This is a genomic window from Vibrio sp. 99-8-1, from assembly GCF_013114595.1.
Classification (GTDB): Bacteria; Pseudomonadota; Gammaproteobacteria; order Enterobacterales; family Vibrionaceae; genus Vibrio.
On record NZ_VTXE01000005.1, the window covers coordinates 1 to 57,671 of the forward strand.

38 protein-coding genes (1 of these 38 running past the window's edge) are annotated in these 57,671 nt (G+C 43.1%); 6 read left to right on the top strand and 32 right to left on the bottom strand.

The window, feature by feature from the left end; genetic code table 11:
* Positions 1 to 245: 245 nt before the first annotated feature.
* The 3 genes from F0227_RS03505 to F0227_RS03515 form a co-directional block, all read right to left on the bottom strand.
* Positions 246 to 767 carry a GrpB family protein gene (locus F0227_RS03505; RefSeq protein ID WP_171751789.1) on the bottom strand — a complete coding sequence of 174 codons (522 nt, stop codon included), beginning with the start codon at positions 765 to 767 and terminating at the stop codon, positions 246 to 248.
* A 133-nt stretch (positions 768 to 900) separates the two neighbouring features.
* On the bottom strand, positions 901 to 1,359 hold the full coding sequence (locus F0227_RS03510; protein WP_171751790.1) for a GNAT family N-acetyltransferase: 459 nt from the start codon (positions 1,357 to 1,359) through the stop codon (positions 901 to 903).
* 415 nt (positions 1,360 to 1,774) lie between these two features.
* On the bottom strand, positions 1,775 to 2,410 hold the full coding sequence (locus tag F0227_RS03515; protein WP_171751791.1) for a cysteine peptidase family C39 domain-containing protein: 636 nt from the start codon (positions 2,408 to 2,410) through the stop codon (positions 1,775 to 1,777).
* 386 nt (positions 2,411 to 2,796) lie between these two features.
* On the opposite strand from F0227_RS03515, the gene F0227_RS03520 reads away from it, so the two are divergent.
* Positions 2,797 to 2,982 (top strand): hypothetical protein, encoded by a 186-nt coding sequence (locus tag F0227_RS03520; protein WP_171751792.1) that lies wholly within the window; start codon positions 2,797 to 2,799, stop codon positions 2,980 to 2,982.
* 245 nt (positions 2,983 to 3,227) lie between these two features.
* On the opposite strand, the gene F0227_RS03525 is transcribed toward F0227_RS03520, so the two are convergent.
* The 3 genes from F0227_RS03525 to F0227_RS03535 form a co-directional block, all read right to left on the bottom strand.
* A complete protein-coding gene (locus tag F0227_RS03525) occupies positions 3,228 to 4,181 on the bottom strand; it encodes a DUF6602 domain-containing protein (protein WP_216613321.1) in 954 nt (317 codons plus the stop codon).
* A 212-nt stretch (positions 4,182 to 4,393) separates the two neighbouring features.
* Complete coding sequence (locus F0227_RS21900) at positions 4,394 to 4,702, bottom strand: UTRA domain-containing protein (protein WP_345775794.1); 309 nt, start codon at positions 4,700 to 4,702, stop codon at positions 4,394 to 4,396.
* 166 nt (positions 4,703 to 4,868) lie between these two features.
* A complete protein-coding gene (locus F0227_RS03535) occupies positions 4,869 to 5,561 on the bottom strand; it encodes an amino acid racemase (RefSeq protein WP_171751793.1) in 693 nt (230 codons plus the stop codon).
* A 112-nt stretch (positions 5,562 to 5,673) separates the two neighbouring features.
* On the opposite strand from F0227_RS03535, the gene F0227_RS03540 reads away from it, so the two are divergent.
* On the top strand, positions 5,674 to 6,573 hold the full coding sequence (locus F0227_RS03540) for a LysR family transcriptional regulator (protein ID WP_171751794.1): 900 nt from the start codon (positions 5,674 to 5,676) through the stop codon (positions 6,571 to 6,573).
* Positions 6,574 to 6,590: 17 nt separating this feature from the next.
* On the opposite strand, the gene F0227_RS03545 is transcribed toward F0227_RS03540, so the two are convergent.
* The 14 genes from F0227_RS03545 to F0227_RS03610 all read right to left on the bottom strand — a co-directional run bounded on the left by F0227_RS03545 (position 6,591) and on the right by F0227_RS03610 (position 18,138).
* The gene (locus tag F0227_RS03545; RefSeq protein WP_171751909.1) at positions 6,591 to 7,154 is read right to left on the bottom strand and encodes a DUF3833 domain-containing protein; all 564 of its coding nucleotides are present in this window, start codon (positions 7,152 to 7,154) and stop codon (positions 6,591 to 6,593) included.
* Entirely contained in the window at positions 7,154 to 7,723 is a 570-nt protein-coding gene (locus F0227_RS03550) for a chalcone isomerase family protein (protein WP_253822022.1), read from the bottom strand. The genes F0227_RS03545 and F0227_RS03550 overlap by 1 nt, the downstream gene beginning before the upstream one ends.
* 49 nt (positions 7,724 to 7,772) lie before the next feature.
* Positions 7,773 to 8,327 (bottom strand): DUF2878 domain-containing protein, encoded by a 555-nt coding sequence (locus F0227_RS03555; RefSeq protein WP_171751795.1) that lies wholly within the window; start codon positions 8,325 to 8,327, stop codon positions 7,773 to 7,775.
* Positions 8,305 to 9,606, bottom strand: coding sequence for a cyclopropane-fatty-acyl-phospholipid synthase family protein (locus tag F0227_RS03560; RefSeq protein ID WP_171751911.1), 1,302 nt, complete (start codon positions 9,604 to 9,606; stop codon positions 8,305 to 8,307). The genes F0227_RS03555 and F0227_RS03560 overlap by 23 nt, the downstream gene beginning before the upstream one ends.
* 236 nt (positions 9,607 to 9,842) lie before the next feature.
* Positions 9,843 to 10,628 (bottom strand): DUF1365 domain-containing protein, encoded by a 786-nt coding sequence (locus tag F0227_RS03565; RefSeq protein WP_171751796.1) that lies wholly within the window; start codon positions 10,626 to 10,628, stop codon positions 9,843 to 9,845.
* A complete protein-coding gene (locus F0227_RS03570; protein ID WP_171751797.1) occupies positions 10,625 to 11,878 on the bottom strand; it encodes an FAD-dependent oxidoreductase in 1,254 nt (417 codons plus the stop codon). The genes F0227_RS03565 and F0227_RS03570 overlap by 4 nt, the downstream gene beginning before the upstream one ends.
* Before the next feature lie 2 nt (positions 11,879 to 11,880).
* Positions 11,881 to 12,588, bottom strand: coding sequence for an SDR family NAD(P)-dependent oxidoreductase (locus tag F0227_RS03575; RefSeq protein WP_171751912.1), 708 nt, complete (start codon positions 12,586 to 12,588; stop codon positions 11,881 to 11,883).
* A complete protein-coding gene (locus F0227_RS03580) occupies positions 12,588 to 13,019 on the bottom strand; it encodes a nuclear transport factor 2 family protein (RefSeq protein ID WP_171751798.1) in 432 nt (143 codons plus the stop codon). Before F0227_RS03580 ends, F0227_RS03575 begins: the two co-directional genes overlap by 1 nt.
* A 10-nt stretch (positions 13,020 to 13,029) precedes the next feature.
* On the bottom strand, positions 13,030 to 14,472 hold the full coding sequence (locus F0227_RS03585; protein ID WP_216613322.1) for an FAD-binding domain-containing protein: 1,443 nt from the start codon (positions 14,470 to 14,472) through the stop codon (positions 13,030 to 13,032).
* On the bottom strand, positions 14,469 to 15,413 hold the full coding sequence (locus tag F0227_RS03590; protein WP_171751799.1) for a DUF523 and DUF1722 domain-containing protein: 945 nt from the start codon (positions 15,411 to 15,413) through the stop codon (positions 14,469 to 14,471). The genes F0227_RS03585 and F0227_RS03590 overlap by 4 nt, the downstream gene beginning before the upstream one ends.
* A 26-nt stretch (positions 15,414 to 15,439) precedes the next feature.
* Positions 15,440 to 16,195 (bottom strand): ChrR family anti-sigma-E factor, encoded by a 756-nt coding sequence (locus F0227_RS03595; RefSeq protein WP_171751800.1) that lies wholly within the window; start codon positions 16,193 to 16,195, stop codon positions 15,440 to 15,442.
* Entirely contained in the window at positions 16,188 to 16,817 is a 630-nt protein-coding gene (locus F0227_RS03600) for a sigma-70 family RNA polymerase sigma factor (RefSeq protein WP_171751801.1), read from the bottom strand. Before F0227_RS03600 ends, F0227_RS03595 begins: the two co-directional genes overlap by 8 nt.
* Positions 16,818 to 16,883: 66 nt before the next feature.
* On the bottom strand, positions 16,884 to 17,513 hold the full coding sequence (locus F0227_RS03605; RefSeq protein ID WP_171751802.1) for an LON peptidase substrate-binding domain-containing protein: 630 nt from the start codon (positions 17,511 to 17,513) through the stop codon (positions 16,884 to 16,886).
* A 124-nt stretch (positions 17,514 to 17,637) separates the two neighbouring features.
* Positions 17,638 to 18,138: a fasciclin domain-containing protein gene (locus F0227_RS03610; RefSeq protein WP_171751803.1), complete on the bottom strand. Its 501-nt coding sequence runs from the start codon at positions 18,136 to 18,138 to the stop codon at positions 17,638 to 17,640.
* 236 nt (positions 18,139 to 18,374) lie between these two features.
* Here F0227_RS03610 and F0227_RS03615 point away from each other — a divergent pair, with 236 nt between their 5' ends.
* The gene (locus tag F0227_RS03615; RefSeq protein ID WP_171751804.1) at positions 18,375 to 18,971 is read left to right on the top strand and encodes an EF-hand domain-containing protein; all 597 of its coding nucleotides are present in this window, start codon (positions 18,375 to 18,377) and stop codon (positions 18,969 to 18,971) included.
* Between the two features lie 12 nt (positions 18,972 to 18,983).
* Here F0227_RS03615 and F0227_RS03620 read toward each other — a convergent pair whose 3' ends face one another.
* Positions 18,984 to 20,555 carry a methyl-accepting chemotaxis protein gene (locus tag F0227_RS03620; RefSeq protein ID WP_171751805.1) on the bottom strand — a complete coding sequence of 524 codons (1,572 nt, stop codon included), beginning with the start codon at positions 20,553 to 20,555 and terminating at the stop codon, positions 18,984 to 18,986.
* A 371-nt stretch (positions 20,556 to 20,926) separates the two neighbouring features.
* On the opposite strand from F0227_RS03620, the gene F0227_RS03625 reads away from it, so the two are divergent.
* Both F0227_RS03625 and F0227_RS03630 read left to right on the top strand, forming a co-directional pair.
* On the top strand, positions 20,927 to 22,345 hold the full coding sequence (locus F0227_RS03625) for a coniferyl aldehyde dehydrogenase (protein WP_345775795.1): 1,419 nt from the start codon (positions 20,927 to 20,929) through the stop codon (positions 22,343 to 22,345).
* A gap of 131 nt (positions 22,346 to 22,476) precedes the next feature.
* Complete coding sequence (locus F0227_RS03630; RefSeq protein ID WP_171751806.1) at positions 22,477 to 22,857, top strand: VOC family protein; 381 nt, start codon at positions 22,477 to 22,479, stop codon at positions 22,855 to 22,857.
* Between the two features lie 50 nt (positions 22,858 to 22,907).
* Here F0227_RS03630 and F0227_RS03635 read toward each other — a convergent pair whose 3' ends face one another.
* The 9 genes from F0227_RS03635 to F0227_RS03675 form a co-directional block, all read right to left on the bottom strand.
* The gene (locus F0227_RS03635; RefSeq protein ID WP_253822023.1) at positions 22,908 to 23,723 is read right to left on the bottom strand and encodes an efflux RND transporter periplasmic adaptor subunit; all 816 of its coding nucleotides are present in this window, start codon (positions 23,721 to 23,723) and stop codon (positions 22,908 to 22,910) included.
* A gap of 5 nt (positions 23,724 to 23,728) precedes the next feature.
* Positions 23,729 to 25,723, bottom strand: coding sequence for a preprotein translocase subunit SecA (locus F0227_RS03640; RefSeq protein WP_171751807.1), 1,995 nt, complete (start codon positions 25,721 to 25,723; stop codon positions 23,729 to 23,731).
* Positions 25,716 to 27,806: a peptidase M50 gene (locus F0227_RS03645; RefSeq protein WP_345775792.1), complete on the bottom strand. Its 2,091-nt coding sequence runs from the start codon at positions 27,804 to 27,806 to the stop codon at positions 25,716 to 25,718. The genes F0227_RS03640 and F0227_RS03645 overlap by 8 nt, the downstream gene beginning before the upstream one ends.
* Positions 27,807 to 27,865: 59 nt before the next feature.
* Positions 27,866 to 29,713, bottom strand: coding sequence for an HlyD family efflux transporter periplasmic adaptor subunit (locus F0227_RS03650; protein WP_171751809.1), 1,848 nt, complete (start codon positions 29,711 to 29,713; stop codon positions 27,866 to 27,868).
* 76 nt (positions 29,714 to 29,789) lie between these two features.
* A complete protein-coding gene (locus tag F0227_RS03655) occupies positions 29,790 to 49,316 on the bottom strand; it encodes an LEPR-XLL domain-containing protein (protein WP_171751810.1) in 19,527 nt (6,508 codons plus the stop codon).
* A 150-nt stretch (positions 49,317 to 49,466) separates the two neighbouring features.
* Positions 49,467 to 50,234, bottom strand: coding sequence for a SapC family protein (locus F0227_RS03660; RefSeq protein ID WP_171751811.1), 768 nt, complete (start codon positions 50,232 to 50,234; stop codon positions 49,467 to 49,469).
* Positions 50,235 to 50,307: 73 nt separating this feature from the next.
* A complete protein-coding gene (locus F0227_RS03665) occupies positions 50,308 to 51,711 on the bottom strand; it encodes a TolC family outer membrane protein (protein WP_171751812.1) in 1,404 nt (467 codons plus the stop codon).
* Between the two features lie 492 nt (positions 51,712 to 52,203).
* The gene (locus F0227_RS03670) at positions 52,204 to 54,090 is read right to left on the bottom strand and encodes a methyl-accepting chemotaxis protein (RefSeq protein WP_171751813.1); all 1,887 of its coding nucleotides are present in this window, start codon (positions 54,088 to 54,090) and stop codon (positions 52,204 to 52,206) included.
* 268 nt (positions 54,091 to 54,358) lie between these two features.
* On the bottom strand, positions 54,359 to 55,378 hold the full coding sequence (locus F0227_RS03675) for a zinc-binding alcohol dehydrogenase family protein (protein ID WP_301338346.1): 1,020 nt from the start codon (positions 55,376 to 55,378) through the stop codon (positions 54,359 to 54,361).
* A gap of 133 nt (positions 55,379 to 55,511) precedes the next feature.
* Between F0227_RS03675 and F0227_RS03680 the strand changes: the two genes are divergently transcribed.
* The gene (locus tag F0227_RS03680; protein WP_171751814.1) at positions 55,512 to 56,426 is read left to right on the top strand and encodes a GntR family transcriptional regulator; all 915 of its coding nucleotides are present in this window, start codon (positions 55,512 to 55,514) and stop codon (positions 56,424 to 56,426) included.
* Between the two features lie 28 nt (positions 56,427 to 56,454).
* Here F0227_RS03680 and F0227_RS03685 read toward each other — a convergent pair whose 3' ends face one another.
* Positions 56,455 to 57,084 carry a bifunctional 4-hydroxy-2-oxoglutarate aldolase/2-dehydro-3-deoxy-phosphogluconate aldolase gene (locus F0227_RS03685; protein ID WP_171751815.1) on the bottom strand — a complete coding sequence of 210 codons (630 nt, stop codon included), beginning with the start codon at positions 57,082 to 57,084 and terminating at the stop codon, positions 56,455 to 56,457.
* A gap of 47 nt (positions 57,085 to 57,131) precedes the next feature.
* Positions 57,132 to 57,671, bottom strand: partial view of a PfkB family carbohydrate kinase gene (locus tag F0227_RS03690; protein WP_171751816.1) — the 3' portion only. Its footprint extends 396 nt past the window's final position; 540 of the gene's 936 nt are visible here — the last part of the coding sequence; its start codon lies off the right edge, out of view; the stop codon is at positions 57,132 to 57,134.

The window sequence follows — 57,671 nt, forward strand, 5'->3', positions numbered from 1 at the left end:
GGCTTCACGAGCAAATGCTTCTAGAGCTTTCTTATCCATGTTGCTTATCCTTAGCCATGACTGGCTTAATTATAAGCAGATACACAAATTAAATTACAGTCTCCGTATATATCATTATTTGAAACGTCCAGACCGACTAAAAACTCATACATTGTATTGCCTCCGATGTTTTGATACTTATTGCCGCGTCACTAACAATAAGATGAAAAATGCCAAACATTGTGATTCTAACTGAAATATTTAGATTAGGTATATTTCCATCTTAGTGCGTTTTTCTCATGCTCTTTGATAAAGCTTTCTTTATGGGTGCTATATGCATCAATATCATTATCACAAATTTCAGCACCTTCTCGCTTTAAACTGTCGTACAGCGACGCAATTTCTGGAAAAGTAGTTAAATAATCCCGAAAAGCGATATGCCTTTTAACTTCCGAAGAACCAACTAGAAAAACATGAACTTGGTGGCTTCGTTGTATACCACCTTTTTGATAATAACGCCTACCAGCAATACCAAATTCTCCTTTCACTTTATATCCAAGTGATTCCATCAAATAATTTTCATTATCCATTTCTTCTAGTGAGTTTACTTCTATAAGTATATCGATAATTGGTTTGGCACAAAGACCTTTGACTGAAGTACTACCTATGTGGTGAATTGCTGCTACATTGTCTAGATTCAGAGCGGATTCAATCAACACTTTCTCTCGATTAAACTCATCAATCCATGAACATCGATAGTCTACGACTTCAATTACTCTCGGGTTCATCCTTCCTCCATTTTCCTGACACAGCAGTAGATGTGAGCAACGCTACAACCTTATTGAAACTGTTTTAGTTTAAACATCTAACCCGATAACCAAGCGTTGTCAAATCCCTCTTAAACCGTCTGCTATGTACGTGCTAATCAAGATACTTTTGCCAATGTTGCTGACCTTTCAAAACTGCTCTGTAGTCCTCATAATTACATGAACTGTATAGTTTTTTAGCCGCAACATTATCATCATCTACTTCTAATGTGATTTTGAGATAACTATTATCACGACAATACCGTTCAATACCATTAAGTTGTGCTATACCTACACCTTTACCTCGGAACTTTTCCGACACCATAAAATCATGAATATTCATCATTTTTTTTGCTCGATAAGTAGAGAATGATTCAAAGCAAACCGCAAAACCAGCGGGTGTTTTTTCCGCAAAACTGACAAATCCATAGAAGTAAGGTAATTCAAACAGTTGACTAATTACGGTATCATCTAACTCAATAGAAAACCCTGATAAATACTCTCTGAACAAAGACTCAAATATGTCTTTATCTTCAATACTGTCTGTATCAATACGTCTAGTTAAAATTTCCATACTTTTTTCCATCCAAGCGTATAATGGTGCATTAAATGCCTTATTAGAATAACCATTTTTCGTTAAAACGTTGATAAGTCAATTTCGCCATTATTTAACTTAAGTTGAATACCATATACATTACACAAAACGCATGTATTAAAGGTGACATTGGGAAGAACCAAAACAAGTAACCATGAAAAAAGATTCCGCTGCTTTTTTACCAACCTTACTCTACCTTTCGTTGTAGCTACAATCCTATAACCATCCTCAATTTGCTTATTAACATCTTCTTGTAATGACGATGGTACATCATGTATCGCATTGTCTTTTCCGTTAATTATCTTTTTCCTTTGATAAATTGAAGCAAGGATATTAAATATAATCAGCACCCAGAACATGTATATCAGACTTAACATTCAACCGTCCTTCATAGTTATTTCAGAGTATTGAATACATCGCAGCTTTGACATAACTCGGCCTCAACAACATTTTTTTTAAACGCAGAATTAATCGCATTAGTGAAAGATGTATTTATTTCATTTTCACATGATAAGCACTTTCTTGTTGTTAAAGTAAATTTATCAAATATCGGTATTATGGCTGTGTTTCCGCCGACCTCATCCAACTTACCACCCCTTATTGCCATTCGCTCTAAGTCTGATAAAGTCACAGAGATTCTCTTTTTGTTTTCTGGGTCGTTAATTAGGACATTCCCCGCACTAATGTTTTTTACAACTGAAAAATGCCCTCCAGTAGGATTATCAAAAGACTTGTGATTAATAATAGGGGCAACTCCATTTACATTACAAAACTCAAGTAAGTCTTTCAACGAAGAATATCTAACTGTCACACAGTCAAAATGTTGGGAGGTTAGGTAAGCCCCTATTTTATAGGTTCGACAGTACTTCCTCCCCTGCTCAGGACTTATGTCAGAAATTGCATTCCAAACATCATCCAAATCGACTCGAACGTTACTGTAATGTTTTACAATCATCGCAGCACAAGCAGCGCCGCATTTTGCTGTACCTTTTGGCTGCTTTATATAGGGTACATTAATCAACTTACTCATAATTCTCCTAATTAAATATCATGTAGCACACAGAGCTACTAATTCAAGACACAGTTATACCAAGAGCACTCATATATGCACTCACACTTTAAGACAATTTTATGATAAAAACGCCAACTGTCTCGGCTCAGTATTATACAAAAATAAGTCTGTAAGAAAATGCATCTAACAAGTACTGCTTTGCATTTCCTTCTCTTGCCGTTCAAGAAACAAACCAAACTGTTATTGCACGCTACTCTGCATTTTTATACCCTAACGAAGCACTGGCAAAATCCAGTGTCGGGATTAGGACACCGTTTGTAAAACATACAATGCATGGCAATTTTATATGTAACTTTGGCATATCTAAATTTGTGGTAATTAATGAATTACATATGGAGGTCTCTATGACCCATCAAACCCATCCAGAATTTTATCAACAAGTAGAAGACTTTATTCTTTGTGCCGTGGCAGATAACTCAACAGAGGATCACGCCACCAATACCGAGATCGCCCTATTTCTCTTAACGCTGCTTTCTAGCTACAAAAAAGAAGAGCTAGCGCAGCCGAAACGAGAGAATACGAAGGCTTAAGCTATCGATTTGTACAGCTCTTTTTGGATTAAAATAAGACGTTCTTGGTGCTAAATGAGCTGTACGGTTGAAGTAATACTAGATGCATTTCCCTTATAAAATTTTCTACTTATTTTAGTTTTAACTCGTTTTTGGACAATTGTGAGTTAGGCTTGCAGGAGGCCTAAGTATTTCGGGTAACATTAATTACTCTGAATTAACTGAATAGCTTATAAAGCCCTGTAAGGACTAAATTCATCAACTTGTTAACTAGTGAAAAACTGCGACGCCCATTCATCCCAAGATTTGAATTCGGAGTAATTACCTCTTTCAACCTTTTCTCGTACATAATTGGAATAAATAGCACTGCTCCAACTTCTCATAGAACCTTCACCAACACCTGAAAGGTTTGTGCAGCGGTAATAATCGGCTAACGACCGTATTTCAGGACTTTCCCACGCTAGCCTTTGAGAAAGATTAAATATCAACGAACCAATTGGCGTAAAGCCTTCTCCTTGGCCACTAGTTTTATTTGTAAACCCAACGTATCCAGACATAGGAGTACCTTTCAAACCGGAGTTATACTTGGGTTCTCCCATATCAACATATGTGTACTTAAACAATGACCACGTACCCAAATCGGCAACACATAACAGATCTATTGATTGGCTTGGATGTGTGACAAGTCGTTTATCTTCTTCTGTTACCTTGTTTTGGATATTCTTTATCGGAGTAGAGTTAGCCTCTTTCCATGAGTGCGAATGAGCAAGTACACCATAAATAATTGGAGAGTGAAGCTCTTTGAACGGCGTCCCAGACCTAACTTCCGCAAGTGACTTAACAATTTTACTAGTGCAAACCGCTTCTTTTATATGATTTGCCTTCAAGGTATTTTTACATTCAAATGCGGCAAGAACGCCAGCCGCTAAGTATAGTTTTTTCGATAATAATCTTCGTGGATATGAACTTTTCAATACCAACACATCAATCTGCGGGCTTGTTTTCCCGTCATGACCGATAATTCTTCCCTTGGTCACTATATGAAAATTTGACGGCAACCAATTCTCTAGCAACTCAGCCCAATTTTCTTCTCCTTGGTCACCCGCCGTACCAGAGTCCTCTTTGGTTCTTCTCTGAATACGCGTATATTCAGACGACATCTCAGCACTAGCTTGTTCCATGAAATCAAACAGATCATGAGATTTTTCATCGTTATTCAACTAAATCTATCTCCGTTTTCGTAAGAGAGCGAATGATTATGCATACTTATAGACACACTACAGGTACGAGGAAAAGTAAGTCAAATGTTGGGTTAGTGAACTGAGAAGCTAATCAGGCGTAACTTCGAATGGGGCAGAAGTCTGTTAGCAGCTCCATTGCTATAACAAACCTTTGGTCAAAAATGATCTAACGTAATGCAGATTAGAACTGGCTACTCTCGCCTGATAATCTGATGAATATTGAACAAATCACTATTGATAACGGCGATCGTGTATTCAAATGGCGAGCCATCATCAAAACAGACAATTTCGCGCAACTCAATCATCGCCTGATCGATATCCACTTTTAAAAGGCTAGCTGTTTCTTCATCTCTTAAATTGAATGCGGCAATATCCTGTTCACGAGTAAATATTTCCTTTCCTGTTAACTCTTCAATGTAACCATACTTAGATTTTTCAATATTATTAAACTGAAATCCATCCGCAACGGTAGAGGGAATATGAATACGCCAATTGATAATGGCCGCAGATTGTACTTGGCGCCCCCCTTTTCCACCGCTTTTTTAACCTGATAGTCAAAAGGAGACCGTAAATTGTAACTACTGACTATTTACGATCAGAATAAAAAAGGGCAAAAACCGCAGTTCTCACCCTTTATACAACTAAATGTTATCTAAGCAGTTCAAGCTACTTATCATGGTAATAATATTTAACACATTGATCAGCAAGTAGATCTAAAGAATCTAGCGAAATGGCTTTTTTGTACTCTTCCATATCATCAAATGCCAATGGAATTTCAGTACAACCCAAGATAACGCCTTGTGCTCCCCGTGCGATTAACCGATCAAATACGGGTTCCATCAGCATTTTGCCTTTCGCTATATTTCCCGCTTTAACCGCATATATTCCTTCCATCACTCGCTTTTGTTCGCTATCTGTTGGAATCATTGCTTCCATTGCGTTTGCCGCAATAGCATCGGCATATATGCCGGTTTTAATAGTAGCATCCGTTGCCATAACGCCAATTCGAGTCATCTCTCTTCTTCTGGCTTCGTTGAGTACCGTCTCAATAATGCTGATAAATGAGACATTGCTATTGTCCAGCTTATCTAACCAGTAGTGAGCAGTATTGCAGGGAATCACCACCTTTGTTGCGCCAGATTCTTTTAAACTCATCAGGTTATTGAGCATAGTATTCAGCGGATCTTCGCCATTATTCAGGATGCAGTCGGTCCGGTCAGGTGTAACTGGATTATTCGAAATTATCATAGCCATATGTTCTTGGTCAGAGCTTGCTGGGCTTTTCTCAACCACTCGTCTAACAAAATCCACTGTTGCCATCGGGCCCATGCCCCCTAATACACCTAACTTCTTATTCATACCGACTCCTTTGTTAGTCAAGAATCTAACAAAAAAATCGGTTGCCAAGAAATGAAATAACTGGCATAACGATGCATAAATTGCATAGCCTTATCTAACTAGAGCCGCCTATATGTTAAATATTGAGACCAAATGGTTGCAGGACTTCCTTACCCTTGCCGAGATCGGAAACTTCTCTAAAGCCGCACAAAAGAGAAACGTTACTCAGTCCACTTTTAGTCGTCGTATTCAAGCATTAGAAGGTGCGGTAGGCTGCCAACTGTTTGATAGAGATAAAACCCCAATAGCCCTAACACAAAGTGGCAGCGAATTTAGAAGTAGCGCCCGCAGTTTAATGATCCAGTTAGAATATGAGTTAGAGCGGCTAAATGATCTATCAGTATTAGGAAATCAAAAGGTTAGCCTCGTGGCCGGACACTCCATTGCAACGGATATTTTGCCGCAGTTTCGATTTAACCTATTTGCAGAAGAGAAAGAAGTCATCCTTGATGTACGTGCAATCGACATTGATGATGCGGTAAATACTTTGCAACAGAGTGCTTGTGATATCGTACTTAGCTATAAAATTGACCAGCTCCACTCTCAACCCTATCTCGCTCATAAAATTGGGGAATCTAAAATCTATTGTGTTTCCGCACTAAATGAAGAAGGAACCGCTAAATACCAGCTATCGAAAAATCAGCTATCTCCTTGGATTATGCACTCAACTAGCAGCTATATGGGGCGATTGACCCGAGAAATAAGCAATCAGTACGCTTTAAGACCAATTTTCTCTTCCGCAATGACGGACTTGGTTAAAGCGTTAGTTTTACGAGGAGAAGGTATTGGCTGGTTGCCTGATTACGCCATAACCGAAGAGTTACGAACCAAACAGCTTGTCATTTTGCAGCAACAACAAGCATCCACAATCACCGAGCTTTACGCTTATCGATCACGAGCAAAGTTACACCCTGCAGGGGAGCAGGTGTGGCAAACGTTGTGTGAGCATCACAGTATCTGTCAGTGTGAATAACTCACTGTTACCAAGGCTCATTGACTGGCAAACAGATGCTCATTGGAAGCGTGTCGTTTCTCGATGTACAAAATAAGCTCCCCCACTTTAAAGCCGAATTTGCTCATCTCGGTTTTATTGAACAATCGGTGTTCATCCATCAGGAACATCCAATCATCAAGGGTGACTTGATAAGTGGTCGAGTCTACCTCTATCTCCATCTGGTAACGCCAATAAAGTGCAGAGCCACTAGTCTCTCCTTTTGCGGTGCCAATAACATCGCTAGCGGTACCAATGTAGTTATTTTCTGCGGTTTTTTCTAAGTACCACGTTCGGGTTGAAGTTTCACCATCATCAAAGACAAACCACTCTTTTAACTCGCCTTTATTGCCCTGCCAGCTACCGACCAACTTCACGTCGAACCGTCTTAGCAAATTGCCTGAGCGGTCTAACACCATACCATATGCGACCAACTCGCCATCAAAAAACTGTTCCAACTTTAACTCAGGTTTGATTTGGCTATGTTCTTGCAAACTGGCAGAGCCACAACCGACTAGGGTAATCAGCACCAATGTCATGACTATCTGTTTCATGGTATTCATCATTGCAGCTCTCCTAATAGTTGCCTTCTTAGCTCTGGCTCTGAGGTGTTCTCAGACAACCAAATCGAAAGAAAAGCGGAAGAAAATCCATTGTCATCTATACGTCCAATGGCTTGGTCAGCAAAGTAAAACTCCCCTGCACCATTGGCTAGCTGAACAAAAGTAAGCTGATCTCCTTTGCTGACATCTGGCCAGATTTGTTTTAACGGCTCTAGCCACAACAAAATATCCATCGGTTTATAGCCAAGCTCTCGCCATTGATCTTCTGTTGCTTCAATAAGAGCTTGCTTAGATATTGATTTGTAATAGGTAATACGAAGTGCGGATGTCTGTTCATTAACCGCATGCTGCGGCTCGATAAAGTACTCCGCTTTATACAACGTCCAAAAAAGATAGTTCATCTCACCTTCGCCCTGCTTGTCCAGCAAAGCCACCGGAGAGGCAGACAGGTTATGGCTAAAAAACAGCACGAATAGCCACACTTTCGCCAGAATAAGCTTTGCCAAAACGGGCTTTATCAAAACAGGCTCTGCCGATATTTGTCGCATTGATACAAATTGCCAGTTCATAACTCACCTCGTGGTTTGTTTTCCCTCTGTCTACCACAGAGTGATTCGTTTAAGAGTGGTTGTTTTTGGAATGATTCATTTTGCAGTACTCGGTATTCAAAACGCCTCTTGATGATAAAAACGTTGAGAACGTTCGATAACTCACAATCAATAACGGAAATAGCAGTCCCCAAGAGAGAGCAAGTGAGGCAATGAGCGTGGCATCCTGCAAGCCGGACTGCAAAGCGCCTGCCTGTATACCCGCCCAGTAGCTACTTGTCCCACCAACGGCACCAAACGCCATTAGCAACCAGATAGGCTTGTTCACGAACCAGCTCAAACTGTGGTTGAAACTGATCACAAACAGTGACCAGAGCAGTGCCAACCAGAGAGGAAAGTCACCTAACTGGCTAGAGAAGCTGCCAATATTAAAATGGATAACATCCACCGTTATACCAATTAATGCCAGTGGTAATACCGCCAAGTCTTTTTTAGCTGAGGGCGACAATAAGAAATGAACGCCAAGCAAAGCGGCCAGTATTATATTGGCATTGACCGTTAAAAATGCCGCACTGAACCAGCTTGCTTGAAACAGTACTAGGTTAATAATCCAAAACCGTTTCATGCTCTTCTCCCACAAATCGAGGTTTTCTCGCCACTATATGATGAGTGCTGATCACTCTTTCTATAAATGCCCCTTCGCAGTAACAAAAATAGAAGTGCCACAAGCGTTTAAAGCTTTGGTTATATTCGCGCTGCGAAGGATCATATTGCGGCTTAGTAGAATCACTCTGCTGCTGTTCTAGCTGCGGCCAATGCTTAATAAAACGCTGATCCCAGTCATGTAGCGTCCGAGCATAGTGCAAACCAATATCATCAACCTGCTCTATCACCATATCGGTATTCTCTGCCATCTGCTGGCTAATAACCGCAATCGAAGGCAAGCATCCGCCGGGAAAAATATACTTTTGGATAAAATCGGTACTTTTGCGGTACTTCTCGTATCGAGCATCTGCAATAGTAATGGACTGGATCAGCATCTTACCGGTTGGCTTTAATAACGTTGAACAGGTGGTAAAAAAGCTATTAAGGTAATCATGACCCACGGCCTCAATCATCTCTATTGATACCAACTTGTCATATTGTCCTGTTAGCTCGCGATAATCTTGTTTCAGCAGCGTTATATGATCTTCAAGGCCCAGTTGCTTAATCCGCTGCTGGGTGTAGTCATGCTGCTTATCAGAAATCGTGGTCGTGGTCACTTTGCAACCGATGGTTTGAGCCATATAAATAGCCAACCCACCCCAGCCTGTACCAATTTCAATCACATGATCGGTCTCATTCAACTGCAACCTTTGACAAATAATGGCCATTTTCTGTTGCTGGGCCTGTTCAAGTGTTGACGCGCCATTGGCATAAATGGCCGAGGAGTATTGCATCGCAGGATCTAAGAAGCCTTGATACAGTTCATTACCAATGTCGTAGTGGGCTAATATATTGCGCTTTGATCCTTGCTTGGAGTTGCTGTTTCGTCGTTGCAGTAAAAAATTACTGAGTTTATTTATCCAACGAGTTTTACTGTCTAGTGCATCAAGTTGAGACTGATTACGCGCCATAATCTGAATAACCTGAGTTAACTGAGGGGATGACCACTTACCATCAATATAGGCTTCAGCAGCACCAATGCTTCCCCCAGAAACAATATCTTTGTAGAAGCTATCATCGTGTACCACGATGGTTGCCATCAACGTTGAGCAAGAGTGTTCATCACTTGATGAGGTCGCCAACCGGTCGCCAAACAAAGTGCGGTTATCTCCTTCAATCACCTCTAATTTGGCGTCTTTTAACTGCTTAAGGACGCTAAAGATCATTTGGCGATAAGCGCTGTTTTTGCTGCTAATCATTTGATAAGCGTGATTATCGTCACCCTGCGTCTTTGCATTTAAAGGGACAACATTTGCAGAGAAGAGATTGGCGGAAGGCATATCGATTGCCGCTAGATCCTGTGCAGATAATTCATGTTCAGCGAGTTTCTGTGCAGACATGTCCTGAGAAGAAATAGCGTGATTTCGTTTGGCAATGTGACCCATAAACACCTCAATATCCTTATTAATGTTTTCTAAACTAGTCTGTTACTTAGCTACCCATTCCCTGCACTGTTGGAGCCTTTTTTGTAAGGAACAAATGGCACTTTTTTCAAATACAGCTTCATCGCCTGCCAGTAAATCCCCACAACAATATTCAATGCCATAAAAGGCAGAGACGTCAGTGTTTTGGCTAAGTTTCGTCTATTGATGACTCGTTTTTTAAGCGCTAACGTGGCATCAAACACCTTGTTATTTTTATGGTTCTCAATATGGATAATGGTTTTGTCACTGGGCGGTGTTATGCGCCAGTGATAGGTCATATCCATCTGCATAAACGGTGACACATGGAAGTTCTTTTTCACCTTTTCGCCTTTCTCAGCGCGAACAAGATAGTAGTGTCTCTCGTTCCATGGCGTATTGCTCACTTCCGCCAGCATGCATTGATAATCACCATTTTGGTCGTAGCAGAAGTAAAAATTAACCGGACTAAAATAGAGACCAAAGCATCGGCACTGTGCCAGCATGATGACTCTATTTGAGCTCTGCCACTCTTCTCCTAACGACTGTACTTTTAAGGCAATACGTTGTTTCAGTTCACCAGGATCACTTTTTAAATAATCTTTTTCACAAAATCGTATTGGGTTAAACCAATGGGTTCCAAATAGACCACTACGCCTAGTCACCACTGGTACTTCATCAAGATCGAGCGCCATCATATAAATAGGATAACTAAAGCTATGCTCAACGGCGCCAAAGCGACGATGACGAACATCACCAATATAGATGCCGCTATAGTCACCTTCCGTAACATCTGCATTGCTTGCATCTGGTTGGCTCATAACGATACTCCAAACCTTTGAGTTACATCTAATGCGCTACGTACACCGTCTTCATGAAAACCGTTGTACCAATAAGCGCCAACAAAATGCGTCTGGTTTTTGCCACAGATCTGCTCACGCTGCTTTTGTGCTGCAACACTCTGGCTGTTAAGTACAGGGTGGTGATAAACAAAACGGCGAATCACCTTATCTGGTTCAATATCACTACTCTGATTTAACGTGACACAAAAAGTAGTGCTGTCGTTGAGCCCTTGAAGAATATTCATATTGTAGGTGACGCAAGCGGGACGCGTGTTCTCTTGGTGCAACATATAATTCCAGCTTGCCCAAGCCAGTTTTCGTTTCGGCAATAAATTGATATCCGTATGCAATACCACCTCATTCCGACTAAATGGAATCGCCGATAATATTTGTTGCTCCTCGTCAGTTGGGTCTGCCAGCAAGGCAAGCGCTTGATCAGAATGACAAGAAAAAATCACTTCATCAAAATGCTGCGTTTCCCCCTCTTGCATCTCAATTACCACCCCTTGTTCCGTTCGTTTTATCGCACGAATGTCACTCTTTAGCTGAACAGGTTGCTTAAGATGAGAAAGGATTTTATTGACATAACTTCTTGAACCTCCGGGAACCACGTACCATTGAGGTCGGTCAGTAATATTGAGTAATCCATGGTTATAAAAAAACTGAATAAAGAACTTAAGCTCAAACGTTTCCATCTCTTTTAAACTTGTCGACCATATCGCCGCTCCCATTGGCAAAATATAGTGCTGACTAAAAAAGTCCGAAAAGCCATGTTGATTTAAAAACTGTCCCAGTTTTTGCTGTTCATCAATACTGTCTTGTTGGTATAGCCGCTTGCACAGTTTGTTAAATCGAATGATCTCAACAATAAAGCGCCAAAATTGCACACTAAACAAGTTACTTCTCTGAGCAAACAGAGCATTTATGCCATGACCATTATATTCAAAGCCACTATCACGATTGTGTACACTAAAGCTCATCTCTGTGGCTTGTCGTTCTATTCCTAGCTGTTGCAACAAACGGTTGAAATTGGGGTAAGTTCGGTCATTAAACACAATAAAACCGGTGTCAATGGCGTATTCTTTATGGTTGTGAACAATATCAACCGTTGCCGTATGTCCACCGACATAATCATTTTTTTCAAACACAGTTACATGGTGTTTTTTGCTCAATAAGTAGGCGCAAGTCAGCCCAGATATACCACTTCCAATGATTGCAATTTTCTTCATTTTTAGGCCATCCTTGTCGCAACGTGCTGCCAAACCTTGGCAGGTAAAAAACGAAACAGCTTCATGATAAATACAAACAGCAGTGGGAAATTGATCTCAGTTTTTCCCTTTTCTATTCCTGCCATGATTTTGTTTGCCGCTTGGTGACTATCCATCAGCATCGGCATAGCAAAGGTGTTTCTTTCGGTAAGTGGCGTGTCTACAAAGCCCGGTTGAACTAAGGTAACGCCAATATTATGGGGTTTTAAGGTTATGGATAAGGTGTTGGCTAAATAACTTAAAGCCGCTTTCGATGCCCCATAAGCTTCCGCTCTTGGCAATGGAATAATGGCCGCGCTGGAGCTGATTAATACCAACCTTCCCCCCTGTTTAAGGTTATTTAACCAAGCCTGCAAACAGTAGCCAATGGAGATAAGGTTAATGTTGATAACTCGCTCAAATAGCTTGGCATCAAAGCCTAAAGGAGAGTCAATATATTCACAGTCTCCGGCATTTAGAATAAGCAGGTCGATCTCTTGATCAATAGACGGGTAATGATCAACCTCGGTTAAGTCAAAACAGAGTGGCGTAATACGCTCCCCTTGTTCAGCCAAAGCTGACAGCTTTGCCCTGTTTCGCCCACACGCGATAACATCAGCACCTTGACGGTCATAAGTTATCGCCAGTTTCTCTCCAATTCCTGATGTACAGCCAGTAATCATTACTCTCATCATTGACCTACCCGATTATTGATTAGCTTGACCAGCGTGCCGACGACTGGAATATGTTGATAAACCATCGCCCCCACATCGAAATAGTCCCGGTGATAAATCACCAAACCATCTTTTTCTTCTAGGCGCGAGTGACCGTCAATTGAGATAGGCTGCTGGCGGTTGAGCTTGTTGTGGCTAAATGTCATGGTCCAGTACACCGCCGCTTGATCATTACCGGCAATCACGTCAGTAATAATAAACTGGCAAGAGATTACATTAAGGTAGCTCTGCTTAAAGTACGCTAACAACGACTCTCTTCCCGAGACTCTATGCATAGGGTCAATAAACTCCACCTCGGAGTGATAAATAGCAGACAACGAATCCAGATTATCAGTACCTAGCTCACTGTAAACGGTGCAAAATTTGTCTATCCATAGTGCTTTTTCCATACTGCTATCCCTAAAGCTGCTTAAAAAATGCCAACGCTCTATTGCGAGCAAAGTTATGATCAACAATCGCGGGCCAATAACGGTCAGAGCTTTGCTTCTCTTCTATCACTTGCTGCTGCAGTAAAACCTGTTCGCTCTGCAAATACTGATGAGGAAAGTGAATGTACTTATCAGGCACTTCCTCTAGCTCTGGTAAATAACTACGTATGAACTCGCCATTTGGATCAAATTTTTTGCTCTGCAAGATGGGATTAAACATTCGAAAATAGGGTTGAGCATCGCACCCCGTGCTCGCTGCCCACTGCCAGCCGCCGTTGTTGGCGCTGTAATCACCGTCAATAAGGTGCGACATAAAAAAGCGCTCTCCCCAGCGCCAATCAATTAATAGATGCTTGGTTAAAAAGCTCGCTACGATCATTCGTAGTCGGTTGTGCATCCATCCTGTACTGATCAGTTGCCTCATTGCGGCATCAACTATTGGGTAGCCCGTTCGACCTGTACACCACGCCTCAAACTCTGATGGCTGATTTAACCACGGTAGAGATTGATATTTAGTCACAAAGCATTCTCCGCGAATTAACCTCGGAAAATGGACAAGTAAGTACTTATAGAAGTCACGCCAAATGAGTTCGTTTAACCAGGAAAATGCCTCATGTGTTTGGTCATAGAGAACATCCGGATCGCGCTCGATCAACTCTTTTGCCAACCAACGGACACTCATGGCACCAATCGCCAGATAAGGAGAACAGCCAGAGGTTCCTTTAATGGCCGGATAATCTCTATCTACTGCGTATTGCGGCAATTTCTCAGCAAAAAAATGGGGCAAAACACGCGCCATTACCACAGAGCTCAAAGGCCACTTCGATGAGTCACTTAGCGGATAATCAACATTAAACTGTTGCAGCAGGCTTTTGTCATGGCAAGTGTCGGGAGTGGTACTCATATTAGGAGGGGAAACACACTCTATTCCCGTTAACTGCACCTGTTTTAGCCACGCTTTCTTATAAGCGCTAAACACCTTAAATGGACTATTTTGCTGCGTTAACACTCTGTCAGCAGAGACCATCATTTGGCAGTCAAACAGCTGCAAATGGATGCCCTGCTCGCTAACAGCTTGGTCTCGCTTCGTTTCGTACAACTCTAACTCACGATTAGCAAATACCAACTTGGTCTGTTGTTGCCGACAATAGTCAACCAAAACGCCGACCTGCTGGTCATAGTCTTCGGCTTGCAAATGAACCAGCTCAATACCAAGCAATTCAAATTCTTGATATAGCTGAATTAGATGCCGCTTTAACAGGTCAATTTTAATCCCAGCGCTATTATGCTTATGCCACTGTTGGGGGGTAGAAATAAAGACCGCTTTCGTTACACCCTGCTTCAAGGACTCCGCTAACGCGGGGTTATCATGCAGCCGAACATCATTGCGAACCCATAAAATACCGCCACTCAATATCCATACCTCAGTTTTAACTCTGTTGGATGTGGCGAAAGATAAGCCTGAAGAGTTAAGTATTCATTAGGGTATTCACGCAAGTAGTGTTTTATCAAGGTTAACGGCACCAATAACGGGGTGTGGCCGTGCCGATAAGCTGCAATCTCATCGGTTAACTCTTTGGTGCGCTCTTTATTTAACTGCTTCTTAAAATAGCCTTGAATATGCTGCAAGGTATTAGTGTGAGTGGCTCGAGTGGCTTTGTGTTTTAGCGCCAACATTAACTGCTCGATATACTGTTCCGCCAGTTCTTGCAGTGGTAAGTCTGAATGAGCGAGAAAACGCCCAATCGTTCGATAACTTTCAACATGGTGACTCATCAACAGATATTTATGAGCACTGTGAAATTGAAGGACTTTATGTTTTGTCAGTCCACCATTCACCAGATCTAACCACTTCTGATAAGTAAACACGCGAGTGATGAAGTTCTCTCTGATTACCGGATCATTTAACCGACCATTTTCCTCTACTGGCAGTGCGGGGTTTCCTTGCATAATTTGCTGGGCAAAGATGCCAACACCGTTGGACTCTGATCCTTTGCCGTGATGGTGGTACACTTTCACCCGTTCCATGCCACAAGTCGGACTTTTAGCACAAAAGATAAAGCCCGCTAAGTCGCTGCTATTGCTGGAAATCTGCTTGCCATAAGCTTTAAGGGCGTCGGTAACATCACCACTACCGTCAGGGCGTGACACCGTAATGATGTTATCTGTTTTTATCTGTCTAATGGTGGGCCTAGGAATAGGTAGTCCCACAGCAACCTCTGGGCAAACAGGACGAAAATCAGCAAATTCCCCTAGCTGTTCCATGCAAAATGCTGAACGTTTATGACCGCTGTCATAGCGAACCTTTTGTCCTGATACACAAGCACTAATGCCTATCGTGAGTTTCCTTTCCATGATGCTCTCCTTCTACGCTCTGCCAGTTAATAGATAAATTTCCCCATTGGGTTAATTAACTGAGAAAGTCCTTTAGTAAAGTGCAGGCTGTCGCTCGATACCGTTAAACAAACGCACCCTTCTTGCGTGACAGGTGTATGGTTATGCTCTCCATCCAGCCAGATAAAATCGCCCGCGGCATAGTGCCCCATTTCATCATCAAAGCTACCTTGCAATAACAGGGTAATTTCAAAACCGTTATGGCTATGGCTAGGGATCCCGCCACCCGATTCAATAGATAGCAGACTCATTCTTAAATTGTCATCTTCCAGTGCCAGTCGAGATCGAGATAGCTTACCCAACGTCTGCCACTCTTTTAACGCAATTGAACGCATCGCCTGAGGCAAGACTAATCGCTTACCTGCTACGTCTATTTCCTGCCTCTCAGGTAATTTATCTTGTGACTGCAGTTCAATAGTGGCGCTATCCTCCTGCTCACTAATAATACTATTGATCATTGCCAACGCATCACTATCAGCTAAAGGGTCTTCTATAGCTATTTGATCCGCCAGATGTTCTTGGCTGGAAATTGCGTTGTAGGGTACATCGACCAAGCTTGTTTGTTCGGCAGCACTCTCTTGGGAAAAAAGTTGTTGTGCCATCTCAGCGGTAATGGCCTCTACCTGTTCGCGGCAATCGACGCATGTCTCAACATGGCTAGCAACAATAATGGAGACAGATGCGGGCAGTTCCCCTGCGGCAAAACGCTGCAATACTTCTGTTGTGGGGTGATATTTAATCATTGTACTGTCCTCCCATATGCTGTTTTAGCTTAGCCAATGCCAACCTCAATCTCGATTTCACTGTTCCTATCGGGACATCAAGCTGTTGCGCTAACTGCTCTTGAGATAACTCCTGAAAATAGACCCCTTTAATCACCGCTTGCTGAGCATCTGGCAAGCTATCAACATGCGCAAGAAGTTTGTTAGACATAAGATGGTCTTTAAACACATCACTCTCTTGCTGCGTCGACTCTACAATGGAGTCCACAGGCCAGATATCGTCAGCCAACGAGAGCTCATTACGATGTTGCATCTTTCGCAACATATCAAATGCGGCATTGCGCATTATAGTGTAGACCCAAGTGGTCGCTGCACCTTTATCGTCACTGTACATATGCGCTTTCTTCCAAATAGAAGTCATGGTCTCTTGAACCAACTCTTTAGCCTGCATTTCGTTATTAAACTTTTGCATGCCAAAACGCTGAATTTTGGGCGAGAAAAACTGAAACAGGTGGGTAAATGCCTGCTTGCATCTCTGCTCCGCCACTCGATTTAGCCAGTGAGAAAGCTCTATTGGCACCAGAGAATCAACGCTGATAATCTGCTCCTTTTGGATCTGTTGAGAACTTACATTCTGCCGCATACTGCTCACCAGTTAGTGGATGTTTTACGGCAATACGCGTTAACAGTAATAATGGATCACTTATTTTTAGTTTTCATTAAAAATAATGGTTAGACACTCAATGGCGGCATCAAAACTATCGTCGGCTAGAAAATGTCGTTTGGCTTGAAACGGCATTGGTGTTAGTTCTAAAAGCCTTGCGCATACCCACTCAATACTCTGAAACTGCTTTTGTGAATAGAGCGCTGACACCTCTATCTTTTTTTCAAACAGCTTCTGCAAACTCTTTACCAGTATCGGCAGCGATTTATCAAGATGGCCATTACCACGGTTATCGCTATTAATAGTAGTCCAATGTGGTAACGCTTGCGCTTCTGCATACCTTAGTCCATTCTCGTTTTTCTCTATTTTAGAGAGTGAAACCAAACATTCGCCCTGAACATCAATAGTAAGATATTGATTATTATCCAAATCAAAGTTCACCAGACTCACCGATATACCCAGTTTAATCGTATGAGCATCACTTTGAAAAGAGAGAATGAACGGCTGGTCATTCTTCAGACAATCTGCCAGTAAGGTCAAGTATTCAGGTTGGTAAAGGGTTAAGCGTAACCGTCCTTGTGGAAAAAGGATAACAGGTGAAGGTATAACCGTAGCCACTGTCTGGTCTGTTTTATCCACTAGGTTCTGCAGCTCCCCCTTCTCTTTTACTATCATCGCCACTCCTTATCGCTCATTCGCAAACTGTCTCATCAGATAAAAAATAAAAGCGCAGCTTAAACACACTGCGCTCTATCGATTATTGTTGTTTTGCTCTGGCTTAATTGACTTAACCGTCGTTCTATTTTGGCAAAATGACGCTATCAATGACATGGATGACACCGTTGCTCGCTTCTACATCAGTGGCTAAAACTTTTGCTTGGTTTACCATCACACTTCCGTTGTTAACCGTTATGCTGACGTCCTGTCCTTGAGCTGTGGTTGCTTTAGAGAGTTTAACCACATCCGATGCCATCACTTTTCCCGGCACAACATGATAGGTAAGAATGGCCACAAGCTGGTCTCTGTTTTCTGGTTTTAATAATGACTCTACCGTGCCAGAAGGCAACTTAGCAAACGCTTCATCCGTTGGAGCAAATACGGTAAACGGCCCATCGCCTTTTAAAGTATCGACCAACCCAGCGGCCTGAACCGCCGCGACTAGCGTGGTAAATGAGCCATTTTCCACCGCAATATCTACGATATCTTTTTTCATCTCACCGTGTTGATTGTTGTTCGAACAAGCCACAATAGCGAAGCTAGCAATCAATAACATAAATGCTTTCATATATTTGTTTAACATAATTGTTCCTCTATATCCTAGTGTCCTAATGTCAGCTAGCAATACGTTAAGATTTTTATAATGGATCATATTAATTAATATTTTTCACCATTCTCAGCAATTACAAAGTTACTTGGTTATATTTTTAACTCACCATTTCTCTCTCAAATAAAATAAACAAATCAGTTAACGTAAAATTAACCATGCCGCACTCATAATCCTTGCCAGAAACAGACAATCTATAAGCAGGATAAATGATGAACAGACAACTAAAGACCTATCTATTAACCATTGCTACCGTTACCAGCTGCAATGTATTTGCGTCTGCTCAAACAGACAGTATGTTTACCGAGTTTGACAGTAATAAAGACAACCAACTCTCGCTACAAGAGTTTAAAAATGGTGGCTTAGACTCAGAAGGTGACAGCTGGTCTGCTGGACTCTCTTCTGTTTGTACCACTAAGTCTCTGCAAATGGTTGAACCAGAACTGATAAAAACCTTTGAATTAATGGACGAAAATAAAGATAAGAAACTAAACAGAGATGAGTTTAATAAAAAAGGGGAAACGGTATACAACGACTACTGGAAGACCTCTTTTAAACAAGCCGATAGCGATAAAAACAATATGCTGTCTATGAAAGAATATAAAGATCAAGCAAGCGGTTATATAAAACGTCTTGAAGATAGTTATCAAGATAAAAATATTCCCGTAGAGTGCAAAGCAGATATGGAATATTGGCAAGGATACTACTCAGAAGCCAACAAATATGTTGATGAGTCTTTTCAGTACCTTGATGATAATAAAGATAAAAAGCTTACTTTTGATGAGTACTTAGGTAAGCATTTTAACTAATTAATCGGTTCTTTAAGCGTTATCACCCTGAATAGGGTGATAACCTATTCTTACGCCGCCCCAATGTCGTCCATTGACATAAATTGGCACCGAAAGGTCATGTACCACCTCCCCAGTATCTCGCTTATAAGTTTGCAATAACATGGTTTTAGTATGTTTACCGCAACGCAAGCCAACTCGGTCATCAAATATTCGCTTCGTCCGATTTTGAAGTATATCGACGTCAGCATCCCCTGTTAGGGGCTGGCAGAACTGGTTGTTATGGGTAGGAACGTACCCTTTATCGTCCGTCGCAATCGCATAGATAATCTCATTACGTTGCTCAACAACCGGTTCTTGCATCGCGGGCAGTACTTTGTCGCAATAGCTGTCGTACTTAGTATGATATTTCGTTGGAGTATCTGAGCCGGGCGTACTCGCTGCACGATGATGACGGTCAAACAGTTCATTCTCCGTTAATTGACCTGCTGAGATACCATCTTCAAACTGCTTAGAGATAGATAATGCTAAGTTACTGGCCATTTTATAGATCTCGCTATGAGTACTTTGCTCATAATGTTCGACCAGTACTGCATTGCTATGCTCTGCCATTTCCATTAAATGTCGAGACTGAGATTGCAGATGCTGCAACTCATGATCGGTTTCCGCCAACGTCTGTTGAATATTGATAATCGATCCGGATATGGCCAATAATCCTTTTTCATTTTCTGATGCGCCGCTAGAGATGGATGACACCTGCTGTTCAACTTGCTGAGCTTGACTAGCGATAACGCCCAAGCGTTTCTCAACACTTTCAACACTGCTAGCACCTTGATCAACTCGATTAGAAAGGGTCTGAATTGTGCCGGTTACCTCATGGGTTTCGGCTAAAATCTGGCTGACAATTTGAGTAACCTCATCGGTACTCTGAGCTGTTCGCTTTGCCAATACTCGCACCTCATCGGCAACAACAGCGAACCCTCGTCCCGACTCTCCTGCTCTCGCCGCTTCTATAGCAGCATTCAGCGCCAATAAATTTGTTTGAGAAGCGATATCTCCTATCACCTTTGTTACATTTTGAATACGAGTGACTTGAGCATCAAGACTGCTTATTTGCTCTACCGAGGCTGTTGTGTAAGTGGTTATCTGCTGCATATTCTGTACTGCTGAGTGCAGTTCAGCCAAGCCTAGCCGGCTTGTCTCATGCATATCTTTTGATGCGGTCAATGTTTGCAATGCCGATGAAGAGGTCAGTGTTACTGTGTCGGTGATCTCTTTTGTGGTGTCACTAATATGATCAATGGACTGAAGCTGGTTACCGACTCTATTTTTTAGCTGGTCAGTAGCAAAAGAGACTTCTGCCGAGCTCACGGCACTACTGTTCATCTCATCAGCAATCAATGAGGCTATATGTTTGTTGTCTACACTTTCTTCAGGTTCTGACTCTCTATCACTCTGCTTTTCTGCATACAAAACGACAATGACTAAGCTTCCAACACTAACAAATAGTGCTGCCGCCGCTAATCCCCAGAAATAGAGTGCCACTCCTATAGCAATAATCCAGACAGTGACTAATATTCCTGTACGACTTGTAGATAACACCACCACCAACTCCTAATCAGTAAATTTCTCCGGACAGCATAGCGATTCTTATCATTAGTAAAAGGAGCTATATACCGTTGTGACCAAAGTATAATAGCTCTAGTTATACTCACGTAATCTAATGAATCCATTTTAAAGGACTGTATAATTCTTGCCGTAGAATGACGATGCCTTCAAATCAGTGCCTTGATCAGTTGCCAATACATTCTCGCTGAACAAGCACCTTGAGATCACTTGAGTCTATCTACTATGAAAAATAGCCAAACGACGATCTTCCAGCCTTAATTGATTGAATCGCTGTAATGAAACAATTACTCTTGAGTAATGATACTAATTGCACCGTTAGCGTGGTTAATATGGACAATACTCCTCACATAAATAACAACATTGAGCTTGAACCATCGATGGCACAGATATTTGCCAAACAACGAGCACATTTTCTATCTCAAGCTAATCCAAGTTACCACGTTAGGGTTGAACAACTTACCAAGCTAAAGTCGGCTCTACTCGCCAATAAGGAAAAATTGGTTACAGCACTTAATCAGGATTACCGTCATCGCTCTGTGGATGACAGTTTAATATCCGATATTTTGCCGTGTATAAATAACATCAATTACACCATCAAACAGCTAAAGAAATGGATGAAACCAAGTCGTCGCCATGCAGGGCTGCTGCTCGCTCCTGCTAAAGTGACGGTTCATTATCAACCCGTTGGGGTTGTCGGTATTATTGCGCCTTGGAATTTTCCGGTGATGCTCTCTATTGGACCTTTGATCACCGCGCTTGCCGCAGGTAACCGAGCAATGATTAAGTTATCTGAGTTTACCCCTCAAACTAATGCCGTCATTGTGGCGATGCTCAAGGATATATTTGAACCCAATCATGTGGCATGTATTGAAGGCGAAGCTGAGATCGCAGCCCAGTTCTCCTCACTGCCGTTTGATCACCTACTCTTTACCGGCTCAACGACCGTTGGACGACATGTAATGAAGAGCGCGGCGGACAACCTGACGCCAGTCACCTTAGAGCTTGGTGGTAAATCTCCGGTTATTATTGCCGATGATATGGACCTAACGACGGCCGTGGAACGAATGATTTACGGGAAATGCCTCAATGCAGGGCAGATCTGCGTTGCCCCAGACTATGTATTAGTGCCAGAAGGCAAAGAGCAGGCATTTATTCAAGCCTACAGCGCTAAATTTAATCGCATGTATGGCGATGTTGACAATAACGACGATTACGGCAGCATTATTAATCAACGTCAGTTTGACCGAATCAAACAGCTACTGGATGATGCCCGAGAAAAAGGAGCCGAGGTCATCAGCGCTAATGGTCATGAAATCAATGATCAGCAACGCAAGATTCCAACACAGTTGGTCACAAACACCAATGACGATATGCTAATCCGGCAACAAGAGATATTTGGCCCGCTGCTTCCCGTTATTGGTTATAAAGATATCCAGCAAGCGATACAACATATCAATGATCGACCTAGACCTCTCGCATTATATTTAATGAGCTTTGATGAAGCCGTTCAACAAGAGGTATTAAATAACACCCATTCAGGTGGGGTCTGTATCAATGAGACTGTATTTCATGTGGCGGCAGATGATGCCCCATTTGGCGGTATTGGCCCTTCTGGAATGGGGCATTACCACGGAAAAGAAGGATTTTTGACCTTTAGTCACGCAAAAACTGTACTGACAAGAGGGAATTTCAACAGCGGTAAATTCATTCACCCTCCTTACGGCGGCTGGATGCAAAAACTACTTATGCGATTCTTTATGCGTTGATTATCAACGTATAAGCATTAGAGCAGTTCGCATTTCACATACGGAATTCAAGTCGCTTCTAGGGTCTGTTGATCTTTCGAGAACAGGCCATAGGTACTTGTTTATTAAGAATCTATAACAAAGGATGAGTTATGTTCAGTCACGTAATGCTAGGTGCTAATGACATCGAGCAATCAAAAAAGTTTTATGATGCCATTTTGCAAGTTCTGGGGTATTCCGAAGGGGTCATCGATCATAAAGGTCGCTACTTCTATCTCAGTGATCATGGTGTTTTCTCCATCACAGCACCGCTCAACGGTGAAGCAGCAACGGCAGGTAATGGTATGACTATCGGCTTTAAAGCCAGCAGCCAAGAACTCGTTGATACTTGGCATAAAGTAGGACTAGAAAATGGTGGAACAATATGCGAAGAGCCTCCGGGTGTAAGAGATAGCGGTAAAAGAAAACTCTATTTAGCCTATCTACGCGATCCTTCAGGAAATAAAATCTGCGCAACACATTTTATGTGGTAACCATTGATCGGGTTACCTGTTAGTGATGCTAATGCTTGACCGGATTGCGATTATTCCGCCGGAGAGAGCTCTACTCGACACCTAAGGCCAGCCGTGAGTTGGCCTTTTTTATTGTCTAACTGCACAATGATAGCAAAGGTGTTGCTGGCAGCATCTATCACAGGATCCACGGTTTTTATCTTACCCTTAAACCTCGCATTATCTCCCGATGTTATTAGGGTAACGTCTCTACCTCGGTTAATCTCTCCATAATACTCGGCAGGCAATACCACTTCTGCATGCATTGGGTTTAAACTTACGATTCGCAAAAAGGGAGTCTCATCCACAAACTCTCCCGGCTCTTTTAATTTCTCTACCACAACCCCGTCCAGCGGACTCATGGTTTTGCGCTGCTGCAATCTTACTCGGACTTCTGTTAGTTGAAAGGCCGCTAAGCGCTGTTCCGTCAACATTTCATCTTGTTCATTGTCAGAGATAAGGTTCTTTTTAAATAAATCTGCGTTTCGCTCTACTTTCCGAGAAGCAAATTCAAGTCTCGCCTTCACCGTATTTAAAGCTGCTTGCTCAACGGTTGAGTCTAAGGTCATCACTACTTGCCCTTTTTTTACTCGGTCTCCAAGCTCAACAGGTAATGATTTCACCACACCTTGTACCGCACTGCTTAACTCCACCTCTCGACTAGGTGCCAACAGGCAACTTAGCTGTGCATCATTGATAAGGTTAATATCCATGGTATCGGCAGTGACACTATCCGCGTAAGTAATATGACTAAACAAAACGGCGAACAGAGCTGTTAAGTTACATCCCCGAAAAGACATTACTTGTTTAATCGCGACGGGTCGTCTCACTGTAAACATCCATTTCATTTAATCTATGTCCTTTGATTGGTGAAGGAGAGAAGTTCGTTCTGTTTGTCATCTCGTTTCAATAGCTCTTTACGAACTCTCTGATGATCATTCTCAATTCTGCGCTGACAATAACGAATACAGAGTAATAGTAACCTGCTTTTAATTGGTTGATAAAGAGGGATAAACATGATTTTACTCAATATCTTTGACCATCGATCACTGAGAATACTGTCTTGCAGTGACAGAATATACTCATAGCTACCAGCATCTCCCTGACGAGCACAACGCCCTTGCAACTGTCTATCTATTCGCGATGAGTCATGCAATCCAGTAATAATGACATGCAGACCGCCGAGGAATTCTACCTGCTTAGTTAGCTTAATATCGGTTCCTCTACCCGCCATACTCGTAGCAATCGTGACTCTTGCGGCCTCTCCTGCTTTCGCTACAATGTCTGCTTCCATTTTGTCTTGCCGGGCATTCAACACCTGATGTTCAATTGCAGAGTCATGTAAAATAGAGCTTAGCTGTTCCGATGCAGCTAAAGATTGTGTTCCTACCAGAACGGGACGATTGAGCTTAAGCATAGCCAAAATCCGCTCTGTCACGACTTGCCATTTTTCACTGTCGCTGCGAGTCACCACTTTTTGCAGCAATACCCTCTTACTGCGCTTATGGGTCGGAATCGTCACGACGGGCAAAGCATAAACATTCCACATCTCAGCTTTTACTTCTTCCGCTGTTCCTGTCATTCCAGAAAGATGATGATAATGACGGAAGAAGTTTTGAAAACTAATACTGGCCAAAGTTTCTCTCGGAGCGCTAAGTTGGCACCCTTCTTTAATCTCAATCAGTTGATGAAGTCCTTGCTGCCATGTTCTATCCGGCATTAAACGACCCGTATGCTCATCAATGATCATCACTTTGTTATCATCAACTAAATACTGTTTATCGCGCAGAAATAGGTGCTGTGCCGTTAATGCTTGCCTTAATAACTCCAATCGCCTTACCCGGCCTTGCCACAATGGTCCCAGCTCTTTTGTGATGGTTAACGCTTGCTCTTCTCCTTGAGGCGTAAGTTCAATTTGCCGCTGTTGCCGAAGAATTTGGTAGTGCTTTCCTTCCTGCATATAGCTCGCCAGAGACATGGCCTCTTTATAAACCTGTTGTTGAGCCTGTTGAGGAACTTCATTACCTGAAATGATCAACGGAGTATTAGCTTCATCCAGTAACACGCCATCTGCTTCGTCCACCACCGCAAAATGTAGGCCTCGTAGCATCAGCTTAGAAAGCGGCTGTATACGCTCTTCTCCTTGTAATTGCAGACCATAAAGGTGTAATGCATGATTTTTTCCATCCAAAACGATGGCATCTTTTAAATAGTCAAACGCCAACTCATTGTTGGTGCAATAGACAATGTCTTTGGCATACTCTTGTTGACGCTGAGGTAGAGATAGACCTTGCACAATAACCCCTACGCTCAATTTTAGTCTTTGATATACCGGTTTCATTAACTCGGCATCCCGAGCGGTCAAATAGTCGTTAACCGTCACTAAATGAGTGGGAACTCCCGCTAACGAAGCCGCCGCAACGGGTAAAGTAGCCGTAAGGGTTTTTCCTTCTCCTGTCTGCATCTGGCCAATATTGCCATGCAGTATCGCTAACCCACCCAGTATTTGGCTATCGAAATGCCACATTGATAGCTCTCTTCCTGCAACTTCTCTTATTATCGCAAAGCTTTCAACAACCAGCGAGGTGGTTAAACCCTGCTGACGCAGCTTTTTACCAAGCAGCACAATCTCTTCGTCCAGTTGTTGTTCACTGATGTTAAGCAATGATTTTCCACGCCGCTTAATACGCCATAATAGAGGCCTATAAAACCAACTGGACGCTCGAACCGGGCGGCTAACATAAGCGGTAATAGCTCGCCACCAACGAATCATCAGAAGCTGTCGCTCTATATTATTTTGTGGGCGGTCAAGCGTGGTTGCTGGCCTTCTTTGCGGACGTTTATACATCGAAGTTTCTTAAAAATACGCGTCGAACATTTCGATACCAGCGCCAAATTAACGGCTCTGATGGATGCTCAAACAGAACATAAACTCGTTCATCAAATCGCTGTTTGGGAATACTCTCTATATCCAGCTCAATACGAAAGTAACGCTGATAACTTTGCAGTCCATGTTCTCCGTTAGGGTCCAGTATAATGTCACCTCCGCCCTTGGTACTTAACACTTCGCTAGGTAGCTGCTGGGTTGAAACCGAAATATCATTATGTTTTTGCGCCAGATAGACTTGATTAGGATCAGATGCAAATCTCAGTTCAATCCCTAATGTTTGGTGGTTGACCCTATCTATGTCATCTTCAGCGATCATCACCATCAAAGGTAATTTCTGATAATCAATCACATAGCCTATCATTTCGCCACGAGATAAATAGCGCCCTTCCAAGCCAACTCGATTGGCAATTACCCACTCTCCTTGCGCTTTACTCTCGACAGTTAATGCCGCTAATTCTTGAGTAGAACGATGCAAATCTTGTTCGATAAAATGTATCTCTTGCAACAAAATGTCCGAACTACTGCGGTCACCAACACTGGCTTGGTAACGAACCTTAGCCTCGTTTAACTGCGCCCGCAGTACATCTACTTTTGCCTGTATGTCGGCATCTTGCATCTCAACCAGAGGTTGTTTGTTAACGACTTGGCTACCGGTCTCTTGCAAAATTGAGGTAACAAATCCGGACACACTTGCCTTTACATAAGCTTGAGAAGGAACATAAAGCACACCCTGAGAATAGGTTTTATAAGGGAAAGGGACGAGACATACCAATACAAAACAGGACACCAATAGCAATGCCAACGAGCTATATATTCGGCTACGCTTACGCCTCAACTGCGGATCTGTCATAGGTTTCGACACCACTTTTATTACAGGTAAAAATAGACCGGACCACACTGACCACGTAGCCAAGAGCACTCCTACAAAAAAATACTGTAAGGCAATAAACATAGATATCGCCATCATCACAAATAGACGATAAATATAAGCCACCACCGCGTAGCTCACTAACCAGATAGATTCTGATACGGTTTGCGCGGATGATTTCAAGCCAGTCATGGCAAAGCAATATCGTTTCAGCAAGTAAGCCACCTGCGCGTTGCCTCTATTACCAAGGTTGGGGATCTCTAGATAATCAGACAGAACATAATAAGCATCAAACCTCAATAATGGATTGCCATTAAAAAGTAGGGTTGAGAAACCGCCAATCACCATCACATTGAGCGCAATGGCTCGAACCATTCCCGGCTCTACCGATGCCCATACAATCATGGCTAATGCCGCCATCAAAAGTTCGCCTAAAACGCCAACAGCACCAACTAGCATGCGTTGATACTTATGTCTAAAGGCTGACGCAGACGATGCATCCACATAGGGCACAGGCATAAATAGCAGCAGCATGACACCCATTTCATGGACTTCACCACCCCATCGTTTTACCGCGTAACCATGTCCGAGTTCATGGGCTAATTTAACTGGCGGATAGACAAACATCATCAATAACAGATTATCCACCGCAAGCAGACGATCACTGACATTTTCAGTCAATGATGGCCAATTCAGCGTGGCTAACACAAGTGCAAACAACACGGTGACTAACCACAAAGCGCCACCAAACCACGAGTAAATCCAGCGAACAAATGGCATGGTAGCGGTTAAAAAGGCGTCAGGATCTATCAAGGGGATTTTTATACTAAGAGGCGATTTTAGCTGCTGTATCAATTTGTTGCGTTTCTGCTTGGTTTGTCTTCTCTGCAGCTCCTCGATATTTGGCAAGGCATCCGTTTGTACTAAATTGGCGCTATTTAACTGTCCCACCAAAGCGATGACTTCATCTTGGGTTGGCAGTTCGTCCGCAAGCTGATGGCACGCGATGTCCCAAATCTGCTGAAGAGTTTTGTGCCCATCCATTAATCCAATTAACTGATATGCTTGGGGAGTAAATCGTTGAAACTGCCCTGTGACATGATCTTGAAGAACGTACCACACCGTCTCTCGGTACACATGGCGATGAATAGTGGCATGTTTTCTTAAGCGCACTTTCAAATCCGACACTTTGTACCACGACGAGCTGAACAGGGAGGCTGACATTTAGGCTTTTATCCCCACCAAGACCATACTTTTAGGCGCATCCACTCCGTCGCCTCTCTAAACCAGATACTGGCAAGAGCTCGGTTATCTATATAAATTTTACCAATCCCTTCCATTCCCGGTTCAATGTTCAATGTGTCGTCAGTAAACTCTCCTTCAACAATAAAGTAGCTCTGACCATCTTTCGATATGGTTAAAGGCGTCAACTTACTAATGGAAAATGAGTAATTCTGCTCCGGTAGTGCCGAAAGTAATAGGTTCCCCTGTTGACCGAGCTCAATATCCGCAATACGGCTCTCTCTCACCAACATTTTAAGACGGTAGTTATCTTGTGGAGCCACCATCAACAAACCATCACCTTTACTTACTGCGCTGCCTAAACGCTGGCTTAAATCTCCATCTATGACAAAACCATCAAATGGCGCCACAAGTTGCCCACGTTCAAGTTGGCTGGAAACCAGGTTAATCTGCGCCTTAACTTGCTCCGCTTGGGCGTTAATAATATTGATTTTAGCGCGGTCACGCAGCGCTAATGCCTCTTGATACTGTCGATTCAATTTGGCTTGTTCTGTTAACCACTTTAATCGCTCTAATCGCAGGTCTCGATCATCCATGGTCACAAGAATCTGACCTTGTTCAACGGTGTCACCAGCGCGAGCACTAGCCGACTGAATGTAGCCGTCATAAGGAGAAACAATGGCTCGCTGAATAGCACTCTCTACCATAGCATCAGTGGATAATCGATACTCTCCTGTTGCAGAAGATAAAAATCCGACCACCGCGACCACGAAAATAAACAACAGCTTGCGCCCCAGATATCCTGCACCTAAAAGGCGAGACAGCTGTTTTGCCGATGAATCACTCGCCACTTTCCACAGTGGACGTTCACTGATTCTTTTATCTTCCAATGCGGGCATAACTAAATGGACAATACCCTGACATGCATTAATCTGCTGCTGGGTTAAGGGGGCTTGGGGGTTAGCTTCAAGCACCATGGCGCCATAAGTGCTACCAGCAAGATAGATGGGAATAGAGAGAACATAGCTGTCTCCCTGACTTTCTGACAACAACTGATGAGCGAGCAATATGTCTGCGCCAGCAGCCTGACTATCGGATTGATCGTTAACAGGAAAAGTCATCACCTTACCCTGATCAAGGCACTCATCCATGGTCTTTTCGATTGCACGAGTGAGGTTCATTTTTTTGCCAAACTGAGTGCTGTGGGAAAGATGTTTTAGATGGCAAGCTTTGTTCTTATACTCTCCCAAACTGACTCGATCACAATTAAACAGCACAGCCAACTCAGTAACCAGACGAATAACCGCATTCGGATAAGAGGGTTCAGCCAATACCCGAGCCAAAATATCCACTCGATCACTCAAATCTTGTTGGCCATCATCAATCTTCTGCAGGCGCTGTTGGTACTCAATGACCTCTAAACCGGCAACACTCCACTGAACAAGCGATAATGCTTGTTGTAACCCTTGCTGATCGTCCACCTCTATCGCCATCGACACCAAAGCAAAAAACTGCCCTTGCTCATCACGTAATGGATAGAGCAGTGCAAATTGCTTATTGTGGGCTAATTGCGCAACCTGTGGTTGCTCACTCTGCAACTCTTGTTGTGACAAGTTTACTAACGCTGCATAGCTATCATCCCCCTCATTTAATGAGGCGGTTACTACGATGGCGTCATCCAGCATGACCTGTACTTGTGCCGATAATAGACCGGGTATAAAAGAGCGGTGCTTTTCAAGCCACTGCTGATAATAGTGATCAATTACCTTATCTTTAGCTTCACTCGTCAGTTCGGAAAATGCCAACTGAGACTCAGTTGTACCGAGCTGCTCTTTCATAGTTCCATATACCTTATTATCCTATTCCGTTCGTTATCAAAGTAAAAATTAAGACTTAACCTTACTTATCATTAGCTTAAGCCACTTTTTCTTTCTCTTTGCTCTTTTTCTGCTGTCCTTGCGGATTATTCGTCATCATTACCCAGCCACCAACACTGGCTATGGCAACATTAAGATTGATACCCGATTGTTGACTCTGTTGTTCATTATCAGCATCACGGTTTTCATTCTGTAGGTGATGGTCATCTTCGGTAGATTCGCTATTTGGTGTCATTTGTGGTTTGTTTTCAGCCTCTTCACCACAAAGTTCACCTTCGGCACCACTTTGACATTCAACGTCGTCCTGCTGAGGCTCGCTCTGTTGTGTTTCACTCTGTTGTGGTTCAACCTCCCGTTCAGCCGCCGCATCCGTCGACGACTCGACGTCATCCGCGGTAATGACTTGAACATTATCTTTACCTTCAGCCGAAGGAACCTCACTGACGACACCAGCAGCAGTCGGTGCGGTAGGAATTACGAAATCTGCCCCCTCACTTGCGCCGGAACCTAAGCTTTGGAAAGTGCCATCTAACTGATCAAAGGCATTTTGCGCCTGACTAGTAAACACTGTGGTTACTGCCACACGACTTCGAGCAGCCTGACCCAGATTGGATTCAGCAAAGATCTGCTTGGCATAACCAGTAAAGAGATTTAGCTGTGTTTGGCGAATCAGGTCTAAACCGCCTTGTGCCAAAGAGATGACCGACGTTGCTTGTTCATTATCCGATCGAGCATTAAAGGTAAATCGGCCGTAGTCTCCCAGTAGAACATCCTCATTAAAGTTGGCAAAGAAGAGATCACCACCGAACTGCCCTTGCATACGGTCGAAACCATCTCCACCTAGCAAGGTGTCATCCCCTCCAGTAAAGAGGTCTACAGCTTCAAAGATGATGGTGTCATCATTTCGAGTGATTTGAGAGCCGTCGCCACCGATAACATCATTTCCTGCATGACCATCCAGATGATCACTGCCAACGCCGCCGAAGATAATATCTTGTCCACTACCACCTGTAACGACATCTCTACCACCCAAGTTGGTTTGCCCTGTTCTAGCCAAGACATATCGGCCACTAGCGTTACTAACAATACGACCGTTATCACCAAGAATTACACTCTCACCAGAAGTGTTGATAATGGTATCACTGCCAACACCAGCGATAAGTTGATCATCGCCAGTACCAAGGTATATGGTGTCATTGCCTCCGGTCGCTTCAGTGACATCGGTGCTCGTTAATGAGATACGAACGCCTTGCAGCACGTCGATGGAGCCATTATCTGCGATAATAGAGTCCGAACCTTGATTGCCTTCAATTCGGTCATTGCCATTACCGGCAATAATGAAGTCATCACCTTCATTGCCATAAATTTGATCGTTACTTCCTTGGTCGATTTCTACCGTGCGAAAATTGATAACGTCGCCAGTCGTTTTAATGCGGTTGGTTTGTGGGGTCAAACTGATTACCCCTTTATCACCAATAATAATATCGTTGCCTTGATTACCATAAATAATATCTTGGCCCGTTACTAATGTATCCGCCGTTTCTTGGTTATCGCTATCACTGCCACTATTTACCACGGTAAGCACTTGGCTTGAACGGTCTAAACGCGTCGAGATATCAACATTAAATCCTGCATCCCCGTATATATGATCATCGCCCGCTAATCCCGTGATAGTGTCATTACCTGAACCACCCGCAATATGATCACCATATTGACTACCTATGATGATGTCATCGCCTTTACCACCATAAATAACAACTGACCCTCCGGCACCAGAGGCATCGATAAAGTCACCTGCAGCATTATCATATTCTCGGGCACGGTCGGTTTTTTGATCCGATGTCGCGTTATAACTGCTGCCGTCCTGTACCGTATCACCCAATAAGATCAGGGCTCCGTCACTGTCACTGCCGGTAACGGTCAGTTTATCAACACCACCGCCACCATGAACCAGAGTAATAGCACCTTTCGCCGTACCAGAAACAGTAAACTTGTCTTCTCCGCTACCTAGTAGGGTCTCAACAACTTCCACATTGTGATACTCAACGCCAGCCCCCATTCCTAAACCAGTAATGGTTGATGCGGTAAGCTCACCCGTCGAGGACTCAACACTGCCGTCATTAAACAGGGTTAACGTATCGGTTTGATTGTTCTCATCGATCTGAATATCCACAATCGGCAGTTCAGTATCACTCTCAGAAGGAAGCATTACCGATTGAGTCAACGTACGTTCTTTACCTTCAGGCACGCCACCGTGGATGTTAAGTTTACCTCGAATTTGAGTAAGCAAATGAGGTTGTAGCGGTGGTTTCTGAACCGGTTGACTGGTTGATTGCGCATCGTAGTCTGGATTGACGTTTAACGTAATCGTAATCGCTTCATTCCAGTTTTCTGCGGTAAAGGTGACGCTGTTATCTTCAGCATTAAAACGTTTATCATCACAGCTAAATAGCGTCTGACCATCATTTAACAGATTCACTGTAACAGGAGCCTTAGGCGCTCGACTTAACACCAAGCTATAGCTATCACTCTTCTCACTATTCACAACCGTTGAGCCGTGGCTAGCGGTCACCAATACTGCGCCTTTATCATTATCTTCAACGATAATATTGATCTCAGATTCTGCTGTATTCAAACTGGAGAACCCTGAATCGGCGATATTGCTACTGGTTTCAAACTGGACAGTAGCGCGATAACTGTTTTCAGTATCACTATCATCAATGGCATTAACTAATACCGTTTGAGTTGAGTTCCAATTGCTATGAGTAAAGGTCAAAGTTTGATCAACAAAAGAGAGCTGATTTTTATTATCCCCTGTAACAATTTCACTCACTTTAACGGTAACAACCTCTCCCACATCGGGTTGCTTAGTTAGCGTCACATTAACTTCGGTTCCTTTGCTTCCTTCGGCAATGGAAGCAGGACCTTTTTGCACAACAATCACGCCAGCCTGATCATTGTCATAAGTGGTCAACTCAACATTATTGATGTTCAAGTTATCAAACTCAGGGTTAGTACTGCGGATGCTATGACTCACTACGTACTGACGAACACCTTCCGCAACACCATCGTCTATCGCTTTTACATGAATAGTAAAGTCATCACCCCAGTTAGTTTCAGAGTCATAAGTCAATACCAGCGACTCATAGAAATTTACCCCATCAGTAGAGATCAATACCCCACCCGTTGGATTGCTGCTATTGCCTCTGTTTCGATCGCTGGAAGAGACTCTTGCCGCCGACACAGTGATATAAGCGACAGTTGCAACGTCTGGTTTCGGCACATCTAACGACACTTTATAACTGCTTTCTAAGCCGTTCTCACTAACCGTCATATCTCCTTCAGTGTCGATGGTAACGGCACCGGTATCTTTATTGGCGACATTAAGAGGTAAGCCATTAACAAAGATACCGTTATAAGCAGGATCATCACTAAATACACTGTGATTAATAAAGCTGCTGCGCCCTTCTACGGAGTATGAAACAACAGGTTTGGTTACATCGCCAGCCACATGGAAGTTATCAGAACCTAATCCACCTATGATGGTGGTCGTTACATCTTCATTGGTGCTAAGTACATAGAAGGTATCATCCCCTTCTAATCCATCCACTTCGGCAATTTCTACTCCTTGATAACCGATATTAAGTCCGGCACCAAATATGCCATTTTCGGTAATAATAAAGTTATCATCCGCTTCAGTACCCAGTACCACAACGGTATCCACTCCTGCACCACCATCAATTTTCAGCGGAGCATTAATACTGTATTCAATATTATCGGCACCATCGCCACCAAATAGCTCGACATCGACACTGTTGGTGGTGTTATTGGAGCCTTTTTGAAGGAAAGCACGCACAACAAAGTTATCGTCCCCATCCTCACCATATAGTTTGGTAATGGCCTTGTTCGAGTAAACCGTTATCTGATCTTCTCCGTCACCACCGTACACCACCATTGGCAGGCTGTTACCTTTACTGAGGAAGCCAAGAGTTGTTTCGGTGGTTTCTATATCATCCCCTTGGGCAACTACGCCGAGATGGTGTTTACGATCCGAGCCAAATAGTTGTCCAATTTGGAAACTATCATTGCCTTTACCCCCATCCAGTGTCGTGATGCTGCTATTGTCATCGCTATAGAAAGCATCATCCCCCTGCAACCCATTAACCGTTAAGCGGGCATTAATATTTCGGTTGTAGTTAATACGCTCTACGTTGCTACTGTATCCGGCAGTGCTATCACCATGTAAAGCAGCAACAAAGTTGGCACGTAACAAGAAGGTATCATTCAGCTCAGTACCATTAATCGTTAAGGTATCTGCGCCTTGGTTCTCTAAGCCACTATCAACGACATCAATAACATAGTCAGCATCATTGCCAGTTCGGTTTATGGTGTAACGGTCGGTGTCTGCTCCACCATCCAGCACCATTTTTCCACTGCGACTGTGTAGCTGAGAAATGGTGATTCTATCTTCACCCTGATAGCTATTCACATAAACGTCACCACCAATATTTTGAACATGAATATCAACGCTGTCGTCTTGCGTATTACCATGAATGTTAATACGTTCACCCGCGTAAAGGTGCCCGGCTAGATCCACATGACCGCCCGAGTCATCCACGCTGTTGTTTAACCCTTTATCTACATAAATATTAATATCTGTTTTGGCAGAAAGTTGACCATTTTGCTCAACAATGACGTCATCACCGGCATTGATATTGATTTCACTCAATCTAGACTTCACCACAAAACCATCTTTAATGGTGATGGATTCATTGTCGCTTTCACTATCTCTATCAATCGTGGTTAAGTTTACTTCGCTACCCGCAACAATATTTTTGGAAATCGTTAAGCTATTTTTCGTCACAATGGAGACACTGCCACCAGCAGTAATGCCATCAGGAATACTCTCCAAGACACCACCGATATTTAATGAACGGTCATTAACGATATAAGCATTACCTGACGTAGACTTCCCTTGCAGATGTCCCACTCGAGTGGTTATCGCCCGACCAAACTCGCCGATATCACTTGCCGCGAACAGATACGCTTTGCCTGACTCTAAGTTTTGCCCCGATTTATTGTCATTGAGAATGCGCCCTGTCGGTACAGCAATGAAGGCCGTTGCCGTCAAACCGGACTTGATGCTATTTAGGTATAAATCACCCATAGTTTCTATCACATAGCTACTAAGCTCGCTATCGATAGTCAAGTTGTCACCGGCTTTTGAACCGCTGTCGATCTCTATATCTTCACCAAACGCCCCGACACTACCAGTACGAGCAGTAAGAGAGATGCTTGCCCCCACAATATCGGCTTGCTCGCCAACTTGATCATCGACGGCATCTATAATGGAATATTGTGCGTGAAGATCTACGTCACCAGATAGCGACTCAATATGATCAATATTCATACTGATATCTGTTTCATTTAGCCTAATATCATCACGGCTATTGGCGGTGATATTTCCTCCAGTGAGGTGGATATCCAACCTGTCGCCGGTCTCACCAATCGCGCCATGCAGGGCGGTGAGTTCAATATCTTTGGCACGGATATTTTCATAATCGTGGTTAAGAGCATCCACAATGGAGCCATTGCTCGCCAGCAAATCTACTTTGCCATTGGCAGAGTACAAGGTGCCAACATTAATCGTTGAGTTTACTTCTGTTAATACGATGCTGTTTTTTGCTCTTGCCGTTAGAAGGCCATCGGTCCCTAAATCAATAGTGAATCGTTGCGCCTCACTACCAATTGCACCATAACCTGCCTCCAAGACTAAACTGGATGTTGCGGTTACCGCTGCGTTAGAACTGGCTGCATCGATTAACGACTCTTTACTCTTAATTCGTACATTGTCGGCAGAGACATGAGCAATAATCAACGCCTTTTCAGAGCCAAGATACAGATTACGGCTCGCAGAAACATTCACATCTGATACCGCTAAAATATCGATATCTTCACGCTGGTCGATCAGCACTTTCTCTACTTCAATTTCATGATATTTAGAAGCCGAGACAATCACAGCACCTGCCGCTTGTTCACCATCAACTTGCTTGAGATCCATCACTTGACCAGAAATACGCTGGATTTGGTAGAAGTTGCCTTCGGTCTCAATATAATCATTGAGTTGATAGGTTGAATTATCCCACCCATTAACATCATTACTCACAATCGTGGTTAATGTTGGGCTATTACTAATTGCTGCAATATCTAAATCTACTGAAGATTCGGAGGTTAGATCTGTAGACGTTAAAATTAACCTAGTTCCATCACTGGATATCGACGCGATTTCATAGAATGTTCCTTCGTTATTGCTATTAGCACTATCTCCCGCAATACGAATTTGCATACCTGCGACAAAACCATCTTCTCGCCAACTTCCTGACTGACGAACGATTTGATCCCCTGCCACCGAGTCAACGACATCAACAGTAATATTGGTTACTCGTTGAGAAAATAGGAAGTAAACATCGTTGCGTTCTGCCGCAGCCAATTGGACTCGCTGCTGCTCAGAGTAATTATTATCTAATACTATTTCGACACTACCATTAGCAGAGCCAACATCGGTTTTCGCTTGAATGTGAACGCCTTTACCTGCGGTAATATTCGCACCTTCAATGGTCGCTTGGGTATTGGTAACCGGTTTTAGCAGGCTGCCACTGACTAGGTTAAGCAGATCATTTTCACTCCATTTAACTATATGTCCGGTTAATTTAGCGATTTCTGACTCTGACAGTTCTGCGCTGTAATCAGCGTCATACGCCCCTGTACCAGCATACCGATCATGCAACTGCTGAAACTCTGCATCTCGTTTGTTGTTCAGTGTTTCAATACCATCAGCAACAAATGCCTCAAGTTCTGCGCCACTTTTTCCGTCGGCAATACCTTGTTGAGTAAATTGCTCAGTAAAATAGCTTTTTTCACTATCGCTGATCACCGCTTTTTGGCCAGCACTGTATTCGCCACCAAACTGACTGTTTATTATCTGCCAATATTGGTGGTACTGGCTCTGTTTGGCATTTTTTGCTGCATCTAAAATCTGTTGGCGTTTAATTTCAGCAGCATCGCTACCATCAATAAGTCCGAGGTTTTTCCATAGTCCGGTACTCAACTCGCTATAACTGCGTTCATCTCTAACCACATTGGTGTTCGCGTCAATAAGTGAACCATGTGCAACATTGATGTGGACACTACCGGCACTTGATTGAATAGAGTTAACACGTAAGTCACCATCCGTTTCACTGACAAATATATTACTATTCGCTTTGATAGAGAGAGCGTCTTTATTGAGCGAGCCTCCATCTATATTTAGTGCAAGTGTATCGCGGCCAACATGGGCTTCGGTGTTGAGGTCAATAACCCCACCACGTACTACGCTACCGCTCGTTGCCGCCTCAATACCACCTATTGCAGAAAGGAATATCTTTCCTCCGCTATCTAGACTATCGCGCTCATAATCGGAAGCAGAAGTGATATTACCAGCCATCAAAGGACCATCATTTTCAACAATATTAATGCGTCCGCCATAGGTTCTTGCGGACAAACTTGCTGATGAATCATTGGTTAAGTTGGTGCGTAGTGCGGTTCTCGCAGCATTAATACTTTTATCGATATTGATAGCTGGTGCATAGCCAATTTCATCGGCTGTCAGGTCTATAATTTTGCCACCAACACTGGCGGTTTCACTGCTGTAAATGCCAGAGCCTGCGGCTTCAATAATGGTTGTGCCGTGCTCATTACTAATATTGCCTTGAACAATCACATCGCCACCACGATTAGACTTCACTGTTACAGAGCCTTGCTCTGCTCCAGTGAAATTAATGGCGATGCCATAATCAGCTTTAATGGAATGGGTGGCAACATTGCGGTACTTTCTCTCTCGAGTGAACTCGGTATAGTAGGTTTTTTTGCCCCACCAAGTACTTTTTTTCCATTTGTCGGTAACAAAAGTTTGATCCGATAGTTTTACTTTCTCGTAAAAGTACAGATAAGGGGCATCATTATCATTTTTAGGATCGATTAACTCAAAGTAAGCGCCTTTTCCTGTCAATTGCGCTGGGCTTAGTGTTTTTTCATCCTCTGGATCAAAATCGATATCATCAGGATCCGCAGACAAAGCGTCTATACCCGCCCAAGACGATTTAGACTCCACCGTTCTATTACGCGTATATTCTTCTTCTGCCATTGACCACTTATAGCGCCAGCCCTGTTTAGGTGTGTAAGTTAAATCAACATCATCTCCGGATGCAGAGGAAACAATCTCTTCACCGTACCTCTGAATGGTGTTTAGACCATCTTTGCTTTTGGTATAAATTGTCTCGAGTATCTCACCGTCTCGACTCTTAGACTTATCTTTGATAATTAACGTGCCTTCACCACGTTGAGACGCGTCTAGACCCATAATCTTAACGTCTAGCTGAGTATTATTTATCACCTCAATACCGGCATACCCACCAAGCAACTCAATTTGTGAGTTTTTGTTGGTATTCATGATATTGCCTTCTAAGCGAATATAGCCACCGGAGACACGCATATCTCCTACGACAATCTGATCATTTCCCACATCGTAATAAACAGAAAAGTCTTTGTTTTCGATATTTAAACGCACCAAACCAGAGGCGCCAGACCGTTTTATATTATTAACTTGAGTTTCAATACTGTCATCAATGGTTAATTTAAAGCTTTCAGTGCCACTCTGAATTTTTCCGTTAATATTGATAAATTCTGCGGTAATAGAAATACTATCCGCGTAGATGCTGGCTGTATCAGCATTACGTTTAATCATATCATCAATCGCTTCTGGGCTAGCTCTGTCCAAGCCATAGTTACCAATAACGCTGTTCCATTTATTGTACTCTTCGCCAGAAGTCGAGAAAGTTGACCCCGGAGGTAAGCCAATGGTTGCCGAACCTCCGGTATAAATTTCGTTCTCTTTGGTGTCAATCTTGCCGTTGATGGTGATATCACCCGTTCCTTTAGGTCCATCAACGCCTTTTAAGCTACGTAGTGTCAAAGAGCCTGTTCGGTTCTCAATATTGCCTGCAACTGTAATCGATGGAACCACCAAGCTCTGCTGAAACGAGGTCTCATTGTCATCAGGGTCATTAACCTGCAATTGATCAGCAAATCTCTCCGCCAGCGCTTTTTTGGCAAGATCAATATCCACATCATTGGTGATAACGATTGATGGATCGGTTGTACCACCATCTTGTAGTACCTCACCATTTAAGTAACTGCCACCATTCTCTTGGGGTATGGTGATATTGTTAACCACTAACGCTGCAATGGTATGATTGGTGATCTTAATTGATGCGTCGCCAGGAACAACTATCTCACTTGATACTTTCTGTTCAAAGTCGTCTGCCCGAACATCTACCCGGCCCGCTTCTGCATGAATATCATTAAGCACAATAACCGGAGTGCGCACTTCATTACGAATAAACACATTTGGTTTAACCTCTTCCAGCAAGCCTCTCTCTTTTAGTTGCTGTTGAAGTCGTTTAACCTCTTTTTCATAGAAGACCACCAGTTTTTTACTCTCACCTCCTGCAACTGAACCTCTAAACAAAATTAACTGACGCTCAGCGTCTTCCAATGCATGCAACAAACTAGAATTAAGAGCGGCAACCGTACTGCTATAAGTGATACCTTTGAGTATTTCGTTATCTTGAAGACCAAAACCATCCAATACGGTATTTTCATTTCGTACTACATGAGCATCATCAACCAAGCCATTATCATCTAACTGATTAAACTCTATCGATAAATGTCGCTGTATACCGGTTTCCAATTTACCTGCATTGATAACCTTGCCTTCAGCACTACTGTGCAAGTCACCACCAAGATCTGCGGTTCCTCCTAATTTAGAAGCCCAATTGACGGTTTTTGTTTGCGATGCCATATCAGCAAAACCAAATCGCTCTGCATGCAGATTCATCCGTTTAGCGGTTTGTAAATGTGCCCCCGTACCCACAGTTATGGTATTACTCTGAACCAGTCTTGCGTCCGATTTAACAATGTCAACGGGAATAACACTGGCGGCAAAACTGTCTACGCTGGCATGTACTTTATACTGATCGCGATTAAATAAAGTATCGGTTCCCGCGGAAATATTTAGATCACCATAGGCTGCGATTTTTGCTTTTTCATCGACGACTACCGTATTGGTCGGGGTAATATCGGCTATTGCACTGGTTTTAGTTACCGATACCGCACCAGCTGAATCGGATTCAACACTGGCAACAAACTCGCCTTTTCCTCGTGCGGAAATTTGCACATCTCCAGATGAGAATATCCTTGCTCCTTCAGCAATTTCAACGGTTGCATTTAACGCTGAGTCTTTAATTTTTACTTTAGCAAAGGTTCCAGCTGCCGCTCCCACCGCATTCATCACCACTTCGTCTTTCACGACAACATCATTGAGTGCATTGAGTGCAATACCATTATTATCATCACCACTAATGGCATAGATATCGTTATATTTGCCAACGCGTACTTTGGTATCTAAATTCAGTTCAGTGCGACTGTCTGCCCCAGCAGCAGAATATATTCCCGCTGCTACCGCATAAATGCGTCCATCATCATCTTTTCGAACACGATTGATCGCATCAACCGTAATATTCTCTGCTTTAATGGCGACATTCTTTCCGCTATCTGATGCCGCCTTAGTGCTATCGTCCCCTAAGTTGACATGAACGTTAGCGGAAATTTCGTTGTCAGCGATAGCTCCAGAGCCAGATAAAACCCCACCTGATGCAGCTTTTACATCTGCATCAAAAGCTGTCACGTGCTCAGCTTTTATCGACAATTGACCTGATTTGGCTGCACTGTTTTTCTCTGCACCATCGGCCTCTACATCATTGTTAACGTGGCGTTCAAGTGTAATGCGACTGCCTTTTGTAATATCAACTTGGGTGTTACTGCTACTCGTCACACTGGCAGAAACGCCTGCACCTGCAACGAGTCCTCCACTGCCTGCTATAGCGACAAGATCATGATCTTCATTGCTATAAGCACTAATTGAAAGGTTGTTGCCTGAGTAATCAGAGTTTTCGAAGGTAACCAAGGTATCTAGCTTCGTCTCTACTTCAGATAAAACAATGCCTGCTGCGATAAACCCAACGGAGAGACCATAACCATGTACGCTCTGAGACATATCTGATAGTGCTTTGATGTTACCTTTATTACCTACTTTCAATGTGCTGTTAATAACGTCAGCCCGGCTGTACCCTTTAATATCACTATTAACAATGACACCCGCTCCGGAGAAGCCTATTCCACCAGCAATCGACACTGCATAGCCTTTTGCTTCTAGGTTCGCTTTTGCATCTGAAACTAGATCAAACTTATTATTGCTCGTTATCTTAGCGCTATCTATATAACTTCTCACCCGCATATCCGCTAGGTTTGAGACCTTAGATATTCCGATAGAGACAGCCGCGCCTTTAGGTGCAAAACTAGCCGCCACTGACGCGGCTATGGCTGTTACTTTTATGTTAGATGTATTACTAGACCCAACCGATACATTATTTGCCTTAAGTTCATTACTGTTCTTGATATAACTTGTTGTTAGAGAGTAAATCTCATTAGAGACTCCAATACCTGACGCAGACAGAGCTAAACCACCGCCACCGGATCCAGTGACTGCCATACTCGCAACGGTTACATCTGCATCCACAGTGAGATTAGATGTAGCAACGACATCAACATCCCCTTTGACGTTAATATTACTGTTCTCTATGTAGCTGTATACCTGAAGACGGTCGTCATCATTACCGATATAGTTGTTTGCCTTACCAACCCCTATTGATACACCAATCCCGGCTTTAGCCCCAACAGCAACAGACGCTGATGCCGCTATAACACTGGCGTCAATATCTGAGATATTGCTAGCACTAACAGTAATATCTCGACTGTTTAACAACACAAGGTCAGGTAAGTCATTACCTTCACTATCTTTTCCTTGAGGCTTTATGGTAGTACTGGATATGTCGCTATTAGTTATATAGGCTTTCGTATCACCCGTAATTATGTTCTCAGCTAGCGCACCTGCCCCGCTTAAAGCAACGCTTAACTTAGAACTCACCGCTACAGCAAGAGATGCGGCGGCAGAAACAGCATTAATGTTGTTGTCCGCGACAGAACTGACGGTGATATCACCACTGTCCATTTTGAGCTTAGAGCTAGCACTATCGCCTGCTATATAAGCTATTGTGTCATTGTGAATACTGTTTTTCGCGATTGATGCGGCAATGTTCAGAGAGGCACTTACATCTTTACCCACAGCCGCAACGAGAACTGCTGTGGCCACCGTCGCATCGATACTCGCTTTACTCGTACTTGCTACTGAGAGCTCTCTGCTGGTTATCTCTCCCCCTTCAACATAACTCTGTACATTGGTATAAACTGAGTTGTCGCTCTTAGCTCCCACACCCGACAAACCAACCGCAGCTTTACCTGCTACTACAGCGACACTCGCCGCAACGACCGTTGCATCAATGGAGGTGGTACTTTTCGCAGAAATATTTAAACTACCAGAGGTGTTGAAATGACTATCTTTAGCATAAGCTCTCACTAACGAAGGCTTATCACTATCGCCAATATTATTCTCAGCTAAACTCACCCCTAACGCTAAGGATGCAGCCACTCCGTTTTGAGTTTTTGCTAACCCAGCGCTTCCTGCCAAGACAACTGAAGAAATCGCGCTGCTGTCTTCTGCTTCAATGGTAATTCCAATGTGCTCTGTTAACGCTTCTTCACTGCTCAACTGTTCTTTAATGGTAGAACCAACCACTGATGCTTCAGTATCACTGAATATATTATTTATTGCTTCAGCACCCGCACCAGACAATGAAATTTTGAAGGTTTGATCATTTGCTTCCGCAAGCTGGGCACTAACTGAAGCGGCCGTGACATAGCTCTGTATCTCTGCATCATTTTTAGCGGTAATATTAATTTTTGACCCCGCTTGATCTGCTGACGCTAAACGGATAACACTATCTCTGTTCACCTTTGCCCGAGTCGTACTACGAACGGTATTCAAACTAAGGGCAGCCCCAACAGACAAGCCAAGAGATGACCCCTTAGTAAGGCTTGCTCCTAATGCTACAGCTAGAATACCGCTGCTGTTATCAGCTTCGACCCTAACCTTACCTTGAGCTAACGTTATGTCACTATGACTAATATGAGCATTAATATCGCTGGTAATGCTGTTTTCTGCTGTGGTTAAATCAACCGCCACATTGCCCGCATACGCTACCCCTAACGCACCCGCGTACACTTTAGATTGATCCAGTGCGACAATGTCCACACCATACCCTTGACCGTTCTGCTCACGAACGACTAAAGCATTCACGTCACTAACATGAGCATTAATGGTGCTGGTTACCTTATTCAGGGAGATATTGCCGGCAATTGCAGCACTTGCTTTAGAACCATTGGAAGTGTTCGTGGTTTTAGCATAGGCAGCCGCAGTTGAGACAGCGATAACTTGGCTATCATTCGTGGCGTTTACAGTAACCGCGTTTAGATTGGCACTGTTTATATTCTCCATGCTGGCGATTACAGTAATATCCACCGTATTTAGTAACCCGACACCAGCAGCCGCTAATGAAAAGTTCTGTGAGGATGCTTTGGAGTAAGCGAGAGGGAAAGCGATAACATTGCTCTGCTCTTTAGCGTTCAAACTTAAATCATCACTGGTAAAACTGGCGACATTCCGTAGCGATGAAGAGACATTACTGGTTAGTTTATTGGCAATATAAGTACCAGATATTCCAATACCTAAACGACTTTCACTCTGACCTGACGAGGTTTGTGTCGGTGCGACACTACGACCAATTTTCGCGCCGCTCATAGCAGTAGCAATAATGCTTCCATCACTGACGGCCTCTATATGGCTATCACCATGTACTGTGATATTGCCGACATTGGAACCGTCACTACCCACTACGGCGTCAGTTGTTTTACTTACATCATTAATAACATGAGCCGTGCCCAACCCAAGGGTATTTGCTTTGCTTTTACCTAAGCCTAGTGCAAACACATCAACCGTATTACTGGCCTCTACTCGTAACTGTTGAGCAGAATCTGACGATAACAAAGGATCCGAACCAATATTGGCAGTAACACCTGATTCTATCTGAGCACGAGATGTACTATCAATGGTGTTACGCATGCTTAAACCCGCAACGCCCAGTAAACCTCGTCCTGAACCGTGGGAATTTCCGTAGTTAACAACCAGTGCTTTACTCTCTGCATTAACCGTTAATGTATCGGCATCCACTTTAGCGCCACTTTCAATGACTGATTGACTAACAGTAACGACTTTATTAGAAAAACGACTCGCCCCTACTCCGTTCTCACTGCTTGATGATCCCAACATCGAATCAAATAATTTAGTTTTTGTTGATGAGGTATTGCCAATGGTATCGACCGATTGATTAAGTGAGAACGATGTTAAATGAACACTACGACTACTGCTGTTAGGAACTGCTTCTAACAGTTTACTGGCACTGCTCGCCACTTGCGTTGTTGCCGCCCCATCTTCGTCAACAAAGCTATTACTTAGCTGTGAGCGCTGATTTATTTTCACATTTCCTTTTACTCGCGAGTCAGAAATTTGTTTACTCTCGAGCTGAGCAAAATTTAGAGCCAACGACACTTTAGCTCCAGCGGCAACGGCTTTAACACTGTTATCCGCAAGATAGAAGTCGTTATTACCGTTAAGTAAATGATTAGGAAGATAGGTAACTTTATCACCTAACAATAGCCATCGGCTGGCATCACTAAAGTCTTCTGTTGCTAAAACAACGTTACTATCATCACCAATAAATTTATATATCGCATCAAGCTTAGAAATGGCCGGTTTTTTATCATCTGTACTCTGCTGCCAGACATACCCTTTGCCATCAACAAACTGCAACAAATCTCCCTTTTTCACGGCATAGTTCGAGCCAATATCGTCTTTGTTTACCACGCTCGGTTTATTATTAAGCAGAGCGATATCATCGCTATTTTTTCCTGCAATGCCGGTTTGATTTTTTGCTACTGATTGAACAGACAAGCTCTTCAGCACATCTAGCTGGGTGTTTCCTTGAATGTGTGCCTCTGCACTATTGCTCAACTCACCTATAGATACAGAGACTGCGCCGCCAAATGGCACTTGCTTAAATGAACTGCCCGTTCCTGCCGAACCAGCAACTTGCTGATATTGAGAAGGAGTACTCGCCGATGATGACGTGGATGTAATTAATCGAGCATTTACTGTGGCCGATTGAGAGAGATCACCAGCAACTTGGATATCACTACTCTGGCCGACTTGACCAATGTAAGAGTTTACAGTGTTGCTTTCGTTTGCATAAACAAATGCCAGACCGGCAGTCAATTTAGTAGGAGCAAGACGATTACCAGGCATCAACTTAGAAGCCATGCTTTTCGGTGCCTTTTTCGCCGCTTTCTCTTTTAGACCATCTTTAATTTTATCAATTTTGCTTGGAACACGGTCAATTTCAGCTTTGGCTTTTGTTCCCCAATGACCATTCACTTTGCCTTGAATATGTTCAGCATTAACTTTTGCGTCTCCGGCCACCAATACCGTCCCCGCAAGGGTCGCTACTGTTTCGTTGTTGGTGAGTTTAACCGCGGCACTGGCTGCTTGTTTGCCTTCATTTCCGCCATCGCTAATGGCAGCCACGTAACTAAAATCAAAGTTACGACTTTGCACGGTCAGATCACCGCCCGCCACGATATTGGCTGAGCTGGATACCGTCGCTGAACTTTTTGAGTCGATAACACCAATAGCAACACTTTCAGAAAACCCGGTGGCTATTATTGGTTTAGCTACCACATTGAGATAATTGTCGGTTCTAGTTGTGATAGAGACATCGCCACTAGCAATGATGTTGCCGTTCATATTGACTGTTGCAGAAGCATCTAGTTTTCCCAGAGCGACGCTAACCCCTGCCGAGAGAGGCTTAGCATCAACTTTGGCAATAGTCGACGCATCAATAGTCACTTGACTGCCTTTGATCTCGGCACTTTCTGCCACTGATATGGAGGCAGAAACGTCAGAGTGGGAATACCCTGCAAACAGGCTCAAACTATCTAATGCATTTTTAATCTCATCACTTTCAACATCATCAGCAAATTTGGCAGGAGGTTTGCTCAAACTGCTCTGGTTATGGCTCAAATTGGAGTAAGGATTGGATACCGCTTTTGCCAGCAAGGTAATATTTTTGCCGTTAATAGCGACATCGCTATTAATAGTAATACTCGCTGTTAGCTTATCTATGTTATAGAAACCTCCACCCACCAGACTGTTCTCTGAGTGAGTGGCCAAAAGAGAGATATCACCACTGTTTTGTTCTGTATTGCCAACCGCCAACAAGGAAACACCGTCAGAAATGGTAATATTTTGTGCAATTAAACGAATGTTACCCGCACCACCAGCCTCGTTTCCTGTGTCGATGTTACTTTTTATAACGATATCACTGCCGTTTGTCGCTTTTAGTTCAACGGAGATACCTTTAAATGTCACATCGGTATTCAGGTTAATGCCATTGGCATTCTCTTTAACTAGAGTGAAATCCGCACTTTCATTGATAGTCACCCATGAGAAATCAGACTTGCTTAGTTCAGAGTCCCCCCCATAAGCCACCACTCTATTCTCAGCATCATTATTAAGTAATGCTGACACTTTCTGCTTATCTATATCGGTTCTATTGCTAATATCTACACGAAACTCAACCGCGCCACTTCCGCCTTTTAATGTGGCGTTGCTATCACCAGCATCTAACACTTGCTGCATCGAGCTGGCGCTACCATCAAGTAGAATGGCATTGTCATTTGCTTTTAACAGTGCACTAAATTTCTGAGCTTCAGAACCAATTAGCTGAGTGGTAACAAGAACCCCATCGCTGTCTTTCCAGCTTACGCTATCGTCAGTGATGATCAGCGAAGTATGACTATCATTTGTCGCGGCTACGATCGTGTCATTGCCGCTATTGCCGGTAACTGTTTGGTCACCCGCAGCAAGGTTAAATCGATCATTACCGCTGGAACCATAGTAAGAGTCTTTGCCGCCATTCCCCGTAAATGACACTCTCTGGGCCGATGCTAACAAGCTAAGGCCAATTCCGTTTAGTGTTGAAGAAGAGACCACCTCTGACAAGCCAAGAATCGTTAATAGCTGTTCGGAGCCCGCCTCAGCCTCAATCGCAGACAATCCAGTTAAGGTTAATCCGCCTTTGTTCTGATCAAAGGTCGCGGTTAACTTACCATCCGTACGCGAGTCTGACTCATTGATAAGCTGTATAAGATCCGCTAGCGTTGCCACTTCACTAACGTCAATATTTATTTTGCTTTGCTCGCTATCATCAAGCTGAATATGAAGCGTTTTAGTCGCGACTTGTTGCCAACCTTTCACATCAACGAGTTTTGTTTCACGGGTCACGCCATGAAATGCGCTCGCATCGAGATGATCATCCCCATCACCACCAATGAGAGAGGCCAATTCAACACCATCAATGGTAGACTCTGCCTCTGTTATGGAAAGTGTATCGCCAGTCAATACGACTTCTTGCGTGCCATCTCCCTCGGTAGAGAGGTCCACAACCAGCTTATCGGTGCCGGTTCCTGCATCAATTTTATCTTGACGGGCACTGTTTATAACAATGGTGTCGTTCCCCTCTCCTGAAGAGATGACATTGCCTGCTTGTGCGCCTGTAATGCTGTCATTACCGGCATGGGTATGGATAATACCGTGACCAGAGAACGCCGAAATATCAATGACATCGTTGTAGGCGCTACCAGAGAGAGAGAGGGTATCCTTGCTATCAAATTGGTGTAGGTTGACTTGGTGCGTTACGGAACTTTCTTCGGATAATGGCTGCAACTTTGTTAGCGTCAGTTGATACCCCGGTGACGAAAGCGCTTTTACCTCTGCTTTACCGACGTTATTAGCGTAAAAAGTATCGTGTCCAACACCTCCGGTTACCTCATCACTCCCGCCAAAACCGATCAACATATCACCATATTTTGACGCTTTGATGGTGTCTTTTAACTCTGTCCCTACCAGTGTAATAGAATAAGGGTTTTCGGCGTCACCGGCCTCAGATGCATCCAAACGTTTACCCGTCGTATCACCTTCAGCGGACAATGCTTTCAAATATACTCGGTTAATATTCTCTAAAGTATCCTGCTCAGAACTCCCAATAAGAACGGCATTGCCTTTCATGACAAAGTCTGCAGTTCGTATTGAAACAACCTCATCATCGCCTTCATTGCCATTTATGAGATCGTTTCCTGCTCCCCCTGTCAAAATATCATTACCGCTGCCTCCCAGTAGAGTATCCTCACCGGAACGGCCATCGAGATGAACCGCTATCTTAGCTGCAGAAAAATCGAGTTTATTATCTTGTTCATTACCATAAGTGGAGAGCAGTTGAATATTTTCTATATCGATGGTGTGGTTGCTCGTGAAACCACCCTCAGAACCAAACTGACCAATCTGATACAGATAACGGTTCTCGCTCGCTCCAGCGGTTAATTTAATATCTTTACCATCAGTTTTATCTAATTTATAAACCGTGTTATTTACACCGCCTTGACCCTTTATTTTGTCTCCCACTCCGGCTACAAAGGTATTATTGTTGTCATCACCAATAAGGGTATCTGCTTTACTGGAACCTATGACGGTATTAATACCAAACACAGCATCAAAGCCTGTCGCCTTGCCCTCTTCTAGATTGACGGTAACAGATTGATTATGTTGAGAGTAATCGAGATAATCGCTACCGCTGCCATTGATATGGTCAATGCCTGAAAATTCAATCCCTTTATAAGCAGGGGTTTTAATAAGGCTATCCGAATTGTCCTGCAATAGAGACAGAGTCCCTTTACCACTGCCTGTTATATGCCAATTAAAACGGTGGTTGATGGTCGTTATGCTGTGCTCTGAATCTTCACTCGTTGTCGCATTGATCTTCTCAATATTTTCAAAGCGTACTAACCCATTGCTTCCCATGGCGCCAGAATGCTCACCATCTATTTGCCACTTGCTTGCCGTAACATTGCCGGCGGTTTGAACTCTGTCGTTACCTTCACCACCATCAAACTGCAGCACAAAATCTCTGTCACCCAGATCTAGAAACGACTGGTCAACCGTTAAAGTATCATTACCATCACCACCATTGACTTGAATGATGCTGTCGGACGGAATATCACTGATTTTTTTGCTGCCGATCACCTTGCTATCAGAGCCCGTGGTGTCCACCAATTGAATGATCTGCTCATTTGCTTCATTGGTGACCACTTCTAATGTTAACTGAGCATTGTCATTATCACTGGAAAAGGTCGCAATAGGATCTGCAGAAAGTAGTAACCTTGGCTCAAGCTGCTCTAGACGGAAGTTATCCATCGGCACCTTAATTGCGTCTCTATTTTTGTTGCTTAATACGGAAGAAATACCTTTAACCAACTGACGTAACTGAGGCAGTCTTCCACTACGACGTGAATGAAATAATTTACCGCGAGTGTTGTTTCCGCGTCGATGCAATTTAGTAACCATAGGATTAACCTAAACGTGTGTGGCTCTACATCATCCAAAGAGCCACTAGTTTAATTTTTGTTACCATCCAAACATCCACGCCTTCATACAACATTTTCGGCTTTGGTTAGTAACCGCTTAGAGTGCAATACATCCATTACGTTCAATCAATTAATGAACGCTTTCACTGAGTTCTTCTGAAACGGATTCATCAGCTCTGTGTTGTGGAAGTTTTTGCAAAACCTTAGTTAGGTTTCTCATGGATTGGAGATGCAGATAAATCAACTCCAAACCATCATTAGCCATCAATAAGGCAAGCTGTTCTGCTTCTACCGCTTTTAACTTTTCACGACTCACCACTTTAAAGCCGGTTAAGGTTTTTTCTTCACCAGACGGTAGGGTAAATTTGGCACCCATCTCTTCAAATAGGTCGAGCTCATTAAGCTTCTGGCAAAACGCTTGAGTACGCTGATAGTGCGTCTGGTAGTCTTGTAAAAAATCAACCACGCCTGAAAGATACTGAGTTTGCTCACCATCAGAATCAAATAAACGCTCGCCACGTCCCTCTTGATTACAGCCTTGATACTGCTCATCCAAACAGAGCGTCAGCGTTTTTCCTTCATCTGTTGTCGCAAAAACAAAAGGATAACGACGAATAAAAGCTGGAATATAGTCCGCTTTCCATCCTCCTGCGGTATCAATATACAAGTTTTCATCTTCGCGAATACCCATAATAGCAACTGGCAAAATGTCATCGCCATTACCCGCGAATACGACGGAATACTCTTCAGACGCATTGGGAAACTCCACCGCCATTAAAGGAACAGAATTCACTGAATTAGCGAAGCTATAATCACTCTTCGCTTTAATCGACCAGTCTGCATGACGTTGTTTGTTTACCGCTTCTACTTGTCCGTAAATTAATAGTTGTGTGGCCACAGGGCTCTCCTAATCTTTCTCTATCACTAATGGATATACTCTCTTTAATGGCGACATTATTGGTCTTTGTCGACTATCGTTGCGCCAATTTCGCTAGCTCAGCATTTTGCAACATCACATCAACGTCTGTTGACACATCGGCGCCATTGAGAGCAGCGTTTATCTGTTCTATGTCACGCGTATTTAAGGTACCAATCGCGCGTTTTAGTCGTAAGTTATTAAGTAGGTAATCGTAGCGAGCAGCCGAGTATTCAGTACGCGCAATAAATAGATCTCTTACTGCATCCAATACCGTGACACTTGTTGCCACACCGGATTCAAAAGAGGTCTGTTTCACTTCTACCGCCATTTCATAGGCATCGACCGATTTTTCCAACGCATTCACTTTGCTAATGGTGCTGGTCACCCCAGTGTAGGCAGATCGTGTTTCCCTCGCGGTTTCCCGAGAGACGAGTTCAAGGTCATCTTTGGTTTTATTGTATAGCGCTTCGGTTTCTCTCACTTTTGATGAGACGGCACCACCGGCATAAATAGGAACTGTCATTTTTAGCATGACGCTTTGAGTATCAACTTCACTGCCACCACCAAATAGTGAACCGTCGGTATCATTTTTGTTTTGTGATAAAACCAGATCTAACGTTGGATAATGGCCACCTTGTTGACGACGAATCTCTTCGCGAGCTGCCTCGTACTCACTCTGCTTTTGCAAAATCTTAGGATTATTTTGTTGCGCGTTTTCCAGCCAAGATTCAATGCGATAAGGATCGGGACGAGCTAACACCATCTCTTCACCCAAGGTTAGCAATGACGCAGGCAGAGCTCCGGTGATCTCCCGAATGCCTTGTAATGAATCTTGCAAATTATTGCTAATTTCTATCTGACGAGCTTGAGCTTGCAAATAACGCGCTTCTGAATCTAAAAGATCGGTTGTACGTGCCAAACCATTGGACACTTTCAGCTCTACTAGCTCAAAGTGTTTTTGCAATGCGGTCACTTCCGCATTAATACCAAGATAGTTATCTCGTTTCTTCAGTACGGTGAAATACGCTTCTGCAACACGCATTATCAACTGTTGGCGCACATCTTCTAGCTCATATGCCGCTCGTTTAACTTCTTCTTTTGATTGCGCAAAATAGGCCCAATTACTATAGCTATAAAGAGACTGTGTAAGAGAGAGATTGAGCTCATCGGTGGGATATCTGGTGCTACCTTTGTTATAGACCTTGTTGTCTGAACTAACAATTTTCTGCTTATTTTCTGTTCTGCTAGCATCAAACTTAATGGTAGGAAGCAATACAGCCATTGCTTGGTCATAAATCTCTTTAGACGCATCGTGCTGATAAATACCTGCTCGATAAACAGGATCATTTTCCAAGGCCTGATGATAAACTTGCATCAAGTCTTCAGCTTGCACTGGCATAGCAAAACAACCCACTAACGCCGCGATTGTCGTAATTCTACTTGTTATAAATTCCATTTTATTCACACGCCATATCTGACTAAATTAAGAGTTATTGATATTTTTAACAATATGACATCAATTACATATCTACAGTTAAGTCTACCCTGCAAACTCATTAATATATGTGATATTAAATCGCTATTAATCACTAATTAGATTAAAAGCACTAAATGAGATTTCTTGCATTCGGATTGCAGTAATAGGTGATTTTTGTCAGGTTTTATTTGAAGTAAGTTTAGCTTTGCACTGCGTGTTGTTTTATAATTTGTCAGGTACAGTGCTATAACCGAATTAGAATTAACTTTGTTACCCCGTTTATTGAAAAACTCCTGAACGAAAACAGATTTATAAGGGAAGGCAGCCCTGCCTTGTTCGGCAAGAGAAATGTACGATAAATGCTTTGGGTTCTAACGAACTCAAAGCATTTATTTTTAACCTCAATAAGATTGAATGTCATGGCCCATTATTTGTGGTTCGGGCAGCAAACCTTTCAAAACGTCACTCTGCTTAGCTCACCTTGAATAGACTCAAAATAGTCGTTTGTTCTTCTGACAGACGGGCTAGCTCTTCACTCGCTTCACTGCTCTGATTAATGCCTGCGACATTTTGGTTTACTAGATCAAAGGTATGCATAATGCTCTTTGCTACCTCTTCCGTCACTACCGACTGCTCACTTGACGCACTAGTCACTAATGAATTCATATCGGAAATATCAGTAACATGTTCGGTAATATTGCTAAAACAGTGCTGCATATCCGCTGAAATGACGGTGGACTTTTCAATCAACTCAACATTGTTCATCATTGAAGCGTCTGCTTTTTCAGACTGTTCTTGCAGTTTTAAAATGATCGCTTCTATATTACCGGTTGATTGCTGAGTTTTACCCGCTAGAGAACGGACTTCATCTGCAACCACCGCAAAACCACGCCCTTGCTCTCCCGCTCTTGCGGCTTCTATCGCCGCATTCAACGCCAATAAGTTGGTCTGCTCAGATATGGTTTTAATCACATCAATAATGCCGCCGATTTCTATCGCATAACTCCTTAGCTCGGCCACAATGCCAGTGGAATCCAGAATGGACGTATTTATCTGTTCTGAAATGCTGTTTGATGTTGCTAATGCCTGCGAGCCTTCTTTAAGGCTTCCTATTGCTTTCATTACTGCACTTTCAGCATTCCCTGCACTGCTATTGACCTCATTCGCAGTACTAGATAGCTCGCTAATTGCGGTCGTTATCTGTTCTATCTGTTGCAACTCAGTTCGCGAATTAACCGCAGATTCAGACATAACACTAGAAAGCTCGACAGAGGCAGAAGAGACACTTTCCGAAATCGCGCTCGTTTTCGAAACAATACCTTTCAGCTCCGTTGAAAACTTGAGCATAGAGCGATAAATACCAGTCTCTTTCCCCGTTGCAGGAGGCAAAACTAAATGACCTTGACTCATCTTGTGCATTAACTGAGATATTTCGCTCGGCTCCCCTCCAATAGGTTTATAGATGTTATTAACAACGAAGTAGAAGATGGCAAACACAGACGAACAGACCAAAACAACCAGCATGACCAAACTAAAATACAAGTTGTGGTTACTCTCTTGTTTAATCTGACTTTCATAATCAAACAACACTAACATCCAATCAATATTGGTGAGTTCTTTTGCTATCGCGGTGAATTTTTCTCCCTCCAGATCATAACTATCTAGCCGTGATTTGCTATCCGACATAGTATCAATACCGGGCAGCGCTTCTGAGACATCTTTTGAAATGAGGCTCATATCATGACTCGCTATGATGGTATTGTTACTCTGAGAGATGAGGTAATACTGGCTATTGCCTCGCATTTCATTGTTTACCAACCGATTGACGCCATCAATCATCACATCAATCGCCGCGACAGCTTTCATCTCTCCTTTATAGATAACAGGAATACTGAGCGTAATTATTTGAGAATTGGTGGTGTTATCTAAATAGATATCGCTAATGGCATACTTCTTACCGTCTTGTACTATCGAGGTAAACCACTCTCTCTTACTGGTTAACGCATTGAATCCTTCTTCAATACCACTATCTAAAATAACGCTACCATCGAGTAGAGCAATGTATAAATCATACACGTCACTGGCTTGTTTCCTTACCTGAATCTCCTCAACAATGTCATCGATTAAATTCTCATTGTTGTCATCAAACTCTATAGAGTATGTTTCAAGAACATCAAAAATCTGTTCTATTTCTTCATCAAGTAAACTTGAGATCATTTTGGTTTCAAACTGACTCGACTGTATAAATACATCGCTACTATAAGTAGAAAAATTCCAGTAACTTACCGCTGAAATGATGCTACTGGCCGCGAACAGCAAAGCAGAGAAGAAAACAATTATTTTCGTTTTTAGCGTCATAACTAACCCTACATTTAAATAATGAAATTATATGGTTCGCTAGCTAATGATTTGATGGGTAAAGACTTAGACGTCTGTAAGTAGATTCTTATTTTCTCTCTGGTGAGATAAAAGACAGAGCTTGATATCAGTGGAAAAGAGTTAAAAAAAATGCATCCGTCATAAATCATCATAACGACGACCATGACGAATGCATCACCGAGCCCTGGACAGCTTTTTGTTACAAAAGCAGACCGACAAGCTCAACAAACTCGAATAACAAACCAGCTTAAAAAGAGATAACCCCTTTCAGCAGTTGCTGATTGTTAACCACACTATTCTGGTAATCTAACCCGACGGTATGAAAGTCAAAATGATGAGTTAACATCATGTTAGCGGTTAGTTTGCCCTCTGCCATCAAGCGTTGTACTTTAACAAAATCCTCTTTGGTGGCATTGCGGCTGCCCATCATTGTGGTCTCTTTCTTATGAAAGTCTGGATCACTAAACTCCAAATTACCTTTAAACAAACCGACAAAAACAATTTTGCCTCCGTGTCTGATTAAATTAACCGCGTTATTCATTGCATGTGGATTACCCGTTGCATCAATAATGGTTTGCGCCAATGAACCATCAAACTGTTGCAGCAGCTGTGACTCAAAATCTTCAGCAAGAGGATCAATCGCCAATAGACCCAGCTCTTTTTCAACATGCGCTCGACGTTCCGCTTGTGTATCCGCAACAATCACTTTAGCACCATCAGCCGCGGCGATGGCAGCTGCGCCTAACCCAATAGGTCCAGCGCCAACGACTAGCACATGTTCGTTTTCCACCATCTGAGCACGACGCACTGAGTGAGCACTGATGGCAAATGGTTCAATCAAAGCGGCGGTGTTGTCATCCACACCGTTGACTTTAAGTACATTGCCTTTAGGAACGGCAAGGTACTCACAAAAACCACCGTCCTGATGAACCCCTATCACAGAGATGTTTTCACAACAGTTGGTTTTTCCGCTCTGACAAGATGCACATTTAAAGCAAGCCACATAAGGGATAAGAGCCACTTTGTCCCCAACCACAAACTCACCTTCGGCAGCGGAACCCATTTCGGTAATGGTGCCACACAGTTCATGACCTAAAACACGAGGATAACTAAAGAAAGGTTGGTTACCGGTAAAGGCGTGAATATCAGTACCGCATATTCCCACCGCTGCCACTTTAACAAGTACCTCATCATCCTTAACGGATGGTAGTTCTTTCTCGATATATTTCATCTCGAATGGTTTTTCACATACTAACGATTTCATCATTAATCTCTATTTCTTGTGGAGTTGAGTTAATTTTATTCGCTCTGTTTTTTAATTATAAAATTAACCACATATTCGTGATCAAGTACTCTTTATTGTGTTTTTAAATGGTATTTAATAACTGTGGAGGAGAAATATGGCCAGAAATAAAAACCTACGAGAAAGCACAGCGAATCAATTGTTAGACGCAATATCCATGGGACACATTCAATCCCCTTTGCCTTCTCAATCCTCATTAGCGGAGTTATTTGGGGTAAGCAGAACCACCATACGACATGTGGTCAATGATTTGTGCGACAAAGGTATATTGCAACTCTCAGATGGAGAGTGTGTGGTGCATCGGCAACCCGATGAAGCAGACACATTTGAGCAACCTGCATCCACAGATGAACTACAAACGTTAGAATTTGAACTGTTTTTTAATCAGTGCGTAAAAAACCGAGATATCATGCCCGGTAACGAGTTTACTGAGTTAGAAATGTCCAAGCGATCCAACTGCTCTACTCGTGTGGTCCGCGAATTCTTAATTAAGTTCTCTCGATTTAATCTGATTGAAAACATCTCGCGTGGTAAATGGCGAATGGTTCGTTTCGAGCACGGCTATGCAGCCAACCTTATTGAATTGAGAGAGATGCTTGAAAGTCATGCGCTGAATAAGTTCATGAACTTACCAAAAGATGATGCGCGCTGGAAAGAAGCTAAAATTCTGTTGCAATCTCACCGAGAGTTGCGAGAAGAAGTCGTCAATGAATACCAAGCGTTTTCTGATCTTGACCGTTCATTTCACTATTTGATCTTATCTGCAGCAAACAACCCGTTTATGGAGCAGTTTTACGAGATCATGTCGGTGATATTTCACTATCACTACCAGTGGGACAATAGTGATCTGCGTAAACGAAATATGGTTGCCATTGAAGAGCATATGGCGGTGTTAAGCAAGATGCTTATTGGCGATGACATAGGGGCGATTGGCGCTCTAAGTCACCATTTGCAGACCGCCAGAAGAAATATGGAACACAGTCTGATTACCGATAAAACAGAGCCAGCGTAATGCTGGCTTTGATGATCGTTAAGTAGGCTTATTGATTGACTAACGCCACCGCCTCTTTTGTTAGTCGTCCTATCTCTTGCCACTCTCCTCGGGCGATCATTCCTTTATCCACCATCCAAGAACCACCGCAAGCAACCACTCGCGGGATAGCTAAGTAGTCATTGATATTGTTGGCGTTAATGCCGCCAGTTGGCATTATTTCAATATCAGTATACGGCGCTAACAATGACTTAATCATATTTATACCACCAGACGCTTCCGCCGGAAAAAACTTAAGGGTTGTCAATCCCATCTCTAAAGCCGCTTCCACACCACTTGGGTTATTAATGCCAGGAATAATATCAATTCCCACTTCACGGCACGCCTTTACTGTATTTGGATTAAAACCCGGAGATACCACAAACGTCGCTCCGGCCTCTTTAGCGGCGATAACCTGATCGCGATTTAATACCGTTCCAGCACCAATTAACATCTGCGGATATTCGGCTCGTAATAATCTAATAGCCTCAATTGCAGCGTCAGAGCGAAATGTAATCTCGGCAACGGGCAAACCATTTTCCACTAAAACTTTGCCCAATGGCACAATATCTTCGGCATTTTCTATCGCGATAACAGGGACAACTTTATAGGCCTTAAGCTGTTCAGTAATGGTACTCATCGGTTTTCCTTTTATTTTTTAACTATTTGATAAATTGGAGCTTTATATTAAAACAGTGACTCGGTAATCGCTTTGGGCACGATGGCCCCAGCATGCTGAATGACCACGCCAGCCAACGCATTTCCCCTTTGGCAGGCAGCGGTTATCTCCTCACCTTCAAGATAAGCCGCTAGGAAACCGCCATTAAATGAATCGCCAGCAGAAGTCGTATCAACAACATGTTCAACCACTTCGGTGGTCACTTCGGTAACACTATTTGTGGCTAGCTCACTGTATACACACCCTCGACTGCCGAGCTTTATCACCGTCTTCTTAGTCCCCGCAGCATATAAGCGAGCCAATGTGTCACCATAGTGGCTATCGGACCAGATGAGCTGTTCATCATCAAACGTCAGCAAGGCTAATGAACAGAGGGGTAATATGGCAGAGTAGACTTGCCGTACGGTTTTACATTCGTCATCAGGCCAAAGTGCAGGTCGATAGTTGCTATCAAATGCAATCTCAACCCCTTGCTCTGCCAACTCAGCTAACAGAACGATCAGCTTTTCTCTGTCTTGAGGTTCGAGAATGGCTAAAGAGATGCCACT

Coding starts and splice junctions, on each gene's coding strand:
- F0227_RS03505 (WP_171751789.1), bottom strand. CDS start 767: ATGAACCCGAGAGTAATTGAAGTCGTAGACTATCGATGTTCATGGATT.
- F0227_RS03510 (WP_171751790.1), bottom strand. CDS start 1,359: ATGGAAATTTTAACTAGACGTATTGATACAGACAGTATTGAAGATAAA.
- F0227_RS03515 (WP_171751791.1), bottom strand. CDS start 2,410: ATGAGTAAGTTGATTAATGTACCCTATATAAAGCAGCCAAAAGGTACA.
- F0227_RS03520 (WP_171751792.1), top strand. CDS start 2,797: ATGACCCATCAAACCCATCCAGAATTTTATCAACAAGTAGAAGACTTT.
- F0227_RS03535 (WP_171751793.1), bottom strand. CDS start 5,561: ATGAATAAGAAGTTAGGTGTATTAGGGGGCATGGGCCCGATGGCAACA.
- F0227_RS03540 (WP_171751794.1), top strand. CDS start 5,674: ATGTTAAATATTGAGACCAAATGGTTGCAGGACTTCCTTACCCTTGCC.
- F0227_RS03545 (WP_171751909.1), bottom strand. CDS start 7,154: ATGAATACCATGAAACAGATAGTCATGACATTGGTGCTGATTACCCTA.
- F0227_RS03550 (WP_253822022.1), bottom strand. CDS start 7,723: ATGAACTGGCAATTTGTATCAATGCGACAAATATCGGCAGAGCCTGTT.
- F0227_RS03555 (WP_171751795.1), bottom strand. CDS start 8,327: ATGAAACGGTTTTGGATTATTAACCTAGTACTGTTTCAAGCAAGCTGG.
- F0227_RS03560 (WP_171751911.1), bottom strand. CDS start 9,606: ATGATTAGCAGCAAAAACAGCGCTTATCGCCAAATGATCTTTAGCGTC.
- F0227_RS03565 (WP_171751796.1), bottom strand. CDS start 10,628: ATGAGCCAACCAGATGCAAGCAATGCAGATGTTACGGAAGGTGACTAT.
- F0227_RS03570 (WP_171751797.1), bottom strand. CDS start 11,878: ATGAAGAAAATTGCAATCATTGGAAGTGGTATATCTGGGCTGACTTGC.
- F0227_RS03575 (WP_171751912.1), bottom strand. CDS start 12,588: ATGAGAGTAATGATTACTGGCTGTACATCAGGAATTGGAGAGAAACTG.
- F0227_RS03580 (WP_171751798.1), bottom strand. CDS start 13,019: ATGGAAAAAGCACTATGGATAGACAAATTTTGCACCGTTTACAGTGAG.
- F0227_RS03590 (WP_171751799.1), bottom strand. CDS start 15,413: ATGGAAAGGAAACTCACGATAGGCATTAGTGCTTGTGTATCAGGACAA.
- F0227_RS03595 (WP_171751800.1), bottom strand. CDS start 16,195: ATGATTAAATATCACCCCACAACAGAAGTATTGCAGCGTTTTGCCGCA.
- F0227_RS03600 (WP_171751801.1), bottom strand. CDS start 16,817: ATGCGGCAGAATGTAAGTTCTCAACAGATCCAAAAGGAGCAGATTATC.
- F0227_RS03605 (WP_171751802.1), bottom strand. CDS start 17,513: ATGATAGTAAAAGAGAAGGGGGAGCTGCAGAACCTAGTGGATAAAACA.
- F0227_RS03610 (WP_171751803.1), bottom strand. CDS start 18,138: ATGTTAAACAAATATATGAAAGCATTTATGTTATTGATTGCTAGCTTC.
- F0227_RS03615 (WP_171751804.1), top strand. CDS start 18,375: ATGAACAGACAACTAAAGACCTATCTATTAACCATTGCTACCGTTACC.
- F0227_RS03630 (WP_171751806.1), top strand. CDS start 22,477: ATGTTCAGTCACGTAATGCTAGGTGCTAATGACATCGAGCAATCAAAA.
- F0227_RS03635 (WP_253822023.1), bottom strand. CDS start 23,723: ATGAAATGGATGTTTACAGTGAGACGACCCGTCGCGATTAAACAAGTA.
- F0227_RS03640 (WP_171751807.1), bottom strand. CDS start 25,723: ATGTATAAACGTCCGCAAAGAAGGCCAGCAACCACGCTTGACCGCCCA.
- F0227_RS03650 (WP_171751809.1), bottom strand. CDS start 29,713: ATGAAAGAGCAGCTCGGTACAACTGAGTCTCAGTTGGCATTTTCCGAA.
- F0227_RS03655 (WP_171751810.1), bottom strand. CDS start 49,316: ATGGTTACTAAATTGCATCGACGCGGAAACAACACTCGCGGTAAATTA.
- F0227_RS03665 (WP_171751812.1), bottom strand. CDS start 51,711: ATGGAATTTATAACAAGTAGAATTACGACAATCGCGGCGTTAGTGGGT.
- F0227_RS03670 (WP_171751813.1), bottom strand. CDS start 54,090: ATGACGCTAAAAACGAAAATAATTGTTTTCTTCTCTGCTTTGCTGTTC.
- F0227_RS03675 (WP_301338346.1), bottom strand. CDS start 55,378: ATGATGAAATCGTTAGTATGTGAAAAACCATTCGAGATGAAATATATC.
- F0227_RS03680 (WP_171751814.1), top strand. CDS start 55,512: ATGGCCAGAAATAAAAACCTACGAGAAAGCACAGCGAATCAATTGTTA.
- F0227_RS03685 (WP_171751815.1), bottom strand. CDS start 57,084: ATGAGTACCATTACTGAACAGCTTAAGGCCTATAAAGTTGTCCCTGTT.